This is a genomic window from Flavivirga sp. 57AJ16, from assembly GCF_028736925.1.
Classification (GTDB): Bacteria; Bacteroidota; Bacteroidia; order Flavobacteriales; family Flavobacteriaceae; genus Flavivirga.
The window spans coordinates 1-53,122 of the sequence record NZ_JAQZAT010000026.1; the positions used below are offsets into that span (position 1 = coordinate 1).

47 protein-coding genes are annotated in these 53,122 nt (G+C 33.4%); 34 read left to right on the forward strand and 13 right to left on the reverse strand.

Annotation, left to right across the window (positions count from 1 at the left end; translation table 11 throughout):
- Positions 1–115 precede the first annotated feature (115 nt).
- From pcaF to PQO00_RS19435, 11 genes are all read left to right on the forward strand, one after another.
- Positions 116–1,321, forward strand: a complete 1,206-nt coding sequence (pcaF, locus tag PQO00_RS19385) for a 3-oxoadipyl-CoA thiolase (protein WP_274186512.1) — start codon at positions 116–118, stop codon at positions 1,319–1,321.
- A 99-nt stretch (positions 1,322–1,420) separates the two neighbouring features.
- The gene (locus tag PQO00_RS19390; RefSeq protein ID WP_274186513.1) at positions 1,421–1,552 is read left to right on the forward strand and encodes a hypothetical protein; all 132 of its coding nucleotides are present in this window, start codon (positions 1,421–1,423) and stop codon (positions 1,550–1,552) included.
- A 99-nt stretch (positions 1,553–1,651) separates the two neighbouring features.
- Complete coding sequence (gene paaZ, locus PQO00_RS19395) at positions 1,652–4,147, forward strand: phenylacetic acid degradation bifunctional protein PaaZ (RefSeq protein ID WP_274186514.1); 2,496 nt, start codon at positions 1,652–1,654, stop codon at positions 4,145–4,147.
- Positions 4,148–4,198: 51 nt separating this feature from the next.
- Entirely contained in the window at positions 4,199–4,486 is a 288-nt protein-coding gene (locus PQO00_RS19400) for a GIY-YIG nuclease family protein (RefSeq protein WP_274186515.1), read from the forward strand.
- Positions 4,487–4,653: 167 nt separating this feature from the next.
- A complete protein-coding gene (locus PQO00_RS19405; RefSeq protein ID WP_274186516.1) occupies positions 4,654–5,406 on the forward strand; it encodes an enoyl-CoA hydratase/isomerase family protein in 753 nt (250 codons plus the stop codon).
- A 269-nt stretch (positions 5,407–5,675) separates the two neighbouring features.
- Positions 5,676–5,858 (forward strand): hypothetical protein, encoded by a 183-nt coding sequence (locus tag PQO00_RS19410; protein WP_274186517.1) that lies wholly within the window; start codon positions 5,676–5,678, stop codon positions 5,856–5,858.
- Entirely contained in the window at positions 5,855–6,037 is a 183-nt protein-coding gene (locus PQO00_RS19415) for a hypothetical protein (RefSeq protein ID WP_274186517.1), read from the forward strand. Before PQO00_RS19410 ends, PQO00_RS19415 begins: the two co-directional genes overlap by 4 nt.
- A gap of 189 nt (positions 6,038–6,226) precedes the next feature.
- On the forward strand, positions 6,227–6,823 hold the full coding sequence (locus tag PQO00_RS19420; protein WP_274186518.1) for a transferase hexapeptide repeat family protein: 597 nt from the start codon (positions 6,227–6,229) through the stop codon (positions 6,821–6,823).
- A 64-nt stretch (positions 6,824–6,887) separates the two neighbouring features.
- Positions 6,888–8,186: a dihydrolipoamide acetyltransferase family protein gene (locus PQO00_RS19425; protein WP_274186519.1), complete on the forward strand. Its 1,299-nt coding sequence runs from the start codon at positions 6,888–6,890 to the stop codon at positions 8,184–8,186.
- A 39-nt stretch (positions 8,187–8,225) separates the two neighbouring features.
- A complete protein-coding gene (locus tag PQO00_RS19430) occupies positions 8,226–9,293 on the forward strand; it encodes a branched-chain amino acid aminotransferase (RefSeq protein WP_274186520.1) in 1,068 nt (355 codons plus the stop codon).
- Positions 9,294–9,524: 231 nt separating this feature from the next.
- Complete coding sequence (locus tag PQO00_RS19435; RefSeq protein ID WP_274186556.1) at positions 9,525–11,594, forward strand: thiamine pyrophosphate-dependent enzyme; 2,070 nt, start codon at positions 9,525–9,527, stop codon at positions 11,592–11,594.
- A gap of 78 nt (positions 11,595–11,672) precedes the next feature.
- On the opposite strand, the gene PQO00_RS19440 is transcribed toward PQO00_RS19435, so the two are convergent.
- Positions 11,673–12,020 (reverse strand): VOC family protein, encoded by a 348-nt coding sequence (locus PQO00_RS19440; protein WP_274186521.1) that lies wholly within the window; start codon positions 12,018–12,020, stop codon positions 11,673–11,675.
- 263 nt (positions 12,021–12,283) lie between these two features.
- On the opposite strand from PQO00_RS19440, the gene PQO00_RS19445 reads away from it, so the two are divergent.
- A complete protein-coding gene (locus PQO00_RS19445) occupies positions 12,284–12,580 on the forward strand; it encodes a type II toxin-antitoxin system HigB family toxin (protein ID WP_274186522.1) in 297 nt (98 codons plus the stop codon).
- A 2-nt stretch (positions 12,581–12,582) separates the two neighbouring features.
- Positions 12,583–12,942, forward strand: a complete 360-nt coding sequence (locus PQO00_RS19450) for a type II toxin-antitoxin system HigA family antitoxin (RefSeq protein ID WP_274186523.1) — start codon at positions 12,583–12,585, stop codon at positions 12,940–12,942.
- Positions 12,943–13,956: 1,014 nt separating this feature from the next.
- Here the strand turns inward: PQO00_RS19450 and PQO00_RS19455 are convergent.
- Together PQO00_RS19455 and PQO00_RS19460 are read right to left on the reverse strand one after the other, a co-directional pair.
- On the reverse strand, positions 13,957–14,526 hold the full coding sequence (locus tag PQO00_RS19455) for a DUF4136 domain-containing protein (RefSeq protein ID WP_274186524.1): 570 nt from the start codon (positions 14,524–14,526) through the stop codon (positions 13,957–13,959).
- 126 nt (positions 14,527–14,652) lie between these two features.
- Positions 14,653–14,805: a DUF5522 domain-containing protein gene (locus tag PQO00_RS19460; RefSeq protein ID WP_274186525.1), complete on the reverse strand. Its 153-nt coding sequence runs from the start codon at positions 14,803–14,805 to the stop codon at positions 14,653–14,655.
- 130 nt (positions 14,806–14,935) lie between these two features.
- Here PQO00_RS19460 and PQO00_RS19465 point away from each other — a divergent pair, with 130 nt between their 5' ends.
- The 4 genes from PQO00_RS19465 to hemL are packed head-to-tail and all read left to right on the forward strand — an operon-like array spanning position 14,936 to position 18,272.
- Positions 14,936–15,274: a hypothetical protein gene (locus PQO00_RS19465; protein ID WP_274186526.1), complete on the forward strand. Its 339-nt coding sequence runs from the start codon at positions 14,936–14,938 to the stop codon at positions 15,272–15,274.
- The gene (locus PQO00_RS19470; protein WP_274186527.1) at positions 15,264–16,175 is read left to right on the forward strand and encodes a 1-aminocyclopropane-1-carboxylate deaminase/D-cysteine desulfhydrase; all 912 of its coding nucleotides are present in this window, start codon (positions 15,264–15,266) and stop codon (positions 16,173–16,175) included. Before PQO00_RS19465 ends, PQO00_RS19470 begins: the two co-directional genes overlap by 11 nt.
- A complete protein-coding gene (locus PQO00_RS19475) occupies positions 16,168–16,968 on the forward strand; it encodes a glucosaminidase domain-containing protein (RefSeq protein WP_274186528.1) in 801 nt (266 codons plus the stop codon). Before PQO00_RS19470 ends, PQO00_RS19475 begins: the two co-directional genes overlap by 8 nt.
- Before the next feature lie 17 nt (positions 16,969–16,985).
- Positions 16,986–18,272 carry a glutamate-1-semialdehyde 2,1-aminomutase gene (hemL, locus tag PQO00_RS19480; RefSeq protein WP_274186529.1) on the forward strand — a complete coding sequence of 429 codons (1,287 nt, stop codon included), beginning with the start codon at positions 16,986–16,988 and terminating at the stop codon, positions 18,270–18,272.
- A 69-nt stretch (positions 18,273–18,341) separates the two neighbouring features.
- Here the strand turns inward: hemL and PQO00_RS19485 are convergent, their stop codons facing one another.
- From PQO00_RS19485 to PQO00_RS19495, 3 genes are all read right to left on the reverse strand, one after another.
- Positions 18,342–18,791, reverse strand: a complete 450-nt coding sequence (locus PQO00_RS19485; RefSeq protein WP_274186530.1) for a hypothetical protein — start codon at positions 18,789–18,791, stop codon at positions 18,342–18,344.
- 206 nt (positions 18,792–18,997) lie between these two features.
- Entirely contained in the window at positions 18,998–20,218 is a 1,221-nt protein-coding gene (locus tag PQO00_RS19490) for a hypothetical protein (RefSeq protein ID WP_274186531.1), read from the reverse strand.
- Positions 20,219–20,250: 32 nt separating this feature from the next.
- A complete protein-coding gene (locus PQO00_RS19495; protein WP_274186532.1) occupies positions 20,251–21,771 on the reverse strand; it encodes a hypothetical protein in 1,521 nt (506 codons plus the stop codon).
- A gap of 155 nt (positions 21,772–21,926) precedes the next feature.
- On the opposite strand from PQO00_RS19495, the gene yiaA reads away from it, so the two are divergent.
- From yiaA to PQO00_RS19530, 7 genes are all read left to right on the forward strand, one after another.
- Entirely contained in the window at positions 21,927–22,415 is a 489-nt protein-coding gene (gene yiaA, locus PQO00_RS19500) for an inner membrane protein YiaA (RefSeq protein WP_274186533.1), read from the forward strand.
- A 150-nt stretch (positions 22,416–22,565) separates the two neighbouring features.
- Entirely contained in the window at positions 22,566–23,261 is a 696-nt protein-coding gene (locus PQO00_RS19505) for a CPBP family intramembrane glutamic endopeptidase (protein ID WP_274186534.1), read from the forward strand.
- Positions 23,262–23,268: 7 nt separating this feature from the next.
- Positions 23,269–24,552 (forward strand): DUF2157 domain-containing protein, encoded by a 1,284-nt coding sequence (locus PQO00_RS19510; protein ID WP_274186535.1) that lies wholly within the window; start codon positions 23,269–23,271, stop codon positions 24,550–24,552.
- Positions 24,549–25,121 (forward strand): GDYXXLXY domain-containing protein, encoded by a 573-nt coding sequence (locus PQO00_RS19515; RefSeq protein WP_274186536.1) that lies wholly within the window; start codon positions 24,549–24,551, stop codon positions 25,119–25,121. Before PQO00_RS19510 ends, PQO00_RS19515 begins: the two co-directional genes overlap by 4 nt.
- 42 nt (positions 25,122–25,163) lie before the next feature.
- Positions 25,164–26,042, forward strand: coding sequence for an alpha/beta hydrolase (locus PQO00_RS19520; RefSeq protein WP_274186537.1), 879 nt, complete (start codon positions 25,164–25,166; stop codon positions 26,040–26,042).
- A 34-nt stretch (positions 26,043–26,076) separates the two neighbouring features.
- Positions 26,077–26,823, forward strand: a complete 747-nt coding sequence (locus PQO00_RS19525) for an alpha/beta hydrolase (RefSeq protein ID WP_274186538.1) — start codon at positions 26,077–26,079, stop codon at positions 26,821–26,823.
- Between the two features lie 275 nt (positions 26,824–27,098).
- Positions 27,099–27,545, forward strand: coding sequence for a hypothetical protein (locus PQO00_RS19530; protein WP_274186539.1), 447 nt, complete (start codon positions 27,099–27,101; stop codon positions 27,543–27,545).
- Positions 27,546–28,118: 573 nt separating this feature from the next.
- Here the strand turns inward: PQO00_RS19530 and PQO00_RS19535 are convergent.
- The 4 genes from PQO00_RS19535 to lysS form a co-directional block, all read right to left on the reverse strand.
- On the reverse strand, positions 28,119–28,673 hold the full coding sequence (locus tag PQO00_RS19535; RefSeq protein ID WP_274186540.1) for a hypothetical protein: 555 nt from the start codon (positions 28,671–28,673) through the stop codon (positions 28,119–28,121).
- A 6-nt stretch (positions 28,674–28,679) separates the two neighbouring features.
- Positions 28,680–29,150, reverse strand: coding sequence for an RNA polymerase sigma factor (locus PQO00_RS19540; protein ID WP_274186541.1), 471 nt, complete (start codon positions 29,148–29,150; stop codon positions 28,680–28,682).
- Positions 29,150–30,538, reverse strand: a complete 1,389-nt coding sequence (locus tag PQO00_RS19545) for a serine hydrolase (RefSeq protein ID WP_274186542.1) — start codon at positions 30,536–30,538, stop codon at positions 29,150–29,152. Before PQO00_RS19545 ends, PQO00_RS19540 begins: the two co-directional genes overlap by 1 nt.
- 348 nt (positions 30,539–30,886) lie before the next feature.
- Positions 30,887–32,581 carry a lysine--tRNA ligase gene (lysS, locus tag PQO00_RS19550; protein WP_274186543.1) on the reverse strand — a complete coding sequence of 565 codons (1,695 nt, stop codon included), beginning with the start codon at positions 32,579–32,581 and terminating at the stop codon, positions 30,887–30,889.
- Positions 32,582–32,855: 274 nt separating this feature from the next.
- On the opposite strand from lysS, the gene PQO00_RS19555 reads away from it, so the two are divergent.
- The 3 genes from PQO00_RS19555 (at position 32,856) to lipB (ending at position 34,694) form a co-directional block, all read left to right on the forward strand.
- Positions 32,856–33,014: a YqaE/Pmp3 family membrane protein gene (locus PQO00_RS19555; RefSeq protein WP_135878136.1), complete on the forward strand. Its 159-nt coding sequence runs from the start codon at positions 32,856–32,858 to the stop codon at positions 33,012–33,014.
- A 218-nt stretch (positions 33,015–33,232) separates the two neighbouring features.
- Positions 33,233–33,991, forward strand: a complete 759-nt coding sequence (locus tag PQO00_RS19560; protein ID WP_274186544.1) for a hypothetical protein — start codon at positions 33,233–33,235, stop codon at positions 33,989–33,991.
- A 4-nt stretch (positions 33,992–33,995) separates the two neighbouring features.
- The gene (lipB, locus tag PQO00_RS19565) at positions 33,996–34,694 is read left to right on the forward strand and encodes a lipoyl(octanoyl) transferase LipB (protein WP_274186545.1); all 699 of its coding nucleotides are present in this window, start codon (positions 33,996–33,998) and stop codon (positions 34,692–34,694) included.
- A gap of 23 nt (positions 34,695–34,717) precedes the next feature.
- Here lipB and PQO00_RS19570 read toward each other — a convergent pair whose 3' ends face one another.
- From PQO00_RS19570 to PQO00_RS19580, 3 genes are all read right to left on the reverse strand, one after another.
- A complete protein-coding gene (locus tag PQO00_RS19570) occupies positions 34,718–35,767 on the reverse strand; it encodes a nucleoid-associated protein (RefSeq protein WP_274186546.1) in 1,050 nt (349 codons plus the stop codon).
- A gap of 564 nt (positions 35,768–36,331) precedes the next feature.
- Positions 36,332–38,764: a ribonuclease HII gene (locus tag PQO00_RS19575; protein WP_274186547.1), complete on the reverse strand. Its 2,433-nt coding sequence runs from the start codon at positions 38,762–38,764 to the stop codon at positions 36,332–36,334.
- A 203-nt stretch (positions 38,765–38,967) separates the two neighbouring features.
- The gene (locus PQO00_RS19580) at positions 38,968–39,567 is read right to left on the reverse strand and encodes a ribonuclease HII (RefSeq protein WP_274186548.1); all 600 of its coding nucleotides are present in this window, start codon (positions 39,565–39,567) and stop codon (positions 38,968–38,970) included.
- Positions 39,568–40,371: 804 nt separating this feature from the next.
- On the opposite strand from PQO00_RS19580, the gene PQO00_RS19585 reads away from it, so the two are divergent.
- The 7 genes from PQO00_RS19585 (at position 40,372) to PQO00_RS19615 (ending at position 52,263) form a co-directional block, all read left to right on the forward strand.
- The gene (locus PQO00_RS19585) at positions 40,372–40,992 is read left to right on the forward strand and encodes an RNA polymerase sigma factor (protein WP_274186549.1); all 621 of its coding nucleotides are present in this window, start codon (positions 40,372–40,374) and stop codon (positions 40,990–40,992) included.
- Positions 40,993–41,472: 480 nt separating this feature from the next.
- Positions 41,473–42,681 carry a FecR family protein gene (locus PQO00_RS19590; RefSeq protein WP_274186550.1) on the forward strand — a complete coding sequence of 403 codons (1,209 nt, stop codon included), beginning with the start codon at positions 41,473–41,475 and terminating at the stop codon, positions 42,679–42,681.
- 151 nt (positions 42,682–42,832) lie between these two features.
- Entirely contained in the window at positions 42,833–46,408 is a 3,576-nt protein-coding gene (locus tag PQO00_RS19595; protein WP_274186551.1) for a SusC/RagA family TonB-linked outer membrane protein, read from the forward strand.
- A gap of 3 nt (positions 46,409–46,411) precedes the next feature.
- Entirely contained in the window at positions 46,412–47,836 is a 1,425-nt protein-coding gene (locus PQO00_RS19600; protein WP_274186552.1) for a RagB/SusD family nutrient uptake outer membrane protein, read from the forward strand.
- Positions 47,837–47,860: 24 nt separating this feature from the next.
- A complete protein-coding gene (locus PQO00_RS19605) occupies positions 47,861–48,808 on the forward strand; it encodes a substrate import-associated zinc metallohydrolase lipoprotein (protein WP_274186553.1) in 948 nt (315 codons plus the stop codon).
- Positions 48,809–48,847: 39 nt separating this feature from the next.
- Entirely contained in the window at positions 48,848–50,140 is a 1,293-nt protein-coding gene (locus tag PQO00_RS19610; protein WP_274186554.1) for a DUF4302 domain-containing protein, read from the forward strand.
- A gap of 158 nt (positions 50,141–50,298) precedes the next feature.
- Entirely contained in the window at positions 50,299–52,263 is a 1,965-nt protein-coding gene (locus PQO00_RS19615) for a putative porin (RefSeq protein WP_274186555.1), read from the forward strand.
- Positions 52,264–53,122 lie beyond the last annotated feature (859 nt).

Genomic DNA, 53,122 nt, shown 5'->3' on the forward strand with positions numbered 1-53,122 from the left:
AAAATCAACAGGCATAAATAATTAAAAAACTAAAAAATAAGATGTAGATTAAATGATAAAATGAATTTGAACAAATCAAAAATCAGCATTCAGAAATCAACAATCAACAATCAATATGGAAGCATATATAATAGACGGCATAAGAACCCCAATTGGAAATTATAAAGGTACTTTATCTGCTGTTCGTACAGACGATTTAGGGGCTATTGTAATTAAAGAAGTGGTAGAGCGCAACCAGAATATTCCTAAAGACGCTTATGATGACGTTATCATGGGATGTGCAAACCAGGCAGGAGAAGATAACCGTAACGTAGCACGTATGTGCTCTTTGTTGGCGGGGCTACCATTTACAGTGCCAGGAGAAACCGTTAACCGTTTATGTAGCTCGGGATTATCAGCTATTATTCACGCCAATAGGGCCATTAAAGCAGGAGATGGGGATGTGTTTATAGCGGGAGGCGTTGAAAATATGACACGTGGCCCATACGTTATAGGAAAACCGTCGACAGGATTTGGAGGTGATTCTAAAATGTACGATTCCACATTTGGGTGGCGTTTTATTAATCCGAAAATGAATAAACTCTATGGGACAGACGGTATGGGAAATACCGCTGAAAATCTTGTAGATATGTATCATATTTCTCGTGAAGATCAAGATGCTTTTGCATATTGGAGTCAAATGAAAGCAACCAAAGCGCAGGAAAATGGGCGTTTAGACAAAGAGATCGTTAATGTTGAAATTCCACAACGAAAAAAAGATCCGATCATTTTTTCAAAAGATGAGTTTGTAAAGCCAACTACAACTAAAGAAGTACTGGCAAAGTTGCGCCCAGCTTTTAAGAAAGAAGGCGGAAGTGTTACTGCAGGAAATTCATCTGGGTTGAATGATGGTGCAGCAGCAATTATTATGGCTTCGGGAGATGCTGTAAAAAAATACAATTTAAAACCATTGGCAAAAATTGTCAGTTCAGCGGTTGTTGGTGTGGCGCCAAGAATTATGGGAATCGGACCAGTACAAGCTTCAAATAAAGCATTAGAAAAAGCAGGCTTAACCATGGACGATATGGATATCATAGAGTTAAACGAAGCATTTGCAGCACAAGCATTAGCATGTACCAGAGCTTGGGGGTTAGCAGATAACGATCCGAGACTAAACCCAAATGGCGGGGCGATCGCCATTGGCCATCCATTAGGCGTTACAGGGACTAGAATAGCATATTCAGCAGCTTTGGAATTACACGAACAGCAAAAAAGATACGCATTGGTTACCATGTGCGTAGGTGTTGGACAAGGTTATGCTGCCATCATTGAAAGCGTTTAAAAATCAACGATTGGAGATTAACGATTTTGGGGATTTAAGAAGTATGAGTAAGACTTCAAAAATCAAAAATCGTTAATCTACAATCTCAAAATGAATATGATGAACAAATCACAAAATTATATTACAGTTCAATGGATAGAAGGAACAGGAGAAGGCGTTCCTATGTTTGATGCGGTAACCATGTGCGTAGGTGTTGGACAAGGTTATGCTGCCATCATTGAAAGCGTTTAAAAATCAACGATTGGAGATTAACGATTTTGGGGATTTAAGAAGTATGAGTAAGACTTCAAAAATCAAAAATCGTTAATCTACAATCTCAAAATGAATATGATGAACAAATCACAAAATTATATTACAGGTCAATGGATAGAAGGAACAGGTGAAGGCGTTCCTATGTTTGATGCGGTAACGGGAGAAGTCGTTGCACTATCTGATACCGAAGGATTAGATTTTGCTGAGATCTTGCAATACGGTAGGGAAAAAGGAAATGCCTTACGAAAGATGACTTTTCAAGAGCGGGGAAACATGCTCAAAAAATTAGCATTGTACCTTACAAAAAGAAAAGATGCCTTTTACGAATTAAGTTATAGAACTGGGGCAACCAAAGTGGATAGTTGGATTGATATAGAAGGTGGTTTTGGTAATCTTTTTGCTAATGCCTCACTGCGTAAATTGTTTCCAAATCAGTCCTATCATGTAGAAGGTGATCCTATTGATTTATCTCGAGGTGGACGTTTTATGGCGCATCACATTATGGTGCCAAAAAAAGGAGTAGCGGTACATATCAATGCTTTTAATTTTCCAGTTTGGGGAATGTTGGAAAAGTGTGCTGTTAACTGGATGGCAGGTGTTCCTGCTGTTGTGAAACCAGCCACAAACACAGCCTTTTTAACCGAAGCTGTCGTTAAGGAAATTATAGCATCAAACATATTGCCTGAAGGTGCTTTGCAATTAATTACCGGTTCTGCAAGATCTATATTAGATACGGTTCAATCCCAGGATGTTGTTACTTTTACAGGTTCGGCGGTAACGGGACGTCTATTGAAATCACATTCACAAATTATAAATGAATCCGTGCCATTTAATATGGAAGCCGATTCTTTAAATGCTTCTGTTTTAGGAGAAGATGCCGTACCAGGAACTCCTGAGTTCGATATTTTTATTAAAGAAGTTAGAAAAGAGATGACCGTTAAGGCAGGTCAGAAATGTACCGCCATAAGACGTGTCATTGTTCCTGAAAACCTCATAGAAGATGTACAGATAGCCTTAGGTAAAGCATTAGATAAAGTTACGATTGGAGATCCAAGGTTAAAAGAAGTACGTATGGGGGCTTTAGTAGGAAAAGATCAGGTTACCGAAGTCAAGGAATGCGTGGAGGAAATTGCCAAAACGGCTCAATTAGTATATGGTCATTTAACAGATGTAAATGTTATAGGAGCAGATGCGAAAAAAGGGGCTTTTCTTAGTCCTATTCTGTTAAGGGAAGATAGACCGTTTGAGAATATGGCTGTACATGAACGTGAAGCATTTGGTCCGGTAAGTACTATAATGCCATATAAAAATTTGGATGAAGCAATCACTTTGGCCCAAATGGGTAAAGGCTCTTTAGTATCGTCAATTACCACTAACAATGATCGTATTGCAAAAGATTATGTCGTTAATGCAGCGAGCCACCATGGTCGTATTTTAGTGCTTAATAGAGAGAGTGCTAAAGAAAGTACAGGACATGGGTCGCCACTTCCAAGTTTAACACATGGAGGTCCAGGACGCGCTGGCGGTGGCGAGGAAATGGGAGGTATGCGAGGGATAAAGCATTATTTACAGCGTACCGCCATTCAAGGGTCTCCCACCACCTTAACAGAAATTACAGGAATTTATCAGGCGAATGCCAAATACAAAGAAGCAGAACAACATCCATTTAAATACCATTGGGAAGATATTCAGCCTGGCATGTCTTTAAAAACACATAAGCGTACGTTTACGGATACAGATATTATTAATTTTGCTAACCTTACTTGGGATCATTTTTATGCGCATACAGATATCACATCATTGGATGGAAGTATTTTTGAAAAGCGAACCGCCCATGGCTATTTTATTATTTCGGCTGCTGCTGGATTATTTGTATACCCGAACAAAGGACCGGTTTCTGCTAATTATGGCTTGGAAGACTGTCGTTTTTTACGTCCTTTGTATCATAATGATACCGTTTATGTGCGTTTAACATGCAAACAAAAAGTAGATAGGGATGTTGCAGGAGCAGAGCACCCTAGTGGTATTGTAAAATGGTTTGTTGAGGTATTTGATGCTAATGATGAGTTGGTAGCTATAGCGACCATTCTCACCATGGTTCAGAAAAAGCAGGAGACATTTGTTGAAATGACAGAAGAGAAAATTCAAGAATGTTTAAATAAATTGACAGCTAATATGAAACCAAAATGGGGGCGTATGTCTCCGCAGCATATGGTTGAACATTTAGAGTACACTTATAGAATTGCATCAGGAGAAATACAGGATTTTGAAATTAAAACACCTGAAAAAATACTAGAAAAAGTTTATAACTCGCTTTATAATTATGATAAAATGCCCCATGACCATATGTTCCCTTTAGCAGAGGCATCTAAAATAGAAGAATTAAAATCAGACAATTTAGAGGAGGCTATTATTAAATTAAATAAAGCCCGGAATAGCTATTTGGAGTATTTTAAGGAGAACCCGGATGCGACTTTAAAGAATGTCGTGTTTGGTGACTTAAATAGATATGAGTGGTATTTATTGGAAAGGAAACATTTAAATCATCATTTTGAACAATTTAATCTTTTATAAAAGATTAAATTGTTCAAAATTCCCACGAAAGTGGGAATCCTTAAAAGCCGTATGACTTATTATATTTACATAATAACAAATAAACCAAAAGGTGTTTTATATATTGGGTTTACGAAGAGATTAAAAGAAAGAATATATCAACATAAAAACAAAGTACATCCGACTACATTTTCAGCTAGATATAATTTAGATAAATTAGTTTATTTTGAAAAATTTGAAATAGAAAAAGAAGCTAAATTAAGGGAAAAGAGAATGAAGAAATGGCATCGAGATTGGAAAATTGAATTAGTTGAAAAAGAGAATCCAAGTTGGAAGGATTTATATAAAGATTTAAAATAATAATTAAAAGACTTTCTAAGATTATCGAGAAATCAATAATCTTAGAAAGTCTAGAATAAATTTAAAAAGATTCCCGTTTTCACGGGAACACATAAATCCTGATTGTAGGGATTTGTATAGAGTTAAGTATAACAACTAAAAGATTTCCGCTTTAGCGGAAAGTAAACATGACACAACCATACGTAAAACAAACCATAGAAAACGAAGTAGGATACATCGAGTTTTTTCATCCTGCGCACAACTCCTTGCCAGGAGACATACTAGCAAAATTAGCTAAAACCATCACTGAAGCGGGTGAGAACGATGCTATTAAAGTTATTGTTCTAAAAAGTGGAGGCGACAGGACATTTTGTGCAGGAGCTAGTTTTAAAGAACTGATTAATATTGATGATGCTGCAACAGGCAAAGTGTTCTTTTCAGGATTTGCAAACGTGATCAATGCGATGCGTAAATGTCCAAAGTTTATTATCGGACGCATCCAGGGAAAAACGGTTGGCGGAGGCGTTGGTTTAGCTGCGTCAACAGATTATTGTATGGGAACAAAATTTGCAGCAATCAAATTAAGCGAGTTAAATATTGGTATCGGGCCTTTTGTTGTAGGACCGGCAATAGAACGCAAAATAGGATTGAGTGCCATGTCACAAATTGCCATAGACGCTAATTCATTTTATCCTGCAGAATGGGCAAAACAAAAAGGTTTATTTACGCATGTATATGATAGTACCGAGGCACTTGATGAAGCTATAAAAACCACAGCAGAGCATTTATGTACTTACAATACGGAAGCAATGATGGAAATGAAAAAAGTTTTTTGGAAAGGAACGGACGATTGGGATGAATTATTATCGGAATGTGCAGAAATTAGCGGACGATTGGTTTTAAGTGATTTTACTAAAGAAAAATTAAAAGGGTTTAAGTGATTAACGATTGGAGAATGTCGATTGAAGACTTTAGAAGTATGAGTGAGAACTTCAAAAATCCAAAATCGTTAATCCACAATCTTAAATTATACATATTAATGATTGGAGAATGTCGATTGAAGACTTTAGAAGTATGAGTGAGAACTTCAAAAATCCAAAATCGTTAATCCACAATCTTAAATTATACATATTGAAGCTATAAAAACCACAGCAGAGCATTTATGTACTTACAATACGGAAGCAATGATGGAAATATTAAAAGGGTTTAAGTGATTAACGATTGGAGAATGTCGATTGAAGACTTTAGAAGTATGAGTGAGAACTTCAAAAATCCAAAATCGTTAATCCACAATCTTAAAATTATACATATTGAAGCTATAAAAACCACAGCAGAGCATTTATGTACTTACAATACGGAAGCAATGATGGAAATATTAAAAGGGTTTAAGTGATTAACGATTGGAGAATGTCGATTGAAGACTTTAGAAGTATGAGTGAGAACTTCAAAAATCCAAAATCGTTAATCCACAATCTTAAAATTATACATATTGAAGCTATAAAAACCACAGCAGAGCATTTATGTACTTACAATACGGAAGCAATGATGGAAATATTAAAAGGGTTTAAGTGATTAACGATTGGAGAATGTCGATTGAAGACTTTAGAAGTATGAGTGAGAACTTCAAAAATCCAAAATCGTTAATCCACAATCTTAAATTATACATATTAATGATTGGAGAATGTCGATTGAAGACTTTAGAAGTATGAGTGAGAACTTCAAAAATCCAAAATCGTTAATCCACAATCTTAAATTATACATATGATTTATTCATTCCAAGGATACATACCAGTCGTACACGAATCTAGTTTCGTGCACCCCCTGGCTGCCGTAACCGGAAATGTTATTATTGGTAAACATTGTTATATAGGACCAGGGGCAGCCATTCGTGGAGATTGGGGGCAAATTATTTTGGAAGATGGCGTAAACGTTCAGGAAAACTGCACCGTGCACATGTTTCCTGGAAAATCTATTGTGCTAAAGGAGAGTGCGCATGTTGGTCATGGTGCGATTATTCATGGTGCCAATTTGGGTAAAAATTGCCTGATTGGAATGAATACGGTCATTATGGATGATGCCGAAATTGGGGATGAATGTATCGTTGGGGCGATGTCTTTTGTAAAAGCAGAAACCAAAGTGCCTAGTAGAAGTTTAGTAGTAGGGAATCCAGCAAAAATTGTCAAACAAGTTAGTGACGAGATGATCGATTGGAAAACCAGGGGAACGAAATTGTACCAGCAGCTACCAACAGATTGTCATGAAAGCTTAAAAGAAGTGGCACCTTTAAGAGCCATTCCCGATACTATGAAAATTCAGGATAGCACATATGATACGCTTCGGGATTTTATGAAAAAGTAAATGTTTATTATCTTTAAGTAAAAATAATAATATAAAAACTAACAAACATTAGTTATTTAAAATAATGGAACTCGAATTTAAAATGCCCAAAATGGGCGAAAGCATTACAGAAGGAACCATCATCAACTGGCTGGTTAATGAAGGTGAGTCGTTTGAAGAAGGCGATATCATTATAGAAATAGCTACCGATAAAGTGGACAATGAAGTGCCGGCGCCCTGTTCTGGAAGCTTGGTAAAAACACTATATAAAGCAAAAGATGTCGTGTTAGTTGGAGAAGTGATAGCATTATTGGACGTTTCAGAAAAAACGAAGTCAGGGAAGCCTGTAGAAGTTAAAAAGGCTGCCGGTTCAAGTCCCGTTGAGAATAAAGTAAAATCAAGAACCTCCAGACCATTTCAAGTTCCTTCCGCAGAAAAATTTAGTGTTTCAAATTCAAATACCTTCTTTTCGCCGTTGATTATTTCTATAGCTAAAGAACATCACATTAGTTTCGAAGAATTAGCTAGGATTCCTGCAACAGGAAATGAAGGAAGATTGCGAAAAAGTGATGTATTTAAGTATATCGAAGACGGAAGGCCGTTCAAATTTGCACAACCTGTAGCACAACAAGACCCAACAGCATACCGTATTCCCCAATTAAGTTTCGATAAAGGAAAGGGCAAAGTAGTGAAAATGGATAGAATGCGTCAAATGATTGCAGACCATATGGTGTATTCAAAACATACCTCACCACATGTAACGGCATACGTTGAAGCAGATTTAACAAACATGGTTCATTGGAGGAATACGAATAAAAAAGCATTTCAGGAAAAATATGGAGAACGTTTAACCTTTACGCCATTGTTTGTAGAAGCCGTAGCAAAAGCAGTGAAAGATTTTCCAAATATCAATGCCTCTGTAGATGGAAGTAACATCATTGTAAAAGAATCTATCAATATTGGCATGGCCACAGCGTTACCAAGTGGAAACTTAATCGTACCGGTGGTAAAAAATGCAGGCACTAAAGATTTAAGAGAACTAGCTGCTAACGTAAACGAACTTACAGACAAAGCAAGGGGAAATAAATTGGCTGGCGATGATATAAAGGGGAGTACGTTCACCATTTCGAATGTAGGGACCTTTGGTAGCCTTATGGGAACACCCATAATCAACCAACCTGAAGTTGCCATTTTGGCATTGGGAATTATTAAAAAAAGAGCCGAAGTTATCGAAACGGACAACGGGGACGAAATTGCTATACGAAGTATGATGTACCTTTCTTTATCATTTGACCACAGAGTTGTCGATGGCTATCTAGGAGGCAGTTTTTTAAAACGTGTAGCGGATTATTTCGAACAATTTGAAACAAGTAGAACACTATAAACAAAGTTATGCTGAATCTTCAGTATCTCATTAAACATTATGGAAAACACTATAAAAATTACCAGAGTCAAGGCGTCTAAAGTAAATAATTTAGACTTTGATAACATACCACTTGGAACCATTTTCACAGATCATATGTTTATTTGTGATTATGAAAATGGGCAATGGACAAACCCAAGAATAGAACCTTTAACACACATTCCAACGCACCCGGCAGCCATGGCTTTACATTACGGGCAGGCTATTTTTGAGGGCATGAAAGCGACTTTGGATATCCATGGGAACCCGACGCTTATCTGCCCAGAAAAAAATGGAGAGCGCTTAAATTTTAGTGCGCAGCGTGTCGGTATGCCAGACTTTCCAGTAGTATTGTTTGTGGAAGGGTTAAAACAATTTGTGGGCCTTGAAAAAAACTGGATTCCACCACAAGAAGGAAGCGCCCTGTATCTGCGCCCCTTTATGTATGCAGACGAAGCTTTTATAGGTATGAGAGCAGCCACCCATTATAAGTTTATTATCATAGCATCCCCTTCAGGCCCGTTCTTTACTAAAAGAATTAGTTTGTATGCCGAAACAAAATTCATTCGGGCGGCCCAGGGAGGTACTGGTGAAGCAAAAGTAGCAGGAAATTATGCAGCGGCTATTTACCCTACAGAGCTAGCCAAGGCAAAGGGGTACGATCAGGTTTTATGGTTGGATGCTATTGAACATAAATATATTCAGGAAGTGGGTACTATGAATGTATTCTTTAAAATAAATGGTGAGCTTATAACACCTAAATTGGATGGCTGTATCTTAAATGGAATAAGTAGAATATGTTCCATCGAATTGTTGCGTGCCCGTGGCTATAAGGTTATAGAACGTAAGATTTCTATAGATGAAATTATCCAGGCCTCTGAAAATAAGACTTTAGAAGAAGCTTTTGGAACAGGAACTGCAGTGGGGGTAGCGATGATCCAGGATATTGGTTATAAAGACAAAACGATTCATGTTTCAGATGACAATCCTGTTGGGCAAATGATTTTAGATACGGTAAGCGGTATACGTTCAGCAAGACTTGAAGATGAGTTTAATTGGATGGTAACCATTAAAAATGAGCTGGTTTAAATAAGAACTTGAACTTGAAGCTGAATTCGAACTTGAAAAGTGAACGGGAATAACTCAATTTCGATTTCGGTTTCAGCTTCGATTTCGGTTTGAGTAAGAACTTGAACCTGAAAATGAATTCGAACTTGAAGGTGAACGATAATAATTTAATTTCGATTTCGGTTTCAACTTCGATTTCGGTTTGAAAAAGAACTTGTATATAATAAAAAAAGATGACCACTTTTGTGGAAAATGACTATGAAAAAGGACATACTAAAAAAGGCATTTTTAAAATTGTGCATGGCCAAAGCTATGACAGAACTATACGAAGCTAATTTTAAACAAGTTTCAAAATATGTACATGCAACCTCCAGGGGCCATGAAGCGATCCAAATTGCCTTGGGGATGCAGTTATTGCCTCAAGATTATGCATTTCCGTATTATAGGGACGATGCTATGCTATTATCATTTGGATTGAAACCCTATGATTTAATGTTGCAATTATTAGCAAAAAAAGAAGACCCTTTTTCTGGAGGAAGAACGTATTATTCACATCCAAGTTTAAGAGCAGAAGACAAGCCAAAGATTCCGCATCAATCATCAGCCACGGGCATGCAGACTATTCCCGCTACTGGTGTTGCCATGGGGATGCAATATATTGAAAAGCAAGGTTTAAAGAACAGTGTCACATCGAGTGCAGTCGAGATGTCTCTTAAACCAATTACCGTATGCTCTCTTGGAGACGCCTCTGTTACTGAGGGGGAAATTGCTGAAGCCTTTCAAATGGCAGCATTGAAGCAAATGCCCATTTTATATTTAGTACAAGATAACGGTTGGGATATTTCGGCAAATGAAGCAGAAACAAGAGCTCAAAATGCCTTTGAATATGCACAAGGTTTTAATGGTTTGGAAGCTATTTCCATTGATGGAGCCAACTTTACAGAGAGCTACGAAGCGGTAAAAAAAGTTATAGAGACCATACGTAAGGAGCGTCGTCCGTTTTTAGTACACGCTAAAGTCCCTTTATTGAATCATCATACTTCTGGAGTAAGGATGGAATGGTACCGGGATGATTTGGAAGAAGCGAGAAGCCGTGATCCGTACCCTGTATTAAAACAACAATTGTTGGATGCTGGATTTTCGGAAAAAGAAGTGAACAACATAGAAAATGCTGCGAAAGAAACGGTACAATCAGATTTTGAAAAAGCTTTAAAAGCAGAAGATCCAACACCTGAAGATTTATTTACATACGATTTTTTACCCACGCCGATCACCGAAGAAATAGGAGAGCGTTCTCCAGAGGGTTCCGAAAAAGTAGTCATGGTAGATTGTGCTTTATTTGCTGTAGAGGAACTTATGAAAAAGCATAAAGAATGTTTGTTATATGGTCAGGATGTGGGCGGGAGATTGGGAGGTGTTTTTAGAGAAGCTGCCACCTTAGCACAGAAATTTGGAGATGATAGGGTTTTCAATACCCCCATTCAGGAAGCCTTTATAGTGGGGTCGACCGTAGGTATGAGTGCTGTTGGGTTAAAGCCCATTGTTGAGGTACAGTTTGCCGATTATATTTGGCCAGGGTTAAATCAGCTATTTACAGAGGTTAGCCGTAGTTGTTATTTATCTAACGGAAAATGGCCAGTAAGTATGATTTTGCGTGTGCCAATCGGGGCATATGGCAGTGGAGGCCCTTACCATTCCTCTTCAGTAGAAAGTGTAGTGACCAATATTAGAGGTATTAAAATTGCATACCCAAGCAATGGTGCAGATCTAAAAGGATTGATGAAAGCAGCTTATTACGATCCAAATCCAGTAGTGATACTTGAGCACAAAGGTTTGTACTGGTCTAAAGTACCCGGAACTTCGGGAGCGACATCCGTGAACCCTTCAGAAGATTATATCTTGCCCTTTGGTAAAGCTTGGGTACTACAGGAAATCTGGAAACAGGAAAACATAGAAACGATGACTATTGTGACTTACGGAATGGGGGTGCATTGGGCTTATAATGCCACGAAAGGGATTAGGGATCGTGTAGAGATTATTGATTTAAGAACCTTGTTTCCTTTAGATGAAGATACCGTAATGAAATCGGTTAAAAAAACAGGTAAGTGCTTAGTAGTAACCGAAGAACCGAGCAATAATAGTTTTGCCAGAGCCTTGGCAGGAAAAATTCAGGAAGTATGTTTCAAGTACTTAGATGCGCCGGTCATGACTATTGGAAGCGAAAACGTTCCTGCCATTCCATTAAACTCAACTTTAGAACAAACGATGATTCCGTCTACCGAGAAGGTAAAAAATAAAATAGATGAATTGTTAAATTATTAACTATTACATTTAAACGCAAAAATGGTTCAAGGTTACACTCAAATTGCTATTGCATAGGATACTTTGTTGTGCGTTCTATTAGTTTGGAGAGTTTAAACCGAGTTTGTTTCCTTCTGTATCTAAGAATAATGCAAAAAATCCATTTTCATCCGCATGGGCAGTTTTGGGAACAATGATTTTTCCACCATTTTTATCAACTTTATCAAGTATGGTTTGAAGATTATCTCCTCCATTTAGATATATGGTTACTCCATTAGCAGAAGTATTGAACCCTTCTCCTTTCGTTATAATTCCCGTAACCATTTGTTCCTCGTATGGAAATATTCCCATTTCTACTCTTGGTATTTCCATTTTTTCAATGTCAATACCCAAAATTGCTTGATAAAAACTAACTGCTCGTGGAATATCCATTGCTGGAATATGCAAGTGCCAAAGTACTTGTTAATCAAAACCCATACAGCATGTAGAAGCTTTTGTACAAATTATTATGCAGCAGGTAAGCCTATTCAAGATATTATGCTATTCTCTGGACATAAGACGGAAAAAGAATTTTACAAGTACATAAGAATTGAAAAAGAGCAAAAGGCTTTAGCTGTTCTACAAAGCGGCTTTTGTGAATAACAAAAAATAAAATATTATTTTGAAAATCAAAATTTGGTATTATCTTTGTAATCATATAAAACTAAATAATGCGTATTGTTACTTATAAACGAATACAGGAATTTGCAATGAAGCATGCAGATGCAGAGACACCTTTAAATGTTTGGTATCATACCACAAATGCCAAAGCTTGGAAAAATCTAAATGATATAAGACAAACCTTTAATAGTGTAGATTATGTTGGCAATAATAGATATGTGTTTAACATAAAAGGTAACGATTATAGACTTGTGGCAATAATCTCGTTTAATGCCCAAAAAGTATATATTCGTTTTATAGGCACACACGCAGAATACGATAAAACTAACGACATAAAAAACATTTAGTTATGATACAAACAGAAAAGCAATATAACGCCATTTTAGAACGCATAGAGGAACTTTTAAAAGATTCTGACAACATAGAGAATCAAAACGCCAAAGGTTATGTAGAGCTTAATATTTTGTCTGACCTTGTTGCTGATTATGAAGAACAAAACTATCCTGTTAAAAAGCCTTCTTTAACAGAGGTGATAAAGTTGCGTATGGCAGAATTGGGTTTAAACCAAAAACGCCTTTCAGAACTTTTAGGAGTTAGTACCTCAAGAGTAAGTGAGTATTTAACAGGCAAAAGCGAACCTACTTTAAAAGTAGCAAGAGAAATAAGTAAAAAATTGAGCATAGAACCGTCTATTGTATTAGGCGTTTAATTTTCCATTAAAAGCATAACAACATAAAGTGCAATTAATTTTTGCACTTTTTTTGTTTAATATTGTGAGTTAACAAGGATCATGCACAAAAGTTGTGTTTAGGCAAAAGTTTTAGTCGATCTGAAAAGAAGGCCAGCCATAGACCTATCCAGGTTTAATACCAATTATGAATTAAAATGAGCTACAGAAAACGACATTGCTTATTTGTTTTAGCCTGCTACGAGTTATTTGCATAGCCTAAGCTATGGAAATGACGAGTAAAGAGAAAAAACGAATTAATGAATGAGTTTGAATAGCGTATTTTAATTCATAATTGGTATAACCCTCCTAAATTTCGACTTTGTCGAAATTATCCTCCCTTTTCAAAAGTGAGGAGCAAGTCCGATTTGTATTTTCGGGTACAGTTTTTAAAATTACCCCACATGTTGATCCAGTAGGGGGCTCCTCTTAAATTTAAAAAAGAGGAGAAGAATTCCAATTTTAAGCTTAAAATTGGAAGAAAGAGGCGTTTTATTTTATGGTACGCTCTAGGTATACTTGGGCCATCTGGATTTACCTTGAAGTGGTTATTATGCACTTGGTCATGGCTCGTTATAAATGATTTCATATCGCACACAACTTTTGTTCTTGATCTGTAATCTAAAATTCTAAATGGCTAATACAATACAAGAATTTATCAATGGTAGAGATTATTAGTATATCCTGGAACTGGACTTGACCATTATAGTATTGCTTTTAAAGCTTACAGAAAAGGAATATAAAAAAGCTGCTTTTGTGCAGCTTTTTTATATATGAAAAATGAATGATTTTTTGATCGATAATTGAGATTTAAACCTGACTGCCGTCAGGCAAGTTGCTCCGAAGCTTGCTTTCAAAACTATTAAGGGTTTTTCTTTATGAATGCTTCGCGAGCTTGCTTAGAGGTAGTTTACTTATCGCTAAGAGTCTTGATGGTATACTATTTCGGGATGTCATTATAATAACATCTTATTGGCACAAAGGCTCTTTGCGTTTTTATTGTTGAGCTCCCGGAGGGTATTTAGTCATGATTTCTGTTACAAACTCTTTAATACGAGCTTCTTTTTTCTCCATATTTCTGCTTAAGTAACCAGTTCCCATGCCTTGCCAAACCAATTCCTTTTTATTGGCATCAATAAGGTCTATATATAAAACACCCTGTGTACTGGTGCTTACACTGGGCTGATTCCAACCCCAGCCCCAACCTGGGCCAAAACCTGCTCCCCAAGGACCAAAACCTCCCCAGCCCCAGCCACCATAACCCCAAGAGTTATTGTAAACGTCTACACGTTGCTGGGATTTTGTAAAGAGACTCACTAATAAATCAGGTTTTTCGGATTTTGTAAAGCCTTTAGCCAATAATTCTGCTTCGATGGCACGGAGAATTCTTCGTTTATCTAAATCACTGATTTCTGCTTTGTCAATACCTGTTTTAAAAAAAGCAAAGGTTTTATATGCTCCAAAATTTGCATTCTTGTCGTAATCTGTTGCAACACGCACAGAACTACAAGAGGAAACCACAAGCAGCAGTGCTAAAAGTGGTAAGGTGTTTAATAGTTTTTTCATAGCCTTTTATTTTAATTCTACATTACACAATTGATCTTAAAATCATTGATTTCAAGCATTTTTTTATTAAAAATAGTATCAATAATCATACCAAGCCTTTGGTATATAGCATTATAGTGGTGTTTGTTATCCTTTGTTCTTATCGTAACCGTATGGACAATGCCTGCATCCGCTTTCACAACAATAGCCTCTTCTTAAGTGGTATTGTTCTGTGAAACAGCGATAACCTTCTGGTGTTAGGTAGTAATCACCTTCTTCAATGGGGATTATTTTTTTCATCTGATTGTATTCATTTTTTTAATCGTCAGATGCGATTTGCATACTAAGGGTCTCAATTGGTATTAGTGGTGCTCATGTCATTTTAAACAAAGATAATATAATTTGGATTGATTTTTGAGTGTAATAAGATATGGTTTTAATTTCAAAATATTTGGTTCCTAAAGGTTATACAGGTTTGACCATTTTTCCTTTTGTGTTTTTGAGATCGAAACATTCAAAAAAAGATGCTGCTTTAATGAATCATGAAAAAATTCATTTAAAGCAACAGTTAGAAATGCTAATAATACCCTTTTACTTAATTTATACTATTGAGTTTTTAGTACGATTATTTCAATATAAAAAATGGAATCTGGCTTATCGTAATATTTCTTTTGAACGTGAAGCTTATGCCAATGAATTTCATCTGGATTATATCAAGCATCGACCATTTTGGCAATTTTTAAAGTATCTTCGCGCTAATGATATTTAAGCTTGGGCATAGTATAAATCAACAAATAAGTGCACCTGATAATAAGGGGGTTGAGTTATTTATAAAAAGAGAGGACGAAATACATCCTTTTGTGTCTGGTAATAAGTACCGAAAGCTTAAATATAATCTTCTTGAAGCTAAAAAAAATGGCTTTAAAACACTTCTTACTTTTGGCGGGGCCTTTTCCAATCATATAGCAGCGGTAGCTTCGGCCGGAAATTTATTAGGCTTTAAGACAATAGGGATTATTAGGGGGGAGGAACTTGAAGATAAAATCTTCGATAATGAAACCCTAAGTTTTGCGAAACAAAATGGGATGCAGTTTAAATTTGTTTCCAGAAGGGATTATAGAGATAAAACAACGGAGGCTTTTTTAGCCAAATTAAAAGAGGTGTTTAACGATTTTTATCTCATTCCGGAAGGCGGTACAAATAACCTGGCAATTAAAGGCTGCGAGGAAATATTAACCGAGGCAGATAACGTCTTTGATTATATATGCTGTGCCGTTGGAACTGGTGGAACCATTTCTGGACTTATAAATTGTTCAAAACCTGGTCAACAAGTTTTAGGTTTTCCGGCCCTAAAAGGTACTTTTTTACGGCAAGATATTAGTAAATTTGTAGCCAGGACCAATTGGGATTTAATAACCAGCTATCATTTTGGCGGGTATGCAAAAATAAATGAGGCGCTGGTGACGTTTATCAATCAGTTTAAAAAAATAAATGGAATTCCCTTGGATCCTGTGTATACAGGTAAGATGATGTTTGGGATTTTTGATTTAATAAATAAGGATTATTTTGAAAAGGGCTCAAAAATCTTAGTGATCCATACAGGAGGTTTACAAGGTATTAAAGGAATGAATTTGGTGTTAAAAAATAAAAATTTATCAATAATTGAATAGAAAAGTAAATAGAATAGCGTTAGTATTATGTTTAGGGTGTTTTCTTTTTAGTTGCCGTTCTAAAAAGGCGGTCATTACAAAAAGACCAAATACGACTACAGTAGAAAAAGGAGGTATCGATAAAGAAGAAACAAAAAAGCCTTCTGGGAATTCGACTAAAGTATATGCAAATGCTACAGAGAGGTATATTGATGATTATAAAGAAATTGCACAACAGGAGATGCGTTTATATGGTATCCCGGCAAGTATCACTTTAGCTCAAGGGGTTTTGGAGTCTGGTTCTGGTAAAGGACGTCTTTCTGTAAAAGCCAATAATCATTTTGGTATTAAATGCCATGGTTGGACTGGAGGCAAAATTTATCACGATGATGATAAAGCCCAAGAATGTTTTAGGAAATATAAAGACGCAAAGTATTCATTTAGGGACCATTCTCTTTTCCTGCAAAAAAAGCGTTATGCCAAGCTGTTCAAGCTTAAAAAAGAAAATTACAGAGGCTGGGCCAAAGAATTAAGAGCAGCCGGTTACGCTACTGATAAAAAATATCCTCAAAAATTGATTGGTATTATTGAACGCTATGAATTGTATAAGTTGGACAAAGAAGTATTGGGAAATTCGTATGAAGAATTTGAGGCACCGATAATTGCAGAGCGTATAACATATACCGTTTCGAAAGGTGATACTCTATACGCCATCTCAAGGAAGTATAATATGACGGTTGAAGAGCTTCAAAAATTAAATGGATTAACAAGTACAGCCTTAAATATTGGGCAAGTATTAGTTGTAAAACCATAATAACCAATTATAAATTTATGAACTATAAAAGAAGTAGCTTACTGTTTGCAGAAGCAGAAAAGGTTATTCCTGGTGGTGTAAACTCACCGGTAAGGGCTTTTAGAGCAGTAGGCGGAACACCTATTTTTGTAAAAGAAGCAAAAGGCCCCTATTTATACGATGAAGACGACAATCGATTAATAGATTATATTAATTCTTGGGGTCCCATGATTTTAGGACATGCCTATGACCCAGTTGTGAACGCTGTAGTAGAGAAAGCAAAAAAAGGGACATCGTTTGGAACACCGACAGAAATTGAGACTAAAATTGCAGGGTTAGCGGTTTCAATGGTGCCAAATATTGATAAAATACGGTTTGTAAATTCAGGGACAGAAGCCTGTATGAGTGCGGTACGTTTAGCACGTGGCTTTACGGGGAAAGATAAAATAATAAAATTTGCGGGCTGCTATCACGGACATAGCGATTCGTTTTTAATACAAGCAGGTAGCGGGGCTATTACTTTTGGAACACCTAACAGCCCAGGGGTCACCAAAGGAACAGCTAAAGATACTTTGTTGGCTCGCTATAACGATATTGAAAATGTCACCCAGTTAATTGAAGCAAATAAAAGCGAGATAGCTTGTATTATTATCGAACCGGTTGCCGGGAATATGGGATGCATTCCGCCTCAAGATGGTTTTTTAAAAACCTTAAGAACGTTGTGTGATAGGCATCATATTTTGTTGATTTTTGATGAGGTGATGACGGGATTTCGTTTAGCGAAGGGTGGTGCTCAAGAGCTCTTTGGTATTGATGCGGATATTGTTTGCTTTGGAAAAGTAATTGGAGGAGGTTTGCCAGTGGGGGCATTTGCAGCCAGAAACGAGATTATGAATTATTTGGCGCCATTGGGGCCCGTGTACCAAGCAGGAACTTTAAGTGGTAATCCACTAGCTATGGCCGCCGGTTTAGCCATGCTAGAAGCATTGAATTGTGATGCTGAAATTTATAATCGTTTAGCTGAAAAAACCGAATACCTACATAAAGGTATTACTAAGGTTTTAAATGATAATAATATTGTTCATACCATAAACAGGGTTGGTTCTATGATTTCGGTTCACTTTGATGACTCTGAAGTCGTGGATTTTGAAACTTCTGCAAGAGGAAATAACGATACGTTTAAGAAGTTCTTTCATGGTATGCTAAGTGAAGGTGTTTATATTGCGCCAAGTGCTTTCGAAACATGGTTTATTACCGATGCTTTAACTTATAAAGATTTAGATTTTACCATTGCTGCGGTAAATGCGGTTGCAAAAACTTTATAAAAAAAGAGCATTTCAAATTTTTGAAATGCTCTTTTCATTAACAAACTAAAACCAACCAATTAACTAAATCTATTTTTGTCTATTCATACCTCTATTTTTGTCTTTTCTTTTGGCAGCCATTTTTAATTGTGCTTTTTCCCATTTTGCATATTGTTCTTTATTTAATATGCTTTTCATTTTGGCTTTCATGGCTATTTTATGGTCTAACCGAGCATTTTCCATTTTAAGACGTTCTTCTTTAGTCGGTCTTTGGGCGGTTCCATTTGCTTTTCTAGCCTTATACTGGGCCATCATTGTTTTACGTAAAGTAGCATTTTCCAGGTTTATTTTTTGAATCTCTTTTTGTTGTGATTCATTTAAATCCAAAAACAAAGTCATTCTTTTTGTTTTCAAAGTGGCTATCTCTTCAGCAGAAAGGTTGTTCATCTTTTGGGCCCGTTCAGATCGGTCTCTTCTTTCCGTTTGTGCTATAGCTTGAATAGATATCAATGCTATGGCAATGATTATTAATTTTCTCATGTTTACCTCTTTTAAGTTATGTGCAAGTAGGACTTTTGATTTTTTAAAAGGTTTAAACGGTCTTTTGGTTTTAACCAAATATTAACATTGTAAAACTTTAAAGTAGTTCGATGTGGGTTTGATAGCATAGAAACTAATTTTAACGTAGATTCCTGTTTTACCGAAACAAGTTCAGCACATGTCGCAGGAATAGCAAAGAGGTCAGATTATTTAAACACGGGAATCTTTAGAGAGATGCCCGTTTGGAAATCTGGAGCATTATTGATCAAAAAATCTTCTTTGAAGTATAGCGATAGTTTATAGTTGGAATGACCATAAGTATAAACAAAAGACCAATTAGATTGTGCTTTGTACAAAGTTACAATACCGTGATGCCAGCCGCCGTTTATCTCTTTCCAGTTGCCTAAAAGCTTAAGATAATCGGCTTCCTTTCTTTTATTGTAACGAGATTGAATTTGGTAGACGATCCCTAATGAATTATAGTGCCCCCTTTGGGTGTATTTTGTTATTTCGATATCGCTCTCAATAGTTGCTAAAAATGGATTATTGCCCAAATCGATAACCTCTTTAAAGTTGATGAGGTTTTTTCGTAAAACGTTCATCCCGACTCCCATATTAAATTCGTAGCTATTACTTAGTCTTAGTTTTTTAATGGCATTTAAAGAAACACCTATATCCAGAGACGCATTAAATTTAGAAGTATTAATACCTAAGTGGCTTCCAAAATTGACAAATATATTTTTAGTTTTATTGATTGAAAGTGTTGGATAATAAAAATGATTTAATTCAATGCCTCCTATAAAGAAATCATTATTATTTAGTTCAAGCGTATTGCCGTTTCTATCAAGGTATTTAAAATGAACTTGGTTTAAACCATAATAACGTCTGCCGAATGGATCTTCTCCCCCTTGTATGTTACTATGAAACCATTCAATGGTCTCATCGCCAGTAAACGGTGAAAAAGGGTACTTTCCTTTAGTTATTAAATAAGATCGTAGTGTAACTCCTAACTCGTTTTTTTTATCCAACGGTATATTTATGCTTAATCTAAATTCTTTTATAACGGCATCAATGATAATATTTAAATAATCGGCAGGGGTAGTTTTTTGATCTATAAAGGTAAAATCCCTATTATACCAAATAAGTTTACTTTGTGCTTCTCTTACGGCTGGGTCTTGTGGAAAATACCCTTCAACAAAAGGATGAAAGTTGTTTCCGCTTATAGAGCTTATAGTGAGTATCGGGTTTTTGAAAGGTCTGTATTTAAAATTCGGGTTAATTCTAGAGCTGAAAATACCAAAATGATGCGTGGTTAAAAGGCTGGGGTTGTCAATGCCGTTTTTTGTTGATAAACTATCTTTTTGTTGGGCAATAACAAGAAGATTACAAAAACAAAAAATAATTAAAAGCCCTTTTTTTAGCATCACATAAAAATAGTTAAAGTTTAAATAATGAATTATTATTTATTTGTTAATTCTTGTTGAGACTGTTTTATTAAATTTAAAGTGGTTGTATATAGGTCTTGATTGTTCATCTTGCCTTTCAGCCAACTATAAAAACTTATTACAAAAATATCTTCTTTGTGTATGGCGACCCAATCAAAAGATTTTGCTACGGTATTTTTGAATTTGCTCGAAGTGACCGCTTCCGGATTTTTATAGTAAGATTCAACAAAACCTAAATAGGTAATAACACGTTGTTGATCGATGCTTTTTAAATATGGGTAATAATTTCTTTTAAAGCTAAGTAGCCGAGACTCTATTAAATCAATATTCTTAAGTTCAATATGAAGTAATATTTCTATTAAATTCTTTTTTATGACCCACTCTTTTCCTGCTTTTTCAGTATACCATTGGTCTGTGTGGTAAAATTTGGAGAAGAGCGTATGTGTTTTTTTTAAATCATTTTTCTGAAAATAAAACATAATAAGACTCAAATGAATATCCAATAATGATTCTGTATCGGGATGCTTGTTGGTCGTTAGGGGTTCCAGAATTTCAATCGCTACTTTTTGCTTATTGGAATAATTATAGTTGAGCGCTATTAGTAAATTATATTTTAGTTTATAAGTATTATAATATTTTTTCTGTTTTAGAAGCATATGTTCATGCATGAGCCTTAAATAATGAAGAGAGTCATTAAACTTTTTGTTCCTAAATAATGTATTAGCTATTAAATATATAATTTGAATGTGATAGAAGAGTTGTTTCTCTTTGTTTTTATGAGTGATTATAATATGATAGGTGTTTATTAAAAAGGGTTCTATTTGCAAATAATCTTTGGTTACAAAAGCCGAAATGCTCACAATGGTTGCTAATTGATACAGCGACTTAAAAGACATGGACTCGTTAATGCTAATGTTATGTTCTTGCAAGGTCTGGTCTAGAACTGTTTGAAAATCGACGACGTCACCCTTATAAGTAATATTGTTTAAGGTATGCTTCATTTTTGCATAGACAATATTGAGTTGGTCTTCTAATTGATGATTTTTTTGATTTTCTTCAAATCTAGTGACAAGGGCCTCCATGGAGATAGATGGATTTGTGTAGGCATACTGAATTTTGGTATGATAAATTTCATTTAACAGAGGAAACAAATAATGCTCGGAAGCCAATACCTCGGCTTTGTCTAAAATTTTATAGGCAACCTTGTATTGTTTATGCTGTAGGAAGGATCTAGAAGCCAATATGTATTTAATGATTTGCATATCTATTGAGTTTTCTTCCTGCAAACTGTTATTTGCAACAAAATCAATAATAGATTGATATAAACGTTTTCTTAAAGCATGGTAAGCATCTTTCTTAAGGCTTCCGTAGAGCTTGAAGCAGATGTCATTAGAATTCAGCTCATCATTTAATAGGTAATTAAAGAGCTGCATATTTTTAGTGTCATTACGTTTGTTTTTTTTGTCTAAATATGCTGTGAATCGCTGTTGATCTTCATAAGAAAAGGTAGAGATTATATCATTTAAGTTAGTCATTAAATCGTCAGTTTTTTTTATTAAACCTTTTTAAATATAATGAATTTAAAATTGTTTGTATAAATTATATCATCAGTTTTAATAAAATATTGTATTTCATATACTGGATAAGTGTTGCAATTTTGTCCTGTAATCAAATCATTAAAACAATAATTATGAATTATCAAACATCAGTTTCAGTAGATGAAAAATCAAAAGAAACAAAAGTTAAAAAGAATAAGAAGGTTTACGATCAAAAACCAACTTCAGCTTTTATAGGAGCATCTTGGTCGGCATTGTTAATAGGGGTGACGTCTTATTGTATTGGTTTATGGAATGCGGAGATGCTATTAAATGAGAAAGGGTATTATTTCACCATTCTTCTTTTTGGGCTGTTCTCGGTAATATCTGTTCAAAAGGCCGTACGGGATAAACTAGAAGACATTCCGGTTACCGATATTTATTATAGTATAAGTTGGTTTACAACAGTGACTTCTATTGTGTTATTGGTTATAGGGCTTTGGAATGCCGATTTACTTTTAAGCGAAAAAGGATTTTATGGTATGTCGTTTCTGTTAAGTGTATTTGCAGCCATTGCTGTACAGAAGAATACAAGGGACATACAGTATATTGACAGAAGTATTGAAGATAAAAATAGTTTTTAGATAGAAATAGTATTCGTCAAAACAGAAATTATAAAGGGTTGTTTTGATGGTTGGTTAGTTAGATAACCCAAAACCTCACAGCCATTTGCTGTGGGGTTTTAAATATTGTAATCATGAAAAAAAATAGAGAACAATAAATTTAATTTTAAGATGAGACCAAACCTCACTAAAGATTTAATAGAATTTTCAGAAACCAAATTAAAAAGACCTGTTTCAAATAAAAGGAGACTAATAGAGATACTGGGCGTTGTTCTAACGGCAATAGGAAAATTTATTTTTATGGACTATCTCGATTGGAGATTGTTTTATGTTGTTTTAGCAACGACATTATGGATTTTATATATTATTTTTAGATATAAAGTTGAAAAAAACGTTATGATGTATTGGGGATTTAGAACAGATAATTTCAAGTACGCTCTAAGGTTAATGATGCCGTTTGTTATTGTTTTAGCCATGTTGTTTCTTGGTATAGGTTATTATCAAAATACGATCAATATAACATGGCATATTTTGCCACTTTTGATTGTTTACCCCATTTGGGGAAGTATCCAACAGTTTTTAATTATTGGTTTAGTTGTAGGGAATTTAAATGATTTGAATCATAAAAAAATAAGTAAAGGCTTCATTATATTTATAACAGCTCTTTTGTTTTCTGTGATTCATTTTCCGTCAACATGGTTGATGATAGGCACTTATGTTCTGGCATTATTTTATGGATATGTGTATTTGAAAGAGAAAAATATATATGTAATGGGCGTGTTTCATGGATGGTTAGGTGCTTTATTTTATTATACAGTGGTTAATAAAGACCCTTTTCAAGAAATATTTTTAAAATTTTTAAATTAACGAAAGTATGAATTCAAAAATTCAAAAAGACATAAAAGAACTTGTTGCAGAACAAGTTATATCGAAAGACACTGCCTCAAAAATAACGTCTTATTATCTGTCAAAACAGCGTCATTCATCAAATAAACTATTTACTGTTTTTGCAGTATTAGGCTCCACATTGGTAGGGCTTGGCATCATATTAATATTAGCTCATAATTGGGATGATTTTTCGAGAACTTTAAAAACGGCTTTTGCTTTTGCGCCTTTAATTATAGGACAAGCAATGGTTGGGTATGCCATTTTAAAAGATAAAAGTGCCACATGGAAAGAAGCTTCGGGAGTATTTCTGTTTTTTGCAGTGGGGGCAAGTATCGCTTTGGTGAGTCAGATTTACAATATTCCGGGAGATTTAAGTAGCTACTTGCTAACCTGGATTTTGTTATGTTTACCACTAATTTATCTTTTAAAATCGAGTGCCTTAGTCATTTTGCAAATTGTTTTTATAACGAGTTATGCTTGCAGTTTAGGTTATTTTTCAGGAAATAAAACGCCATGGGTGTATTTAATATTATTGGCGTCGTTATTACCACATTATTATAAATTATTAAAACAGGGAAAGTTACACAATATCACATCGATTTTAAACTGGCTTTTGCCCTTAAGCTTTGTTATTGTTATGGGAGCTTTTGTTAGGGATAATGGGAATTTTGGATTTTTAATTTATGTTATTTTATTTGGATTGTTATATAATATAGGTAAAATCCCATTTTTTAATGATCAAAAATTAAGACGAAATGGCTATTTGGTTTTAGGTTCTTTAGGAACCGTTTATATGTTACTGTTAACGAGTTTTAATTGGCTTTGGGAAGCTGTTTTTGTCAATAGATTGAATTTTAATTCGCAAGCATTTTACATCGCCTTAACGCTTTTTTGTCTAGCCCTAGCGTTATTAACTTATTCGTATTTAAAAAAATGGATTCGCAATTTTAACCTTTTTCAATATGCCTTTATATTTTTTATGCTCTTTTTTATGATTAGTTTGGTTAATACGGGACTTTCTGTAATACTAATAAACCTGCTAATTTTAATATTGGGAATCATGGCTGTAAAAATTGGAGCAGCCACCTATCATTTTGGGGTCTTAAATTACGGTTTATTAATAATTACGGTACTTATTGCCTGCCGTTTTTTTGATACGGATATGAGCTTTGTGCTTAGAGGGCTATTATTTGTAGGTGTCGGTGTTGGTTTCTTTGTAACCAATTATATTATGCTAAAAAAACAAAAAACTTTAAAAACGCAAAAATGAAAACAATACATATATTCACAATATTTATAATGGTAGTATTGATACAATTATTTGTGCCTTCTCAAATGATTTTTAATCAAGAACTTATTTTGAAAAAAGGTAAGGTGTATAAGTTTAAAACACACCCTGTTGATCCAACAGATCCTTTTAGGGGCAAATATATAAACCTTAATTATGAGATTGGTTCTTATAAAACGACAGACTCTTTATGGCAACGAAATGAAGATATCTATGTTTATTTAACTAAAGACAGTTTAGGATTTGCAAAAATCGATACTATTGGTAGAACTTTAAAATCAAATAATAAAAATGACTACATAAAAGCTAAAGCAGGATGGTATTCAAGTTATTCAAATACATTAAGCATAGAATTTCCTTTTGATCGCTATTATATGGAGGAAACCAAAGCGTATAATGCTGAGGTAGCGGTGAGAAATAGGCAACGTGATTCTCTACCACATAATACCTATGCCTTAGTTTATGTTAAAGATGGAGCGGTCGTTTTAAATGATGTTATCATTGATGACATGTCGATTAGGAATTATGTAGAAAATGGTAGCTCGAAATAATTAGCTTCATTTATCGTATCTTAGTATTCTAACGCTTTTACCATGCCTTATTGGTTGTACATTACGATACTTGTTTTAATTGCTTACATAGCAATAAGTATCGCTTTGTATTATTTGCAGGATTATTTGTTGTTTAAACCAGAAAAACTTCCCGGGGATTTTCAATTTAATTATAAAAATCAAGACTTTAAAGAGTATAATTTAGAAACAAGGGACGGAGCGGTAATCAATGGTATTCGATTTTTCCCCAAGGGCGTGAGCAAAGGTGTTGTATTGTATCTTAAAGGGAACTCTAAAAGTATTAAAGGGTGGGGGAAGTTTGCTGTCGATTTTACTAGGCATGGTTATGATGTTTTAATGGTAGATTACCGTGGTTTTGGAAAAAGCACAGGGAGACGTTCCCAAAAAGCCATTAAAAGAGATTTGCAAGAAGTTTATAATAAGATAAAAGAACTGATAACCGAAGACAGAATTATACTTTATGGAAGATCTTTAGGATCTGGGTTTGCTGCTAAATTAGCTTCGATGAATCAACCTAAAATGCTTATTATGGATGCGCCTTATTATAGTTTAACAAAAGTAACAGCGCGTTATGCCCCTTTTATGCCCCTGTCTATATTAATAAAGTACCCATTACCAACCTATAAATGGTTAAAGTATGTGCAATGCCCAATACATATTATACATGGTACAAATGATTCCCTTATACCTTATAAAACAAGCGTTAAGTTGTCTCAGGTAAATCCTAAGCGAACCAAGTTGCATTCGGTAATTGGAGGTGGACATAAAAACTTAAATAATTTTGAATCGTATCATAAAATGATTCATGAAATTCTGAACAGAACCCCAGAAGACATAGATTTATTAACAACGAGTATTCATGTTAAACACGCCTCAAAAAAAAATAAAACGAAAGCTTAGAAAAGCGAGTTTTGTTTTAATAAGCTTATATATAATGATTGGTACATTGTTATACTTCATGCAGGAAAAAATGTTATTTCATCCTACGGTGTTATCGCAAGATTTTAAGTTTGAATTTTCATACCCTTTTGAAGAATTGTTTTTTAAAACAGATGACCATGCTGTTATTAATGCCGTTCATTTTAAAACCGAAAACCCTAAAGGCGTTGTGTTGTATTTTCATGGAAATGCTGGTGATTTATCTCGATGGGGGATCATTACAGGATTTTTTGTAGAAAAGCAGTATGATGTTTTGGTGATGGATTATAGAACATTTGGTAAAAGTACTGGCAAATTAAGCGAAGCGGCCTTGTATAATGATTCGGAGTATTGTTATAATTATTTAAAAAAGTACTATTCAGAAAGCGATATAACAGTTTATGGAAGATCGCTGGGAACAGGAATAGCTACGTATGTAGCTTCAAAAAATAACCCAAAACAATTAATATTGGAAACACCATATTATAGTATAACAGATGTGGCAAAATCCAAATTCCCCATTTTTCCCGTAAAATATCTTTTAAAATATAAATTGCCAAGCTATCGTTTTATAACCAAAATAAATTGTCCCATATCTATATTTCATGGCACTAATGACCAAGTCGTACCTTATAAATCGGCAAAGGAGTTATTTGAAGTAGCCCCAACACAGACTGTTTTTACAACCATAAAAGGGGGAAACCATGGTAATCTATCAACTTACGAGGCTTTTTTAAAAGGGATGAATCGGGTTTTGTTTTAGGTATGAGGTATTAGGGATTAGGTGTGAGGTGTTAGAGGAGGCATATCTTTTTGAAATTTAGTGCTTCGTAGGCTTGATTCGGGGACGTCTATTTAATAAACTTTTTTCCCCTTGTTTGGAGTATAAATTCTTAAAAAATTAACACTTGTGTTCTTGGTCTCTTAAATAAAACATAAAACATAAACTCACAGTGTTAAAAATTTCTAAACCTATGTCATTACTTTCAGAAAATGCATCAATTTTGCATTGTAAATTAGAAATCTATTTTAATTATTATGATAAAATTAGTCTTTGTTTTTAGTTCGTTACTTGCGTTAAATACAGTGGGTATCCCAAGTGAGAATACAGATAGAATTAAAACATCTATTGATGAAGATGAAAATCCCTATTTAGATGTTGGTAGTATTGAGGTTTACGAAATTGAAGAAGACGTAGACTTAGGCTTTAATACAAAAGATTATTTGCCGGAAAACTTTAATCCTTTAAAAGGGAAAGGAGATTTAGATTGGAGCACAATAGAAATTTACAAAATTGAAGAAGACGTAGACTTAGGTTTTAATACCAAAGATTATTTGCCAGAAAACTTTAATCCTTTAAAAGGAAAAGGAGATGTAGAATGGGGAGCAATTAAATTAGCTGAAATAGAAGAAGAAGTTGAGATAGGTTTTGATACAAAAAAATATTTACCTGTAAATTTCTCTCCCTATAAAGGAGTGAGTTAAAATCATAGTTTGTTTACATTAAATTGAATGTAGTTAGTTTGGTTAGTTAGTTAAAAGCCAGTAATGTGAAATTTACTGGCTTTTTTGTTTTAATCTCATTCATCTCATTTTGGAAATGTTTTTTAGAAACCCTTTTTCCTTATCATTCAGATTTTCAAGAATTCCCACTCAGCCATAAAAGCTTATGTTTTCATTATCCTTATGCACAAGAACGATTAATGGATATCCATTTTTTGCCTCAACCATTTCCAAGTCATTTTCAATTCCAGTTATTTTGAAGTTTATTTGGTATCAGATTTGCATAGTTTATAATTCCTTGAACCTCATGAAATTCCGATTCCTTAAAGTCAGAATATTTTTTTTCAGACTCACAAGAAAAGAGTCCAAAACTCAATATTATTAATATGATTTGCGTTTTTCTCAAATTACTTACAGCGTTTGGTGTAAGAACTGTTGCGTGGTTAAGCCTGTAAGTTAGCAAAAGAAAAACAACGTTAGGAAAGTCCGCAGGACTTTCCGATGAACACTGACCTAGCAATTGTTTTTACACAGCTTACCACACGTTTTTTCTCTTTAATTTGCTTTATCATCAAATTCAGTAAGCGTTTCATTTATACCTTTAATTCTTTTAATCCAATTTCGGCTTGATAGATATACCAAAAACAGTAAAGTTATAATCATCCCAGCAAGCACGAAATATTTTTCTTGCGTAAAGTTAATTGACGAAGTAAAAAATGAGATAATTGCTGAACCAAATAAAAATGAGGTTAGCAAAATCAAAATTGCCATCTGCTTTAGTTTATTATGAAAACTGATTAGAGATTTTTTCAAATTGCCTTCTTTAATAGGGTTTCTCAATACAAGCCAACCAAGAAAACGAACAATAATATATGTAGTTGTAGTAACAATTAAAAGAGCATTAGCCCATAGAGGCTTTGTAACACCGTCAAGACCTTCGTAAAACACAGCTAAAAATATTATAAGTAAAACAGCTTCAATTATAAACTTAATCCTGATTTTTTTTATGTTGGGATGATTTTTAATTTCAGTCATTTTCAATAATTCGGTCTTATCTCTTTTGCCTTTACCAGCATTTTTCCAGTTTGATTTTATGTTTTCTAATTCCATTGGTTTCTATTTTAAAATGTTTTTGAGTTTTTCTTTAATCCTATTGACTTTGACACCAACATAATTTTCGGTTATTCCTGTGATTTCAGCGATTTCCTTGTATGGATAGTCCTCTAAATACAAAGCTATAATTGCTCTATCGACCTTGTTCAAAGTTCTGATTGCTTCAAACAATCGTTCCTCATTTTCAGAAGGCATATCAGCGTGATTTTGTTGACTGCCTTTAGGAATGTGATCTTTAAATTCGAGTTCTATTTTGTTCTTTCTAAAGATTGCTATGGCCGTATTTAATGCTATTCGATACATCCAAGTACTTACTTTTGATTCTTCACGGAATTTTGGATAAGCTTTCCATAATTGAAGTACGATTTCTTGAAATAAATCTTCTTGGTCTTCTTTGGTATCTCTATACATCCCGCAGACTTTATAAATGATGCCTTGGTTTTCTTCCACAATTTTCAAAAAAGCCGTTTGCATTATTTATTATCTTTTTTGAATTGGAATGATTTACCCATTCCGTTTGCTGTTAAACCTGTAACCACATTGATATCATTAACTGCAAAAGTGAATTCTATTTCTACTTTTTTACCAAAAAACTGATGATTTCCTTTTGGATAAATTTCAAAGGGTGGATTTTCTCCAAGTTTTGCATAAAGACTATTCTCGGCTTTAATTATGTTTAGCACCATTTTGTTTTCTTCCGTAATGAACTCGCCAATATACATTTCGAGGTCTATAGGCTTTTCTGAAACTTTTTCTATCGATGGCATTTGAAACGGTTTCCCAAAGACAATTTTCTCAACGTCTGATGCAATATTGGTTATTGGTAATGTCGAAACATTACTTAAAATAATGATGCTCGTTTTATCATTATCTGCATATATTGATGTAAATGTAGAGTAGCCCCAGGTCCCGCCACCGTGATAGAATTTTTTTGGTATATCAGAATTCAAATACCAACCATATCCATAACTATTACCATTCTTTGACTTTGAATTGGTTGTTTTGGCAAACACAATTTCTTTACTTTTTTCGCTCAAAAGTGAATTTGAGAAGAAACTGTTGTTCCATTTTAATAAATCCGTAGTGGTCGAATACATATCACCAGCTCCTTTTAGCATTGAATAATTGCGATATGGTGCGACCACTAAACTATCATCGGTAACCAAATGATAGCCCGAAGCCATTTGTGGGATTATTTTTAAGTTGTCAACGATGCCGGTTTCTGTCATTTGCAGTTTATTCAAGATTTTATCCCTCAATATATTCTCAAAACTGTTTTTATAAACGTTTTCGAGTATTGATGCTAAAAGATAATAACCCAAACTTGAATATTGCATTTGTGAACCTGATTCAAAAAGCAAATCAAGTGTATTTATTTCCTCAATCGCTTGTTCTCTTGTTGTTTGTAATTTTGATTTTGTCTGCCAATAATCCTTGATACCTTCATTGTGTGGTAGTCCCGAAGTATGATATAACAATTGCTCGATAGTTATATTTTTAAATTTAGGCGATAAACCATTTAGATAGCCGCTGGCTTTATCCTGAACATTTAATTTTTGCTCTTCCTGTGCGATAGCGATAAGCGTTCCAGTAAAAGTTTTTGTAATGGATGCTATTCGATATTTAGCTCCGTTTTTCAATTTGACACTATTTTCATAGGATGCCATTCCCACCGTTTTTTGAAAGATGATATTGTTTCCCTTTGCTACAAAAATTTCTCCGTTGAAACCCTTTTTTAGATGAATAGCGTTAAGATAAGTGTCAAGTGTTCCAACATCTAAAGATTCTTTTTGTTGGGATTTTACTGTTAGCGATAAGCCAAACAATAGGGTAAGTGCGAATAATTGTTTTGTGAATTTCATAAGACGGCCATTTAAATTTTATTTTCTATATAGGTTGTCTCAAAAGTTCAAAATCTTACAAACGATTATTTTTTTGGTAAGGATGAGTCTTTTTTTAATGTGTGGTAACTAGTGAATAAACACAATTGTATTTATATCCATTATCTATATCCTTTCAAATGTAAAGAAAATTCTTATTTTTTTTTTTAAAAGTATTTAACCTAATTAGAAGAAAAAATTGAGTGACGATTTCGTGACCATAAATTCGTTGTAATCTGCTATAATATGCAACAAAAAAGGATTCACAATAAAGTAAATCCTTTTTAAATGATACTTAAATACTGAAACGGGGTCAGTATAACAGATACATCATAAAACCTCTATAAATAAGCCTTCTTCATTTTTAGCCACTTTGGCTACTTTCTTTCCTGTCAGGCTTTTAATGGTCTTGTCCCATTTTTTATTACTTAGTCCTGATTGTCCTTTAAGGGCGTTTAATTCTATAGGAGAGTTGGCTTTAAGTATATTAAAAACTGCTTTTTCATCCTCGCTCATTTCAACCGTCTTTTTTTCAGGTCTCATTTGTGGGAAGAATAAAACTTCCTGTATCGATTGGTTGTTGGTCAAAAACATAACCAATCTATCCATGCCGATCCCCATACCGGATGTTGGTGGCATCCCATATTCTAAAGCACGTAAAAAATCATGGTCAATAAACTCGGTAGCTTCATCATCACCTTTGGCAGCTAATTTAAGTTGGTGCTCAAAACGTTCACGTTGGTCAATAGGGTCATTAAGCTCGGAATAGGCATTAGCAATTTCTTTGCCACAAACCATGAGCTCAAAACGCTCTGTTAAATCAGGGTTTTCCCTATGTTCTTTACATAACGGGCTCATCTCTTTTGGGTAGTCTGTTATATAAGTGGGTTGTATGTAGTTGCCCTCACATTTTTCTCCAAAAATTTCATCAATAAGCTTGCCTTTGCCCATGGTATCATCAACTTCAATACCTAAACCTTTAGCAGCTTGTCTAATGTCCTCTTCGGTTTTTCCAGTGATGTCAAATCCTGTAAAATGCTTAATGGATTCGGCCATAGTAACACGTGCATATGGTGCTTTGAAATCTATTTCATGGGCACCAAAAGTAGCTTTAGTAGTCCCATTTACGGCTATAGCACAATATTCTAATAAACGTTCGCAAAAGCCCATCATCCAATTGTAATCTTTGTAAGCGACATAGATTTCCATAGCAGTAAACTCAGGATTGTGCGTTCTGTCCATGCCTTCGTTTCTAAAGTTTTTAGAGAACTCGTAGACGCCATCAAAACCACCAACAATCAATCGTTTTAAGTATAGTTCATTAGCAATTCGCATGTATAATGGAATATCTAAAGCATTGTGGTGCGTTATAAAAGGACGCGCTGCGGCACCACCAGGTATGGGCTGTAATACAGGTGTTTCGACTTCAAAATAGCCCGAGTCATTAAAAAACTGACGCATAGCATTAAACAATTTAGTACGTTTTACAAAAACGTTTTTTACATGTGGATTCACTACTAAATCCGCATAGCGTTGCCTGTAACGTTGTTCGGGGTCTGTAAAAGCATCGTGCACATTTCCATCGGCATCCGTTCTTGGTAAAGGCAATGGTTTTAAGGCTTTGCTAAGTAGCGTAAAATCTTTTACCCTAACACTTTTTTCGCCAACTTTTGTCGTGAATAATTCGCCTTCAACACCAATAAAGTCACCAATATCCAAAAGTTTTTTATAAACATTGTTGTATTTACCTTTATCGTCACCTTGACAGATTTCATCTCTATTAAAATACACTTGTATTCTGCCTTCACTATCTTGTAGCTCGGCAAAACTGGCATTTCCTTGAATACGTCTGGACATCAACCTGCCTGCTATAATAACCTGGCTTCCTTCCTTAAAGTCTTGTCTTATTTGTTTAGAATTATGCGATACGGTATACAAATCTGCCGGATATGGATTAATACCTATTTCACGTAATTTTACTAACTTTTCTCTTCGTACAAGTTCTTGTTCTGATAATTGTGACATACTCAAAATGCTGTGTAAATTTTAAAGACGCAAAGATAATCATTTGATTTGCGATTTACGATTATTGATTTACGATTTTTTTGCTGTTATCATAGGAAGGCTATCTATTGGAATCTCTTTGTGTAGTATGAAGAAATGAGCTTCCCCAATTATTTTTAACAGACATTGTAACAAAGTAAAAATAATGACGTCCTATAATTAATCATCAATCTATACTGGAACTCGTGTGAATGGCATAGCCCATGTATGTTTCAGCATTAAATAAAATCAAAGTATGAGTTTTTGGAGAGTTTTACTGTCTATTATTTGTCCGCCTTTAGCAGTTATAGATAAAGGTTGCGGCTCCATTTTTATAGTCTTTTTATTATGGCTTTGTGGTTGGGTACCAGGTGTTATTGCAGCTCTGGTTATTATTAATAACCCCAATAGATAAAAGTGTATATTTGTTCTCATAAATTAAAACCCGTTTTGAGGATTAGAACTTCGTTACGAAGCTTGAAGATACAATAAAAACTGGTGTTTTCTTAAATTTCAGCGTAGCACCGCTACGGTTAAATTAAAAAACGCAACAAAATGTCTGTTTTTGTAACAGTTTCGAGATATAGTAGAATTTCTAATGCATAAGCGGGTTAAGACCCAAAATTTAATTAAATGAACAGATTTTATACCCTTATCGTTTTTATTATTTCTATTAGTTTTACTAGTTGTCAATTTTCCGAAAACATCTATATAAATGAAGATGGTTCTGGCAGAATGGAATTTTCTTTTGATGGTACCCAACTTATGCAAATGGCAGGGGAAGAAATGGCAAAAGGTAAAGAAGAAGCTATAGATTCGACCTTTAGCTTTAAGGAATTATTTGATGCAAAGCGTGATAGTATTTCTAAATTAACAGAAGAAGAGCAATTAAAGTTAAAGAAGTTGGAACCATTTAGTATGCATATGGTTATGAACCCACAAACTTCGGAAATGAAATTTGATATGTTTACGGATTTTAAAGAAGTAAGTGAACTTCAGGATATGTTTAAGGCCATGAACAGTTTTAGTGATTTAGAGAAAGGAAAGCAAGGTAACCAATCTAATAGTCCTGCCAATCCGTTTTCGTCTCCTGAATTGGGTGAAAGTACTACGTTAGAGTATAATTTTAATGGGAAAACATTTAAGCGTGTTGCCAAAATAATTGATAAAGAAGCTTATAAAAAGGCAACAGATAGTGTGGGAGAGATGGCCGTTATGTTTGGTTCTTCAATGTATAAGTTAAACTACCATTTTCCTAAACCGATTAAATCTGTATCGAATGAGAAGGCGCTATTTAGTGCCGACAGAAAAAGCTTTACGGTAGAATTTGGGTTTATGGAATATCTATCGAACCCCGAAGCTTTAAATGTAGAGGTTGTATTAGAGAATTAGTATTTTGAATAAACAAATTGCATTACAGGATTTAGGTTTTAAAGACTATAAACAAACCTGGGATTACCAGGAAATGTTGTTTAAGGATATTGTAGATACCAAAATTAAGAATAGGCGAGAGGAAGCTGGTTTACAGACCAAGAATCACTTTTTGTTTGTGGAGCACCCACACGTATATACTTTGGGTAAAAGTGGCGATTTATCCCATCTGCTTTTAAACGAAGAACAACTTATTACAAAAGGGGCGACTTTTTATAAGATTAATCGTGGTGGTGATATCACATATCATGGTCCGGGCCAAGTAGTCGGGTATCCTATTTTAGATTTGGAAAATTTTTTTACCGATATACACAAGTACCTTCGTTTTTTGGAAGAAATGATTATTCTAACGCTTGCGGAATATGGTTTGAAAGCAGCACGTAGTAAAGGTGAAACGGGTGTTTGGCTAGATGTAGATACGCCATTTGCACGTAAAATTTGTGCCATGGGGGTACGGGCAAGTCGATGGGTAACCATGCATGGTTTTGCACTCAATGTAAACACTAATTTGGGTTATTTTGATCATATAATCCCTTGTGGTATTCGAGGTAAGGCAGTAACATCTCTAAATGTGGAGCTTGGCGTGAAAGAGGTCGATATGAGTGCCGTAAAAGAAAAGCTTCTAAAACATTTTATGCACCTTTTTGAGGCTGAGTTTTTATAAATTCACCCAACACCAGTTATTGGCTAAGCTTCTGAATTAAAGAACACCTTATAATAATGCATTTTTTTCTCATCATCGAAACCACGTTCTAAATATTCTGTAGAGGCATCAGGTGCATCAATATCTAACTTAATTTGTATGTTCGTATCTAATTTAATATCAGTTTTGATCTTTTTCTTTTCTTTGGTAACAACGCGTTCGGCAACATCAAATTGATTTCTGATAACCAAATTTTGTTCGCCTTCATATTCTTTTTTATAATCTTCAAACTGCCTTATTTGTTTTTCACCTTCAAAAATGCCTTCTTTAAAACGTTCTATGTTCACTACTTCATTTTCTTTAAAGAAATCAATGGTTTTAGCTAAAAAAGCATTCTGCTCCTGTGAACCATAGTTGGTTTTTAAAACCTCTGTTGAGAATTCTTTACAAAGCTCAATATATTGTTGCGTATGATTATTGGCATCATCAGCATATTTAATATTTAAAAACTGATTGATCCAATATTGTGCGTCATAACTATTATTGTCTACGCTTAAAATAATAGGGCCTTCGGTATCACTTTGATTTAAAATCAAGCAGCCTTTATCTACTTTTTTAGAGCTAATCCCTTTTTGTACCAACACATCGTAACTCTTATCCTCTAAATAGGTTTGAAAGAAATTAACCTTGCTCTCTATTTTAAAGATGCCAATAGCATTGGTGGTCATATCTTGGTATTCAATGCCTTCAAACATCACAACCATAACATCTCCCGTTTTTATGTTGGCCGAGGTAGATTGCTCGAATAAATGAGTTACAATATGCTTTGAAACATCTATAAAAGCATCTTCATCGCTAAATAGTTGTGAGCAATAACTATTAATTTCGTTTAAAGAAATATTGGCGTGATGATTAAATCGATAACTTTGTACTACGCTCCCAAACGGACGGAGTAAAAAGGGGAGCATTAAGTCGTAACTGGCTTCATCAAAATCGACCGTATTCTCAGAAAAAGCATTTTTAGTATCGTTAAACTTATTTCCAACTTTATGAATAATGAATTTTGAAATAGAGGCGTTTTTTCTTGAGATCATGTGTTGTTTATTAAGTATGCAATACTATTAAAATAATTAGAATTATACTATGTCTTGTTAAAAATTACTATGATACTATTCCTGCCTTAAATTTACTCATTAAAACAGAAAATAATAGCCTAATATTAGAAACTTAGCCTAGCTACGGTTTCTTTTTCTATTGAAGTAGAAAGTAAAAAGGGGCGTTTTATTGCGGTCATTTCAAACAAGAAACGGTTTTACTTTATGTTCATAAAAAAAGACATGTACCCCGCTATCTCGTCGTGTGCCAGTAGGAACTGTGTATAAAAGCAAAAAAGAACGCCAAAGCAAATGCTTTGACGTTCAAGACCTGGGGACTTCAGATTTGGTTGTCGTTATGTTTTGAATTTATTGAATAGGGCACAGCCTATTGATTAAATTTTCATTTTAAGAAATGTCATAAAATCTTTGGAAATTTTATTGTAAATAATTGATTAATAGCAGCCTTAAAGATAAAAATTAGTTTTTCATATACAAAGATTTTGCTAAGTTTATACTTATATATAAACTTATAAGCAAATATTTGCAGAATTCAGCTACAAATCAATTGATCTGATATAAAATAATAGAATTATTTTCTCCTTTACTCACAAACTCAAGGTTTCTATCTTTATCAATATTATCTAATATTATGGGTGAGTTTCCATATACCGGGAAATTGGGTAGTGATTTTGTTTGGCTATCATAAAGGTAAATTTTATGAGCTTGTTTATCTGTAAGTGCTACATAAATTTTATCATTAATATAGAATAGTCTAGGTGCAGAGTAATCGCCATAATCAAGTTCTATAGACTTATTTTTAATAGACAATTTATTTTCATCTAACAGTATAAGGGTTTTGCTTGAAGTTTCTAAATAATGTTTTTCTGATAAGTTTAAGTTTTTAATGGATGTATGTCCTCTTGTGTCTATAGTTATTAAATTTCCGTCTGAGGTTGTGGTCGTAAAACTGTCTTTGTATAAAAAGATAGGCTGATTAGAGTACGAGGTAGAGGTTTTTGGAGTTACTCTGGTCTTACCAGTTCGATCTAAAATATAAAGTTTGTTATGAGTTTTAAATGTAATATAATCTTTAGTGCCAATTCTAAAATGTTTTGGCCGACATATTATGGCATTGTTTGCAGATTTAAATGTAAATCCGTTTACAATTTGCGCTTTTACGTTGTACATCAAAACATTTTTGCCTTGAGTTACCAATAACCTGTAGTTTTTATTTTTATCGTAATCAAAAACTGCGAGAGGTTGGGTGATTGTGTTGTTAAATTTAATTGGGAAAGGTGCAACACTCTTACCATTTCTATCAATAACATGAATGCTGTTTGAGGTAGCAAAAGCTAGTTGTAATCGTCCGTTTTTATAAATATCAATTTGTTCAATAGCCCCTAATACGGCACTTTGCATTTTCTTTTTCCAAAGAATTTTTCCTTTATTCGAAATTAAATATAGGTTGTTGTTTATGTCTTGTACGACAATCTCTTTTTGTTTAGTAATGTGATTTTTTACAAATTGAGGATTGGTTAATAGGTCTGTGCCTAACTTAATATTTAGTTCTTCAGAAACAGAATTTAATAATGCTCTGGCTTTACTCTTTTTTATGATGCCATTTACATGAGCGAAATTAGTCTCGTAGATAAATTGTAATGCAGATGCATTGTAATTGGTCAACTCATTATTTAAGTCTCCTTTTAGGTTTTTATTTAAAATAGTCTTTAAAGAAGAAAGGTTTACAACCTGTAGTAATGATGATGCGTCACTTAAATGGTTTTTTATATCTTGAAAATACACTTTCTCATTTAGTGTGGTTTCGTTTTGGTAATTAGCAATGATATTTTGGAGCATATCTGTGTTGTCGGCAAACACAAAAAAATTATCTAGAACACAGTATTTGTTAGCTTTATTGAATGACACTAAAGGAGCAAATGTTTTAGTAAATAAGTGTGGACCACTAAAACTAAAAATAGTAACGCCTCTATAAGCATCTATAGTGTTTTGTTCGCTTAAGAGAGCATCTTTGGTGGCAATGATATCAAGGGAATTTAATACAATAGCACTATCTTTTCCTTGATAAATAATACCAACTTCAACAATGTCATCAAAAAGCATGGTTGTGTTGGTTATAGAATCATTGTCATTATACTTGGCCAAATTGGTTTTAAAGGTTTTATAGTCATTAAAAGTAAAACTCATAAAACCATCACTATTTGAAGGAGTGATACGGTAAGTTTGATTTTCCTGAGGGATGGTGTTCTTAAAGATATTAATTAAACTTTTCGATGAGTCTATGGCTTTAGTAATGCCATTAAAAAGCAGTTCATCCTGATCTATATCAAGATCAACAGCTATATAATTAGTAAATGTTTTAAGAGAAAGTGAATCTTCAATAAAAAACGATTCTAAAAATGTATGGTCAGATTTAAGAATAGCCGAGACCGTTTTATCGTCGCTGGTTATATTATAGATTTTCTCCAGTTCAATATCTATTTTAGTGTTACTAAAAATAGCATTGACCATCTCTTTTGAAGAAGAAGCGAAAAAGGTGCTATCTATAATAGTACTATAAAATGTATGATTATTTAATGTGGATTTCGTTATTGTTTTGTTTTTATAAGACAGCGTTTCCTCAATATAGTTTGGTAACGAATCGGTTTCAAATAATTGTTGATTGTGTTTTGTTATGATTGCATATTGTAAACTGTCTTTTAAATCTTTCGAAAAACAAATTAATATATCGCTTGTAGGCTTTAAATAAGATAAGCTATTTAATGTGTTTTCTAAGTTTTTGTACGAATCTGTTTTAGAAACTTTTTGTAAAAAATCACTATTGTTAATGCTACTTTTTAAATTCTCAAGATTTGAGGTTTTTAAAATTATGGAAGTGTTTTTTGGTGCAAAATCGATAAGTTGTGAGCGGCTTGTTTTGATGTTTGAACAGTTAAAAACCAGTATAAGGAGTAGGGAAAAACAAAAGACTCTCATAAAACGTATTAATTTTTACAAACCTACATATTTTTCATCGAAGTCATTTAAACTTTTTTGATTGAAGTAAAAAATAGTCATAACGATTTGAATGTAAAATGTGGTATTATACCCGTTTTAAAATAGCCAGATAAAACACCGCCATTTTTTATAAAGGCGAGAGCGTGTAAATTTTAACGAGCAATTTTAAGTTAGAAATGGCATTAAATGTCTAATCTTAATTGTTCGGGTAAAAGCCTAAATGATTTTCTGTGGTATTTTGTGATACCGTATTTTTTTATAGCATCCCGGTGTTCTTTAGTTGGATAGCCTTTATTTTGCTTCCAATTATACATGGGGTATTCTTCGTGAATAGTATTCATATATATGTCACGATGTGTTTTTGCTAAAATGGAAGCTGCTGCAATACTCAAATATTTTCCATCACCTTTGATGATAGTTTTAAAAGGGATATCATTATAAGGCTTAAATTTATTGCCATCTACAATTATAAATTGTGGTTTTTTACTCAAGAGGTCTATAGATTTATGCATAGCCAAAATAGAAGCATTCAAAATATTAATACTATCAATTTCTTCTTGAAATATATGTGCTACGCCAAATGTTATGGACTGTGTTTCAATAATTGGCTTTAAAAGGTCCCTTTTCTTTTCACTAAGTTGCTTAGAGTCATTTAGTATCGAATTTTCGAATTTCTTAGGTAAAATAACAGCCGCAGCAGTAACGGGACCAGCTAAACAACCACGTCCAGCTTCATCTGTACCACATTCTAAAGAATAGTTGGAATGATTGATTAATAACATTCAAATAAGAATATTTTTCAAATTTATAATTTTATGTACCAATTATTATGCTTTTCTAGATAAATTTATTTCTTTTTATAAGAATATACTGGTGCATATTATTAAATAATTTTTTTTAAGCCTTAATTGTATTAATAATTTAAAAATTAATAGGATATTATAATAATTTGATAATTATAAAACCAGGGATTAGTGAGAAATTATCACTTTTTATGAGTTTTTTTTGTTTTTTTAATATAATATTAAGATGTTTGCAATCGACTAACTCAAAATAAATATTATAAGCCTTATCTTTATATGAAGGGCTAAATATTTAAAAAGAAAGCCAGCAGTTATAGCTGGCTTTCTTTATTTTAAAGAATTTTCGCTAAATCGTTTAAAGTTGGATTTTAAAAATCTTCAGATTAAATAAACGTAGTTATATTAATTAAACTTGTAATTTTTTCTAACAAAAAAAATTAAAATGATAGAATTATTTATTTTAGTCCTAAATGATTTTTGATTTTTTGATTTTAAATATTTTTTACCTTTTTTCGCAAAGAAAAGGAGTACATATTCAATACTGAAGTGACTTAGACTTTTTTAATTGAACCGACAAATAATAATTTCTTGCCTGCCGGTAGACAGACAGGTATTCCCAAATGAAGTCTTTTAGAGTAGCAAAGGATCGCTGAAGTAATAAAAAAATATGGAATATCTCTACTTGTGAGCAGACAAGAAAAGGGGTTTTACAGCCAATATAATAAGTTTAAACACTTTATTGATTAACATATATTAATCTAAAATGTGTCTATATTGCATTTAATGAGTACTATAAAGAAAACAATGGAGGAAGAAGCAGAAGCTATTTGGATGAGATTTATAGATGGAGATAGAAGTGTCTTTACATTTATCTATAATTCAAATGTAGATGCTTTGTTTTCATATGGCATGAAGTTAAATTCAAATAAGAGTTTTGTGAAGGATTGTATTCAAGATGTTTTTTTAGATATATACGAGCACAGAAAGCAGATTTCCAGGCCTAAAAATATTAAGTTTTATTTATTTAAGGCTCTAAAGCATACTATGTTTAGGGAATTGAAGAAAGAAAGAAAGAAAAGTGGTTTGCCAGAACAAGGAAACCTGTCTTTTTTTACAGAATATAATATAGAAACCATAACTATAAATAAAGAAGTTATAAAACATCAAAAAAAACTTGTTACAAAAATAATTAAGGAGCTAACCCCTAAACAGCAAGAGATACTATATTTAAGATTTATGAAAGGATTCAATTATATTGAGATTTCAGAAATCACAGGTATTAATCATAACTCTGTACGTAAGCAGGTTTATAGGTCTATAAAAAACATACGAAAAAATCTTCTCTTAAATAATATTACAAATTCAGGTATTTATTCTTTTTTGTTAGTGGCTTTCCCAGATTAAGCAATATTCCTTCCTGTGCTTAAATTGCCCAATCAAAGCATACTTTCTTGCGTTATACCAGTTCTGATTTAAATTTACTCAAAAGAAAAGTAGTAGATTTTTGACTTGGATGAAAAAGAAAATACTGCCGTCATATTAGTCCTGATATAAAACTGTTCAAAAAACATAGAGCGATTATTTACATAAGCCAAAAAGAGCATGCAAGCTATAGCCATAGCTCAATATCGTCAGGTTAAGAAAAAAGAGTTAAAATTTTAAAAAGACAGATTCTAACGCCCAAAAAACCTAAATCAATACTCAAAACCTATATATCTAACTTGTTTTTTGCATTTAAGGAGCGTATTTATTTAAAATATTTTTAGGGAAGAACCCTTATGGTTACTACTCTGTTAAGCTATTGTTAATTTTTTTTTAAAAAAAACTCTAAAAAGTGTCTACAAAAATGAGATATGATCCCCTATAAAAAATAAAAGTAAACCTATGAAGCTTTATTCTAAGTATATGGAGGATGATTTTTTTCTAAGTTGGGTATATAGTCCAACGCCAGAAACAATCAGTTTTTGGCAAGATTATATTCTTAAAAACCCAGAGGAGAAAGAAATAATTAATACCCTAAAAGGGATTTTAGTGGATATAAAAACCGAGGATATTAAGCTTTCTGAAAAAGAAAAGCAGGAGATCTTTACACAACTTTTAAATAAAATTGATCATAAAAACAAACCAAGTAAAATATTCAATTTGGTTAAAAGATCGTATAAATATGTTGCCATATTAATGTTAGTATTAATAATTGCCAATGTGTTTATTAATCATGTTTTTGAAAACACCAATGATTTCGATTTTGATACCATAAGCGAAACACCTTTAGATCCCGTAATAAAAGAAAAGACCCAATTAATTATTGGACAAGGGGAACCGTTATTAATCGATGAGAAAAAATCATCAATTGAATATACCAAGTTGGGTAGCATTATTTTAAACGAAAAAGATACTATAAGTAATGAAATAAAAAATGAAGGAGAAGTATTACTTTTTAATAAATTAATCGTACCTTTTGGTAAACGAAGTAAAATAATATTATCAGACGGTTCAGTGGTCTATCTTAATGCAGGAACAAAGTTTGTGTTCCCTGATACATTTGCTTCTAATGAGAGGAAGGTTTTTCTTTCTGGAGAAGCTTTTTTTGAAGTAGCACCAAATAAAGAAAAGCCATTTATTGTGAAAACTATAGAAGAGAAGGTCTCGATAGAAGTGTTGGGAACAAAGTTTAATGTGTCTGCTTACCCCGTAGATTCAAATATTTTAACAGTTCTAACAGAAGGAAAAGTCGTTGTTGTTGAAAAAAATATATTTAAAACACAAAGAGCCATTTTAAAACCTGGTCAATTAGCTTCATGGAATAAAAACACAGAAAAAGTTGCTATTAAAGAAGTTAATACAGATAACTACACATTATGGACTTTAGGGCTTTTGCATTTTGAAAGCGAATCTATAGTAAACATTGTTAGAAAAATAGAACGCTTCTATAATGTGGAAATTGTTTTTGAGAACGTATTAGATGCAAAAAACATAAATGTAAGCGGGAAATTAGATTTAAATGATAAAATAGAACAAACACTTGAAAATCTAACGATAACAACAGAATTTAAATTCGAAATAATAAACGATAAAAAATATGTATTAAAGTAAAAAAGTCAGAGAATGCGCCAACACTCCCTGACTGATAAAAAACTGCTATAGGAGCAGCTATTGTTTAATTAAAAACCAATTCAAATTTATGAAAAATAACCAAAATTTCTATGATTTCCTCTTAGATTTTAGAAATAAAACTCTATTTGTAATGAAGTGTCTTAGCGTCTTTTTAGTCCTATTTACATTGTATTCTTTTACAGATTCATATTCTCAAAGTAAAAAGCTGAGAATAGAAATTAGGGAAGCGACATTAATGAATATGATCGAATCTATAGAAAACCAAAGTGAATTTGTATTTATTTACAATGACGAAGTGTTACCCGAATTATTAAAAGTTTTAGGCAATATCCAAATTAGAAACAAAACTATTGATAAAGTCTTAGATAGGGTTCTAAATAAAGAAAAACTTATTTATTCTATAAATGAGCGTCAAGTAATTTTAAATAAAAAGGTGAAAATTCTTGATTCTAATTTGCAGCAACAGATCTCAGGACAAATTACCGGGACTGATGGTTTACCGTTACCAGGTGTTAACATAGTCATTGAAGGGGCCTCAAGAGGAGCCCAGACAGATTTTAATGGGATTTATTCCATCAATGCGAGTAAAGGAGAGATACTAAAGATTAGTTTCATTGGTATGAAAACTCAATTTATAACAGTTGGTGATGATAGTACCATTGATATTGTTATGGAAGAGGATTTAGAAGATTTGGAAACTGTGGTGGTTACTGGTTATCAGAAGATTAAAAGAAAATTGTTTACAGGGTCAGCAGCAACAGTCAAATTAGAGGACGTAAAATTAGAAGGTGTTGCAGATATAAGTAGATCACTTCAAGGGCAAGTAGCAGGTGTAGAGATTCAAAATGTATCAGGTACTTTTGGTACGGCTCCTGTAATTAGAATTAGAGGTAATGCATCTATAAATGGAACAAACAAGCCATTATGGGTTATTGATGGCGTAATTCTTGAAGATGCTGTTGAAATATCGAATGAGGATATTTCTTCGGGTAATTTAGATACTGTGTTAAGTTCATCTACAGCTGGGATTAATCCCGAAGATGTTGAAACGTTCCAAGTTTTAAAGGATGCTTCAGCAACTGCACTTTATGGTGCAAGAGCCCTTAATGGTGTTATTGTTATAACAACTAAAAGGGGTAAAACGGGCAAACCTTCAATAAATTTTACAAGTAGTTTAACGACAAGAGCGAAACCCAACTATGATCAATTTAATTTTTTGAATTCTGGAGATGAAATGTCTGTTTATCAAGAGTTATATGAAAAGGGTTGGATAGATATAGCTGGATCAAATGGAGCTGCAAATCACGGTGTATTTTCAGATATGTTCAAAAGAATAGTAGACGGTGACATTTCTTGGGGTCCAGGAGGAACACCAAATTATAATTACCTACAACGCTATGCCAATGCTAATACAGATTGGTTTGATGTGTTATTTAAAGATTCTTTTGTAAGAACCAATAGTTTAAGTATCTCTTCAGGTACAGAAACATCTAGATTTAGAGCCTCGGTAAGTTCAATTGTAGATAAGGGACAAACTATTGCTGATGATGTTAAAAATTATACAGCAAATTTAAATGCAGATTTTGATTTATCGGAAAAATTTACGATAGGGTTTAAAGTGACAGGAAATGTTAGAGATCAAAGAATAGCAGCTTCAGAAGATAGAGACTATAATGCACTTACTGGAGTATTTGAAAGAAATTTTGATATCAACCCGTTTAATTATGCTTTATATACAAGTAGAAGTATAACACCTTATGATGAAAATGGAAACCGTCAATTCTTTAGAAGAAGCTATGCGCCATTTAATATTTTACACGAAGTAGATCATAATTTTGTTGATTTAAGTTTAATCGATTTGTCTTTTAATACGAATATTAAGGTTGAACTTACTGAAAACTTAAACTTTACAACAGTATTAAACGGAAGGTGGTATAAAAGTAATGCTGTACAAACCGTACATGAAAATTCAAATAATGCTGAAGCTTACCGTGCAGACAATCCATTAATTAGAAACAACAATATATTTTTATTTGATGACCCAGATGCTCCAGAACTAGAACCTTATTCTGTATTACCAAATGGAGGATTCAGAAAAACAACAGATTTTGGTTTAACAAGTTACTATATGAGAAATCAATTAGATTACTCGAAAACATTTGGGGATTTACATACGGTTAGTGCTTTATTAGCTCAAGAAATAAGATCCAGTGAGCGAGTTACAGAGAAAAATGATGGTTGGGGTTACTTGTTCGATAAAGGTGGTTTAATATTAAGTGATCCAAATTTCATAAGGTTTTTAGACAGTAGAGGGGAAGAGTATTTTGACGTAGATGAAACTAATCAAAGAGGTTGGGGGATGTTTTCTAATTTAGCATATTCTTATGATTCTAGATATGTTATAAATGGTACATATACCTATACCGGAGATAATAGAACTGGAAGCTCTAAAGCAGCACGTTACCTACCTACATGGAATATAAGTGGTGCATGGAATGTTCATAACGAGTCGTTTATGGATAATGTAGATTGGCTGAATTTGTTGAAAATTAAATCAACTTATGGTTTGTCAGGTAGCAATCCTTTCGATGCAAGTGCTGGTTTAATAGTTTTTGGAGAAGAGCCATTACGTCCTCAAGCAGCCGAAAGAGAAGTTGCTTTGTTAATTGATCAATTAGAGAATGGCGAGTTAACATTTGAGAAATTATACGAATGGAATATTGGTGTAGAGTCAGCATTCTTTAATAACCGTATTGGCTTGGAATTAGAATATTACAAAAGAAAATCGGAAGATTTAATTGGATTTATTGAAACCAACGGTGTTGGAGGAGAATCCTTAAAATTAGGTAATATTGGAGATATGGATCGTGAAGGATATGAAGTTACATTAAGAACGGTAAACGTTAAAACACCAACCTTTAGATGGTCTTCTAATTTTAATTTTAGTCATTCAAAAAGTGAAATCACAAATTGGGAAGCGCAAGATCGTATAGGTGATGCAATAAGCCGAAACGGAGCAAATCTAAAAGGATTTCCTGTTGGAGCCTTGTTTTCTGTGCCTTTTGCTGGTTTAGATTCTAATGGTATACCTACATTTTTTGGTGAAGATGGTGCTATTATTCAAGATCTTAATTTACAAGAAAGAGATGATATTACTAATTTCTTAAAATATGAAGGGCCAACAGAACCAACATTCTTTGGAGGATTCAATAATACGTTTAATTATAAAAATATTGGGTTAAATGTTGGTTTTTCTTATCGTGGCGGAAACAAAATTCGTTTAGATGATGCGTTCTTTGAGCGATATGATGATTATAGCTCGCTTCCAGGGGATTTAATTAATAGATGGTCTTTGCCAGGCGATGAAAATATAACTAATATTCCATCAATCCTATCAGAAATAGCAAGTCAAGGTTTAAGCAATGAAGGGCTAAATCCTTACGATTTATATAATAAAAGTGACGTTCGAGTTGCCGATGGAGACTTTGTCAGGTTAAAAAATATAAAGTTATCTTATAGATTCCCAAAGCGTTTTATAGATTCAACTTGGTTAAAATCTGCCACGGCTAGTTTGTCGGCACATAATTTATGGTTAGTTTATTCCGACGATAAGCTTAATGGAATTGATCCAGAATTTTTCCAATCAGGAGGGGTGTCTTTACCATTGACAAGAAGTTACACATTTACGCTTAATTTTAATTTTTAGACTATGAAAAAGAATTTAATTATAATAATAGCTTTAGTTTCATTTTTTGGTTGTGACGATTACCTTGATGTAGTACCAGATAATAGACAAACTGTTACAACTTTAGATGATGTTTCAGAATTATTAGTGTCTGCCTATTCAGAAGCAACTTATAATTTTGTAGAGTGGAAAACAGATAATGTTACAGCGATTCCAGATAATGATCAGTTTGATTGGATGACAGAAAATTATCAATTTACCCCTGTAGTTTCTGAAGAAGGCCAAGATACACCAACGTATTTTTGGGATAACAATTATCAGGCCATTGCACATGCTAATCAAGCTCTAGAAGGTTTGGATGGTATTGATGGCGGAGATGTAGGTTATAGAAATGCATTAAGAGGTGAGGCCTTAATGACAAGAGCTTATCATCATTTTATGTTAGCCAATGTTTTTTGTCAACATTATAACGATGCCAATAAAGAAGGGTTAGGAGTTCCTTATATCACAGCTCCTGAAACCAGTTTGAAAGTTGAATACGAACGTGGTACTCTTGAGCAAACTTACGAGATGATAGAAAAAGATATGCTAGAGGCTTTACCTTTAATCTCAGATGCATATTATGAGGGAACAGGTAAATACCATTTTACTAAAACAGCGGCTAATGCTTTTGCGTCTCGGTTTTATTTATTTAAAGGCGATTATCAAAAATGTATTGACTATTCAGACAAAGTATTAGGTAATGGAGTTATTAATACGACTTATGTGAGAGATATGGATGAAGTTTTTACAGGAACGTCATCAACTCAAATTGCAGATCAATTTAACGAAATAAACAGCCCATATAATATTTTTGTAGTTAGAAAGGAAAGTTTTTCCAACAGGTATTATAGAGGCTATAGAATGAACACAAATATATTTAGTAATGTTGTTAGAGCTAATATTCAACAAAGTGCCGATCAACGAGATTTACTATATAGTTATGGAACACAAGCTAGACAGCAGCCTAAGTATAATGAACTTTTTGAATTTACAACGTCGACTACTGGTTTTGGCTATATTATTATGACTCAAATTAGAGGAGAAGAAGTTGTTCTTAACAGAATGGAATCTTATGTTAGATTAAACAGATTGGATGATGCACTAAATGATTATAATGTATTTGCAACTTTAAGATATGATACTGGAGGGCAATTAACCTTACCGCAAATTGTAGCTGGTTTTGGAGGCACGGAACAAGAAGCTATGTTGGACTTTGTTTTGCTAGAAAGAAGAAAAGAATTTTTAGCAGAGGGCTTAAGATGGTTCGATATTAAAAGACTTAGTATAGAAGTAAGACATGTAGATGTTAATGGAGATGAGTTTGTATTGGGAGAAGAAGATTTAAGAAAAGCTGTTCAGATTCCAGAGACTGCCACCACTAATGGTATAGAGGCTAACCCTAGATAAGATAATGATTTAAAGAAAGTTTATATGAAAATTACAATAAAATTAATAGTACTAATGTCATCGGTTACATTGTTTTTTCAATGTGCTAATGATGATTCAAATACAAACTATGTTGCGCCAAGTAACCCTGATATTTCAAGTGTTAATGATCAATATCTATACGATAATAACGGTAAGAGTTTATTTGAGGTTTATGGAACAGCAACCCGCTGGAGATGGAATGATAATTTTATAGACCCTTCAGAGCGAGCAACACCTATTGATGCAGATTTGGTTATTCCTGCTTCTAAAATAGTGGAATATTTATGGGCTGGGTCTTATGCTGCAACTGGAGCTGATGCCAGTAAATTTGTAAAAGACCTGTTTCCTGCAGAACTTGTTTATATGGGGTCTTTTATTTTTAACGATGATGGAACAATGAAGTTAGGCTTTGCTGAAGGCGGTGCAAGAGTAACGCTTTTAAACATGAATGCATTAGATTTTGAAGATAGAAATTGGATGGCAAATCCTGGAGGTGGTGTTTTGGCTACTGTACATCATGAGTTTTCGCATATTGTTCATCAAACTCATGGTATTCCGGTAGGCTTTAATACTATTTCTGAATCTTATTTAGGAAATGGTTGGAGTAATGGTGTGTCAAGAAATGATGCCATAAAGTTAGGTATGGTAAGAAATTATGGAACTTTAAATGAATTTGAAGATTTTTGTGAAATTATTTCACACCTTCTTGTAGTAGAGAAAGCTACATTTGAGGCAGATTTTATTAATCAAGAAGATTGTTCCACACTTACAGATGCCGATGCTATTGTGAATTGTCAAGAGCTGAATGAAGGACGTCAACTTATAGCACAAAAGGTAGATTTAGTTGTAGACTTTTATAGAAATAATTTTAATGTAGACTTATTAGCTGTAAGAGATACGCTCCAGTCAAGACTGACTAAAGTCATAGAAATTAACGGAATTCCTGATTAATAAAACCAGAAATTTTAATTAATATAAATAATTAAAGAAATGAATAAAATAAATAAATTATTAGCGTCATTTGGTGTTTTTATGCTATTATTAGTAGTTACATCGTGTTCGGATAATGAAGTGGAACCACTTTTTGACCAAACAGTTAATGAAAGAGCAGAAGCTTTAAAATTAGAATATTTAAATGTTCTTACGTCTGCTGATAACGGATGGATTGGTTATTATTCGCCAAACAAAGATTTTGGAGCTTATACGATGCTATTGGATTTTGATTCCAATAGCAATGTTTCTGTTAATTCCGATTTCGAGGCAGGAGCACAAAATAAGACAATAACGTACCGCATTGATAAAACATTGAAGGTTGAGTTGGTTTTTGAGTCTACATCCGTTTTTAGCGATATTTTTGCGATAAACAATAACAATAACCAAGGCGAATTTGTTTTTAACATATTATCTGCAACTCAAGACGAGGTTGTTTTAGAAAGTAAATTAGATTTTGGAGATGATGTTACAGTTCTTACGCTACAAAAAGCAGATGTATCACAATTAGATTTAGAACCAATTTATGAATCCGTTGATGATATTGCTGGAGATGGCACCCAATCTGTTTTCAGAAATATTTTGTTAAATGATGCCGTAATTGGTACGTTTAGTTTTAATTCTGTCACTAGGTTAACAACAGTAAAATACCTTAATAATGAAGGAGAAGTTATTTCAGTGAGTTTTCCTATCGCAATAACACCTACAGGGTTTTATCTTTTAAAGCCTTTAGATGTTAATGGAACAATGCTTACAAGTTTTACATATAATGAAGCCGAAAATGAATATGAGAATACAGCTGATGGATTAAGGATAATATACGATAATATACCAGGTGTTCCTTTAAACCCTTATGACCTTGGTGTTGCAGCGAATAACGTTAGATATAATTATTTAGAGCCAGGGAAAAGTAGTCTAGCTTTTAATAATTTTTATACAAGCTATACGCAGTTTATATTTGATAATTATGGTTTTACTATTGACAGGGTTTACATTCGTAGTTTGAATGATGGAAGTGTGCCTTATTTACATATTTATACTGGTCTTGGAAATATTTGGTATGATTTGAATGTTGAGATTACTGATGGAATTGTTAAGTTCTCATTAACGGGAGATACAAACTCAAGTGCAGGTTTAACGGCAGTTCTACAACCATTAATTGATGTTTTTGTAGGTGCTGAGTCTGGCTACTATCTTAATGCTACAGGAGGGCTTCAAACTTTTTCTAATGGAACTTTTTCTATGATTAATGTAGATGATCCTTCAATGGAAATTAATTATTACGATTTTTAATAAGGGTTAAGAGTATAAAATAATAAAAAGTCCTTTTATCTACATGTAGATAAAAGGACTTTTTTGTTTTAAATTAATTCAAATATTAAATAATTTTTCCATTTTACAACGTTATCATATTTTGTATTTACATTTGCATGGTATTATTATATTAATTTATGAACAAATTAGTTTTAGCTTTCTTTTTGGTATCAATATTTAATGGTGCATTCGCACAAGATCTAACAAGACAATCTAGAGAACAAATAGGAGGGTTTCAAAATCAAGATACCCTTAGTAGTGAACAAAGAAAGAGCACAAACAAAAAAAACCTTAAAACCCCAAAAGCTAAAATTCAAGACTACTTAATAATCTCTCATGAGAATGACACAACATTTGTAGATACCACCCTAAGCATCCAAAAAGAGTATAAGTTTAATTACTTAAGAAGGGATAATTTTGGTTTAATGCCATTTTCAAATTTGGGGCAAACCTATAATAGTTTAACCCACGATTTTCAAGATACCAGTTTAATGCCCAGTTTTGGTGCTCGGGCAAGACATTTCAATTACATGGAAATTGAAGATATTAATTACTATCGTGTACCAACACCGTTAACAGAGCTGTTTTTTAAAACCGCTTTTGAACAAGGACAATTGGCAGATTCGTTCTTTACAGTAAATACATCGCCACAATTCAATTTTTCAATAGCCTATAAAGGATTACGGTCATTAGGTAAATACCAACATATATTAACAAGTACAGGTAATTTTAGATTTACAGCAAACTATAGAACTAAAAATAACCGCTACAGTGTTAGGGGACATATGGTAACACAAGATTTGCTCAACCAAGAAAATGGAGGGCTTAAAGATGATCCAAGTGTAGCGAATTTTGAAACCGGATTAGAAGAATTTCTAGACCGCTCTATCCTAGAAGTAAATTTCGAAAATGCAGAAAGCATATTAAGAGGGAAACGTTTTCATTTAGAGCACACTTATAAAATTATTAAGAAAAAAGATTCGTTATCAAACAACAAACTTAGCTTAGGTCATGTGATCTCATTTGAAGATAAATATTATCAATACGATCAATTAGCAGCAAATGCCCTTTTTGGAGACGCATTTAAAAATAGTGTTAAAGACCGAGCCACGTTAGAAAACTTTTATAACCAAGTACAATTAAATTATAGTAACAATATTATTGGCGATTTACAATTCAATATAACAAACAACAATTATAACTATGGTTACGATAAGTTGGTGTTGTTAAATGGAAACACCATAACTAATAGATTAAAAGGAGATATATTTTCAGCAGGAGGTAAGTATCATAAACAATATAGAGGTTTTGATTTACAGGGCGAGTTAGGTATAAATGTTTCTGGCGATTTTGATGGTAATTTCTTAAAAGCAAAGGCAACTTTTAAATTCAACGATGATATATCTGCAATAGCTTCGGTTAACCACAGTTCTAAAGCGCCAAACTACAATACCTTATTATATCAAAGTGATTATATAGGCTACAATTGGCAAAACAATTTTAATAATACAAAAACAGAGCAATTAGCATTTCAATTAAAATCTAAGAAAATAGCAAATATCTCGGCTGATTATTCTACGATCAGCGATTATGTTTATTTTAAAAAGGATGAAACGAGCAATCAAGTACAGGCGTTTCAAAATAACAACACCATAAACTATTTAAGAGTTAAATTAGATAAAGAAATAAAGGTAGGCAAGTTTGCCTTAAACAATACCATATTATACCAAAATGTAAAAGATAAGGACAGTACGTTAAATGTACCAGAATTTACAATCCGTAATACGTTGTATTTCTCCAGTCATTTATTTAAAAAAGCAATGTTTTTGCAAACGGGAATAACGCTCAATTATTTCACTAAGTATTATATGAATGCTTACAATCCATTGTTAGCAGAATTTTATGTGCAAACCGAAAGAGAATATGGAGACTTTCCGCGTTTAGATTTCTTTATAAACGCAAAAATTCGACAAACTAGAATTTATTTAAAAGCCGAACATTTTAATTCATCCTTGACGGGATACAATTTTTACTCGGCACCAAACAACCCGTATAGAGATTTTACTGTGCGCTTTGGTGTTGTTTGGAACTTCTTTTTATAGCATAATAAAAGTATCTAGGTTAAAAATATAAACCACTTGTATTTCATCACGCCCTTTTAAAGTAACAAAATATAGCTAAGTCGCTATAAAAAGGCAAAGAATATTTAGAAATAAAAAAAAGAAGTTCAAGGCAAAAAGCGTAGTCATAGCCTAGTTACGGCGAGTATTAATAACGAAGAAAATCGGTTTTTTACTCTGAAGGATCATGTTATTTTATATTGATTTAGCTATATAAGATCAGGAGTTAAAATGTAGTACTAATAATAAGGACGAAGGCAAAAAAGTTACTTAAAGAGCAAAGGGGATTAGTTATAGAGAAAGGGGCAAAAAAAGTTAAGCTATAACCTCTTAGTTTTCAAGGGTTAAAAAAGGGTGTAAAAAGAATATTAAAAAAAGGTTAGGAAAAGTAAAAATGAGTAGTATCTTTGCAGCCGCTTAGCAGGAGTTTTTAGAATAAAACAGGAGCTTGGCGGCGTTCTTAGAGGCTTAGAAAAATAAATTAAAAAAAGTTTTAAAAAAGCTTTGCAGAATGAAAAAAGGTTGTATGTTTGCAGCCGCTAAAACGGACAGTGTCCAGGGAGGCAAAAGTTCATTCAAAAACAGTAAATTTTGATCGAGGAAAAAAGGATCTGAATTTTTTTTCAAAAAAGATCAAGAAAGTATTGCGGGAACGAAAAAAGGGTTTTATATTTGCACCCGCTAAACGAGGAAACGAGATTAGAGAAGACAAGAAAAGAGTTCATAGACATATTGAATTGACAGCGTAAGGCCCCTGCCGGAAACGGCAGGGGCCGGACAAAAGAGAATAGACCATTTTGAGCATTAGAAATTCCTATTGGTCGTTAAGAGCTGCCCCCTA

What these genes read in the sequence shown, in the direction of transcription:
- pcaF (WP_274186512.1), top strand. Translation starts at nt 116, where the DNA reads ATGGAAGCATATATAATAGACGGCATAAGAACCCCAATTGGAAATTAT.
- PQO00_RS19390 (WP_274186513.1), top strand. Translation starts at nt 1,421, where the DNA reads ATGAACAAATCACAAAATTATATTACAGTTCAATGGATAGAAGGAACA.
- paaZ (WP_274186514.1), top strand. Translation starts at nt 1,652, where the DNA reads ATGAACAAATCACAAAATTATATTACAGGTCAATGGATAGAAGGAACA.
- PQO00_RS19400 (WP_274186515.1), top strand. Translation starts at nt 4,199, where the DNA reads ATGACTTATTATATTTACATAATAACAAATAAACCAAAAGGTGTTTTA.
- PQO00_RS19405 (WP_274186516.1), top strand. Translation starts at nt 4,654, where the DNA reads ATGACACAACCATACGTAAAACAAACCATAGAAAACGAAGTAGGATAC.
- PQO00_RS19420 (WP_274186518.1), top strand. Translation starts at nt 6,227, where the DNA reads ATGATTTATTCATTCCAAGGATACATACCAGTCGTACACGAATCTAGT.
- PQO00_RS19425 (WP_274186519.1), top strand. Translation starts at nt 6,888, where the DNA reads ATGGAACTCGAATTTAAAATGCCCAAAATGGGCGAAAGCATTACAGAA.
- PQO00_RS19430 (WP_274186520.1), top strand. Translation starts at nt 8,226, where the DNA reads ATGGAAAACACTATAAAAATTACCAGAGTCAAGGCGTCTAAAGTAAAT.
- PQO00_RS19435 (WP_274186556.1), top strand. Translation starts at nt 9,525, where the DNA reads ATGACTATGAAAAAGGACATACTAAAAAAGGCATTTTTAAAATTGTGC.
- PQO00_RS19445 (WP_274186522.1), top strand. Translation starts at nt 12,284, where the DNA reads ATGCGTATTGTTACTTATAAACGAATACAGGAATTTGCAATGAAGCAT.
- PQO00_RS19450 (WP_274186523.1), top strand. Translation starts at nt 12,583, where the DNA reads ATGATACAAACAGAAAAGCAATATAACGCCATTTTAGAACGCATAGAG.
- PQO00_RS19455 (WP_274186524.1), bottom strand. Translation starts at nt 14,526, where the DNA reads ATGAAAAAACTATTAAACACCTTACCACTTTTAGCACTGCTGCTTGTG.
- PQO00_RS19460 (WP_274186525.1), bottom strand. Translation starts at nt 14,805, where the DNA reads ATGAAAAAAATAATCCCCATTGAAGAAGGTGATTACTACCTAACACCA.
- PQO00_RS19465 (WP_274186526.1), top strand. Translation starts at nt 14,936, where the DNA reads ATGGTTTTAATTTCAAAATATTTGGTTCCTAAAGGTTATACAGGTTTG.
- PQO00_RS19470 (WP_274186527.1), top strand. Translation starts at nt 15,264, where the DNA reads ATGATATTTAAGCTTGGGCATAGTATAAATCAACAAATAAGTGCACCT.
- hemL (WP_274186529.1), top strand. Translation starts at nt 16,986, where the DNA reads ATGAACTATAAAAGAAGTAGCTTACTGTTTGCAGAAGCAGAAAAGGTT.
- PQO00_RS19485 (WP_274186530.1), bottom strand. Translation starts at nt 18,791, where the DNA reads ATGAGAAAATTAATAATCATTGCCATAGCATTGATATCTATTCAAGCT.
- PQO00_RS19495 (WP_274186532.1), bottom strand. Translation starts at nt 21,771, where the DNA reads ATGACTAACTTAAATGATATAATCTCTACCTTTTCTTATGAAGATCAA.
- yiaA (WP_274186533.1), top strand. Translation starts at nt 21,927, where the DNA reads ATGAATTATCAAACATCAGTTTCAGTAGATGAAAAATCAAAAGAAACA.
- PQO00_RS19505 (WP_274186534.1), top strand. Translation starts at nt 22,566, where the DNA reads ATGAGACCAAACCTCACTAAAGATTTAATAGAATTTTCAGAAACCAAA.
- PQO00_RS19510 (WP_274186535.1), top strand. Translation starts at nt 23,269, where the DNA reads ATGAATTCAAAAATTCAAAAAGACATAAAAGAACTTGTTGCAGAACAA.
- PQO00_RS19515 (WP_274186536.1), top strand. Translation starts at nt 24,549, where the DNA reads ATGAAAACAATACATATATTCACAATATTTATAATGGTAGTATTGATA.
- PQO00_RS19520 (WP_274186537.1), top strand. Translation starts at nt 25,164, where the DNA reads ATGCCTTATTGGTTGTACATTACGATACTTGTTTTAATTGCTTACATA.
- PQO00_RS19525 (WP_274186538.1), top strand. Translation starts at nt 26,077, where the DNA reads ATGATTGGTACATTGTTATACTTCATGCAGGAAAAAATGTTATTTCAT.
- PQO00_RS19530 (WP_274186539.1), top strand. Translation starts at nt 27,099, where the DNA reads ATGATAAAATTAGTCTTTGTTTTTAGTTCGTTACTTGCGTTAAATACA.
- PQO00_RS19535 (WP_274186540.1), bottom strand. Translation starts at nt 28,673, where the DNA reads ATGGAATTAGAAAACATAAAATCAAACTGGAAAAATGCTGGTAAAGGC.
- PQO00_RS19540 (WP_274186541.1), bottom strand. Translation starts at nt 29,150, where the DNA reads ATGCAAACGGCTTTTTTGAAAATTGTGGAAGAAAACCAAGGCATCATT.
- PQO00_RS19545 (WP_274186542.1), bottom strand. Translation starts at nt 30,538, where the DNA reads ATGAAATTCACAAAACAATTATTCGCACTTACCCTATTGTTTGGCTTA.
- lysS (WP_274186543.1), bottom strand. Translation starts at nt 32,581, where the DNA reads ATGTCACAATTATCAGAACAAGAACTTGTACGAAGAGAAAAGTTAGTA.
- PQO00_RS19555 (WP_135878136.1), top strand. Translation starts at nt 32,856, where the DNA reads ATGAGTTTTTGGAGAGTTTTACTGTCTATTATTTGTCCGCCTTTAGCA.
- PQO00_RS19560 (WP_274186544.1), top strand. Translation starts at nt 33,233, where the DNA reads ATGAACAGATTTTATACCCTTATCGTTTTTATTATTTCTATTAGTTTT.
- PQO00_RS19570 (WP_274186546.1), bottom strand. Translation starts at nt 35,767, where the DNA reads ATGATCTCAAGAAAAAACGCCTCTATTTCAAAATTCATTATTCATAAA.
- PQO00_RS19575 (WP_274186547.1), bottom strand. Translation starts at nt 38,764, where the DNA reads ATGAGAGTCTTTTGTTTTTCCCTACTCCTTATACTGGTTTTTAACTGT.
- PQO00_RS19580 (WP_274186548.1), bottom strand. Translation starts at nt 39,567, where the DNA reads ATGTTATTAATCAATCATTCCAACTATTCTTTAGAATGTGGTACAGAT.
- PQO00_RS19585 (WP_274186549.1), top strand. Translation starts at nt 40,372, where the DNA reads ATGAGTACTATAAAGAAAACAATGGAGGAAGAAGCAGAAGCTATTTGG.
- PQO00_RS19590 (WP_274186550.1), top strand. Translation starts at nt 41,473, where the DNA reads ATGAAGCTTTATTCTAAGTATATGGAGGATGATTTTTTTCTAAGTTGG.
- PQO00_RS19595 (WP_274186551.1), top strand. Translation starts at nt 42,833, where the DNA reads ATGAAGTGTCTTAGCGTCTTTTTAGTCCTATTTACATTGTATTCTTTT.
- PQO00_RS19600 (WP_274186552.1), top strand. Translation starts at nt 46,412, where the DNA reads ATGAAAAAGAATTTAATTATAATAATAGCTTTAGTTTCATTTTTTGGT.
- PQO00_RS19605 (WP_274186553.1), top strand. Translation starts at nt 47,861, where the DNA reads ATGAAAATTACAATAAAATTAATAGTACTAATGTCATCGGTTACATTG.
- PQO00_RS19610 (WP_274186554.1), top strand. Translation starts at nt 48,848, where the DNA reads ATGAATAAAATAAATAAATTATTAGCGTCATTTGGTGTTTTTATGCTA.
- PQO00_RS19615 (WP_274186555.1), top strand. Translation starts at nt 50,299, where the DNA reads ATGAACAAATTAGTTTTAGCTTTCTTTTTGGTATCAATATTTAATGGT.